Annotated in this window: 66 protein-coding genes (2 of these 66 running past the window's edge); 38 read left to right on the top strand and 28 right to left on the bottom strand. The window is 63.7% G+C overall.

Annotation, left to right across the window (positions count from 1 at the left end; translation table 11 throughout):
* A protein-coding gene (locus ACFQJC_RS15475; protein WP_390225041.1) for a DNA polymerase sliding clamp crosses the window boundary here: on the bottom strand, positions 1–676 show its 5' portion. 68 nt of this gene lie to the left of the window's left edge; 676 of the gene's 744 nt are visible here — the first part of the coding sequence; it begins with the start codon at positions 674–676; the stop codon falls past the left edge of the window.
* Between the two features lie 219 nt (positions 677–895).
* On the opposite strand from ACFQJC_RS15475, the gene ACFQJC_RS15470 reads away from it, so the two are divergent.
* Positions 896–1294 (top strand): ArsR/SmtB family transcription factor, encoded by a 399-nt coding sequence (locus tag ACFQJC_RS15470; RefSeq protein ID WP_390225039.1) that lies wholly within the window; start codon positions 896–898, stop codon positions 1292–1294.
* On the top strand, positions 1291–1716 hold the full coding sequence (locus tag ACFQJC_RS15465) for an arsenate-mycothiol transferase ArsC (RefSeq protein ID WP_390225037.1): 426 nt from the start codon (positions 1291–1293) through the stop codon (positions 1714–1716). Before ACFQJC_RS15470 ends, ACFQJC_RS15465 begins: the two co-directional genes overlap by 4 nt.
* A 28-nt stretch (positions 1717–1744) precedes the next feature.
* Here ACFQJC_RS15465 and ACFQJC_RS15460 read toward each other — a convergent pair whose 3' ends face one another.
* Positions 1745–2185, bottom strand: coding sequence for an ester cyclase (locus tag ACFQJC_RS15460; RefSeq protein WP_390225035.1), 441 nt, complete (start codon positions 2183–2185; stop codon positions 1745–1747).
* Positions 2186–2630: 445 nt separating this feature from the next.
* Between ACFQJC_RS15460 and ACFQJC_RS15455 the strand changes: the two genes are divergently transcribed.
* The 3 genes from ACFQJC_RS15455 (at position 2631) to ACFQJC_RS15445 (ending at position 4654) form a co-directional block, all read left to right on the top strand.
* Positions 2631–3134 (top strand): cupin domain-containing protein, encoded by a 504-nt coding sequence (locus ACFQJC_RS15455; protein WP_390225033.1) that lies wholly within the window; start codon positions 2631–2633, stop codon positions 3132–3134.
* A 191-nt stretch (positions 3135–3325) separates the two neighbouring features.
* The gene (locus ACFQJC_RS15450; RefSeq protein WP_390225031.1) at positions 3326–3550 is read left to right on the top strand and encodes a cupin domain-containing protein; all 225 of its coding nucleotides are present in this window, start codon (positions 3326–3328) and stop codon (positions 3548–3550) included.
* A 330-nt stretch (positions 3551–3880) separates the two neighbouring features.
* Complete coding sequence (locus ACFQJC_RS15445; RefSeq protein WP_390225029.1) at positions 3881–4654, top strand: 23S rRNA (uridine(2552)-2'-O)-methyltransferase; 774 nt, start codon at positions 3881–3883, stop codon at positions 4652–4654.
* Between the two features lie 108 nt (positions 4655–4762).
* On the opposite strand, the gene ACFQJC_RS15440 is transcribed toward ACFQJC_RS15445, so the two are convergent.
* The 4 genes from ACFQJC_RS15440 to tatC all read right to left on the bottom strand — a co-directional run bounded on the left by ACFQJC_RS15440 (position 4763) and on the right by tatC (position 8106).
* A complete protein-coding gene (locus ACFQJC_RS15440; protein ID WP_390225027.1) occupies positions 4763–4939 on the bottom strand; it encodes a hypothetical protein in 177 nt (58 codons plus the stop codon).
* A 50-nt stretch (positions 4940–4989) separates the two neighbouring features.
* Complete coding sequence (locus ACFQJC_RS15435) at positions 4990–5709, bottom strand: queuosine precursor transporter (RefSeq protein ID WP_390225025.1); 720 nt, start codon at positions 5707–5709, stop codon at positions 4990–4992.
* Positions 5702–5878 carry a ribbon-helix-helix domain-containing protein gene (locus ACFQJC_RS15430; protein ID WP_390225023.1) on the bottom strand — a complete coding sequence of 59 codons (177 nt, stop codon included), beginning with the start codon at positions 5876–5878 and terminating at the stop codon, positions 5702–5704. Before ACFQJC_RS15430 ends, ACFQJC_RS15435 begins: the two co-directional genes overlap by 8 nt.
* Before the next feature lie 80 nt (positions 5879–5958).
* Complete coding sequence (gene tatC / locus ACFQJC_RS15425; RefSeq protein ID WP_390225021.1) at positions 5959–8106, bottom strand: twin-arginine translocase subunit TatC; 2148 nt, start codon at positions 8104–8106, stop codon at positions 5959–5961.
* A gap of 131 nt (positions 8107–8237) precedes the next feature.
* On the opposite strand from tatC, the gene ACFQJC_RS15420 reads away from it, so the two are divergent.
* Complete coding sequence (locus ACFQJC_RS15420) at positions 8238–9629, top strand: twin-arginine translocase subunit TatC (RefSeq protein ID WP_390225019.1); 1392 nt, start codon at positions 8238–8240, stop codon at positions 9627–9629.
* A gap of 2 nt (positions 9630–9631) precedes the next feature.
* Here the strand turns inward: ACFQJC_RS15420 and ACFQJC_RS15415 are convergent, their stop codons facing one another.
* Both ACFQJC_RS15415 and ACFQJC_RS15410 read right to left on the bottom strand, forming a co-directional pair.
* A complete protein-coding gene (locus ACFQJC_RS15415; RefSeq protein WP_390225017.1) occupies positions 9632–10546 on the bottom strand; it encodes a carbohydrate ABC transporter permease in 915 nt (304 codons plus the stop codon).
* A gap of 75 nt (positions 10547–10621) precedes the next feature.
* Positions 10622–11095, bottom strand: a complete 474-nt coding sequence (locus tag ACFQJC_RS15410; protein WP_390225015.1) for an SRPBCC family protein — start codon at positions 11093–11095, stop codon at positions 10622–10624.
* A 72-nt stretch (positions 11096–11167) separates the two neighbouring features.
* Here ACFQJC_RS15410 and ACFQJC_RS15405 point away from each other — a divergent pair, with 72 nt between their 5' ends.
* Positions 11168–11806, top strand: a complete 639-nt coding sequence (locus tag ACFQJC_RS15405; RefSeq protein ID WP_390225013.1) for a histidine phosphatase family protein — start codon at positions 11168–11170, stop codon at positions 11804–11806.
* A 68-nt stretch (positions 11807–11874) separates the two neighbouring features.
* Positions 11875–12270 (top strand): hypothetical protein, encoded by a 396-nt coding sequence (locus tag ACFQJC_RS15400; RefSeq protein WP_390225012.1) that lies wholly within the window; start codon positions 11875–11877, stop codon positions 12268–12270.
* Between the two features lie 24 nt (positions 12271–12294).
* Here ACFQJC_RS15400 and larE read toward each other — a convergent pair whose 3' ends face one another.
* Positions 12295–13170, bottom strand: coding sequence for an ATP-dependent sacrificial sulfur transferase LarE (gene larE, locus ACFQJC_RS15395; protein ID WP_390225010.1), 876 nt, complete (start codon positions 13168–13170; stop codon positions 12295–12297).
* A 138-nt stretch (positions 13171–13308) separates the two neighbouring features.
* Here larE and ACFQJC_RS15390 point away from each other — a divergent pair, with 138 nt between their 5' ends.
* Positions 13309–15300: a MutS-related protein gene (locus ACFQJC_RS15390; protein WP_390225008.1), complete on the top strand. Its 1992-nt coding sequence runs from the start codon at positions 13309–13311 to the stop codon at positions 15298–15300.
* Between the two features lie 193 nt (positions 15301–15493).
* Positions 15494–15757, top strand: a complete 264-nt coding sequence (locus ACFQJC_RS15385; protein WP_390225006.1) for a hypothetical protein — start codon at positions 15494–15496, stop codon at positions 15755–15757.
* On the opposite strand, the gene ACFQJC_RS15380 is transcribed toward ACFQJC_RS15385, so the two are convergent.
* Positions 15758–16165, bottom strand: a complete 408-nt coding sequence (locus ACFQJC_RS15380; RefSeq protein ID WP_390225004.1) for a hypothetical protein — start codon at positions 16163–16165, stop codon at positions 15758–15760.
* A gap of 156 nt (positions 16166–16321) precedes the next feature.
* On the opposite strand from ACFQJC_RS15380, the gene ACFQJC_RS15375 reads away from it, so the two are divergent.
* Both ACFQJC_RS15375 and rpiA read left to right on the top strand, forming a co-directional pair.
* Positions 16322–17446, top strand: a complete 1125-nt coding sequence (locus ACFQJC_RS15375; RefSeq protein WP_390225002.1) for an ORC1-type DNA replication protein — start codon at positions 16322–16324, stop codon at positions 17444–17446.
* Positions 17447–17497: 51 nt separating this feature from the next.
* Positions 17498–18190 (top strand): ribose-5-phosphate isomerase RpiA, encoded by a 693-nt coding sequence (gene rpiA, locus ACFQJC_RS15370; protein WP_390225000.1) that lies wholly within the window; start codon positions 17498–17500, stop codon positions 18188–18190.
* A gap of 54 nt (positions 18191–18244) precedes the next feature.
* Here the strand turns inward: rpiA and ACFQJC_RS15365 are convergent, their stop codons facing one another.
* Entirely contained in the window at positions 18245–18412 is a 168-nt protein-coding gene (locus ACFQJC_RS15365) for a DUF1931 domain-containing protein (protein WP_390224998.1), read from the bottom strand.
* Positions 18413–18605: 193 nt separating this feature from the next.
* On the opposite strand from ACFQJC_RS15365, the gene larB reads away from it, so the two are divergent.
* From larB to ACFQJC_RS15350, 4 genes are all read left to right on the top strand, one after another.
* Positions 18606–19361, top strand: coding sequence for a nickel pincer cofactor biosynthesis protein LarB (gene larB, locus ACFQJC_RS15360; RefSeq protein WP_390224996.1), 756 nt, complete (start codon positions 18606–18608; stop codon positions 19359–19361).
* Positions 19362–19491: 130 nt separating this feature from the next.
* On the top strand, positions 19492–19641 hold the full coding sequence (locus tag ACFQJC_RS18280; RefSeq protein ID WP_416838353.1) for a DUF7563 family protein: 150 nt from the start codon (positions 19492–19494) through the stop codon (positions 19639–19641).
* A 94-nt stretch (positions 19642–19735) separates the two neighbouring features.
* Positions 19736–19975, top strand: a complete 240-nt coding sequence (locus tag ACFQJC_RS15355; RefSeq protein WP_390224994.1) for a GIY-YIG nuclease family protein — start codon at positions 19736–19738, stop codon at positions 19973–19975.
* A 35-nt stretch (positions 19976–20010) separates the two neighbouring features.
* Positions 20011–21384, top strand: coding sequence for a phosphoglucomutase/phosphomannomutase family protein (locus ACFQJC_RS15350; protein WP_390224992.1), 1374 nt, complete (start codon positions 20011–20013; stop codon positions 21382–21384).
* Positions 21385–21404: 20 nt separating this feature from the next.
* Here ACFQJC_RS15350 and ACFQJC_RS15345 read toward each other — a convergent pair whose 3' ends face one another.
* From ACFQJC_RS15345 to samp2, 3 genes are all read right to left on the bottom strand, one after another.
* Positions 21405–21773 (bottom strand): winged helix-turn-helix domain-containing protein, encoded by a 369-nt coding sequence (locus tag ACFQJC_RS15345; RefSeq protein ID WP_390224990.1) that lies wholly within the window; start codon positions 21771–21773, stop codon positions 21405–21407.
* A 109-nt stretch (positions 21774–21882) separates the two neighbouring features.
* The gene (locus ACFQJC_RS15340) at positions 21883–22284 is read right to left on the bottom strand and encodes a GNAT family N-acetyltransferase (RefSeq protein ID WP_390224988.1); all 402 of its coding nucleotides are present in this window, start codon (positions 22282–22284) and stop codon (positions 21883–21885) included.
* A 9-nt stretch (positions 22285–22293) separates the two neighbouring features.
* Positions 22294–22494: a ubiquitin-like small modifier protein SAMP2 gene (samp2, locus tag ACFQJC_RS15335; RefSeq protein ID WP_390224986.1), complete on the bottom strand. Its 201-nt coding sequence runs from the start codon at positions 22492–22494 to the stop codon at positions 22294–22296.
* Between the two features lie 159 nt (positions 22495–22653).
* On the opposite strand from samp2, the gene ACFQJC_RS15330 reads away from it, so the two are divergent.
* Both ACFQJC_RS15330 and ACFQJC_RS15325 read left to right on the top strand, forming a co-directional pair.
* Positions 22654–22947 (top strand): GYD domain-containing protein, encoded by a 294-nt coding sequence (locus tag ACFQJC_RS15330; protein WP_390224984.1) that lies wholly within the window; start codon positions 22654–22656, stop codon positions 22945–22947.
* A gap of 90 nt (positions 22948–23037) precedes the next feature.
* Positions 23038–24024: a replication factor C small subunit gene (locus tag ACFQJC_RS15325; RefSeq protein WP_390224982.1), complete on the top strand. Its 987-nt coding sequence runs from the start codon at positions 23038–23040 to the stop codon at positions 24022–24024.
* Here ACFQJC_RS15325 and ACFQJC_RS15320 read toward each other — a convergent pair.
* Positions 24021–26297, bottom strand: a complete 2277-nt coding sequence (locus ACFQJC_RS15320) for a sensor histidine kinase (RefSeq protein WP_390224980.1) — start codon at positions 26295–26297, stop codon at positions 24021–24023. The genes ACFQJC_RS15325 and ACFQJC_RS15320 overlap by 4 nt on opposite strands.
* A 126-nt stretch (positions 26298–26423) precedes the next feature.
* Positions 26424–26909: a TspO/MBR family protein gene (locus ACFQJC_RS15315; RefSeq protein WP_390224978.1), complete on the bottom strand. Its 486-nt coding sequence runs from the start codon at positions 26907–26909 to the stop codon at positions 26424–26426.
* Positions 26910–27032: 123 nt separating this feature from the next.
* Between ACFQJC_RS15315 and alaS the strand changes: the two genes are divergently transcribed.
* The 10 genes from alaS to ACFQJC_RS15265 all read left to right on the top strand — a co-directional run bounded on the left by alaS (position 27033) and on the right by ACFQJC_RS15265 (position 36488).
* On the top strand, positions 27033–29801 hold the full coding sequence (gene alaS, locus ACFQJC_RS15310; RefSeq protein ID WP_390224976.1) for an alanine--tRNA ligase: 2769 nt from the start codon (positions 27033–27035) through the stop codon (positions 29799–29801).
* A gap of 165 nt (positions 29802–29966) precedes the next feature.
* Entirely contained in the window at positions 29967–30590 is a 624-nt protein-coding gene (locus ACFQJC_RS15305) for a DUF7504 family protein (RefSeq protein WP_390224974.1), read from the top strand.
* 54 nt (positions 30591–30644) lie between these two features.
* Entirely contained in the window at positions 30645–31421 is a 777-nt protein-coding gene (locus tag ACFQJC_RS15300; protein ID WP_390224972.1) for an alpha/beta fold hydrolase, read from the top strand.
* Between the two features lie 74 nt (positions 31422–31495).
* The gene (locus ACFQJC_RS15295; protein ID WP_390224970.1) at positions 31496–32200 is read left to right on the top strand and encodes a type 1 glutamine amidotransferase; all 705 of its coding nucleotides are present in this window, start codon (positions 31496–31498) and stop codon (positions 32198–32200) included.
* An 81-nt stretch (positions 32201–32281) separates the two neighbouring features.
* Positions 32282–33445: an acyl-CoA dehydrogenase family protein gene (locus ACFQJC_RS15290; RefSeq protein ID WP_390224968.1), complete on the top strand. Its 1164-nt coding sequence runs from the start codon at positions 32282–32284 to the stop codon at positions 33443–33445.
* A 106-nt stretch (positions 33446–33551) separates the two neighbouring features.
* Entirely contained in the window at positions 33552–33842 is a 291-nt protein-coding gene (locus tag ACFQJC_RS15285; protein WP_390224966.1) for a DUF7853 family protein, read from the top strand.
* A 121-nt stretch (positions 33843–33963) separates the two neighbouring features.
* Positions 33964–34287, top strand: coding sequence for a 4Fe-4S dicluster domain-containing protein (locus tag ACFQJC_RS15280; RefSeq protein ID WP_390224964.1), 324 nt, complete (start codon positions 33964–33966; stop codon positions 34285–34287).
* 70 nt (positions 34288–34357) lie between these two features.
* Positions 34358–34729 carry a VOC family protein gene (locus ACFQJC_RS15275; protein ID WP_390224962.1) on the top strand — a complete coding sequence of 124 codons (372 nt, stop codon included), beginning with the start codon at positions 34358–34360 and terminating at the stop codon, positions 34727–34729.
* 64 nt (positions 34730–34793) lie between these two features.
* Positions 34794–35246: a ferritin-like domain-containing protein gene (locus ACFQJC_RS15270; protein ID WP_390224960.1), complete on the top strand. Its 453-nt coding sequence runs from the start codon at positions 34794–34796 to the stop codon at positions 35244–35246.
* Between the two features lie 174 nt (positions 35247–35420).
* On the top strand, positions 35421–36488 hold the full coding sequence (locus ACFQJC_RS15265) for a zinc-dependent alcohol dehydrogenase family protein (RefSeq protein WP_390224958.1): 1068 nt from the start codon (positions 35421–35423) through the stop codon (positions 36486–36488).
* A gap of 66 nt (positions 36489–36554) precedes the next feature.
* On the opposite strand, the gene ACFQJC_RS15260 is transcribed toward ACFQJC_RS15265, so the two are convergent.
* From ACFQJC_RS15260 to ACFQJC_RS15245, 4 genes are all read right to left on the bottom strand, one after another.
* Complete coding sequence (locus tag ACFQJC_RS15260) at positions 36555–38672, bottom strand: heterodisulfide reductase-related iron-sulfur binding cluster (RefSeq protein WP_390224956.1); 2118 nt, start codon at positions 38670–38672, stop codon at positions 36555–36557.
* 65 nt (positions 38673–38737) lie between these two features.
* Entirely contained in the window at positions 38738–39460 is a 723-nt protein-coding gene (locus ACFQJC_RS15255; protein WP_390224954.1) for an energy-coupling factor transporter transmembrane component T family protein, read from the bottom strand.
* Complete coding sequence (locus ACFQJC_RS15250; RefSeq protein ID WP_390224952.1) at positions 39454–40164, bottom strand: energy-coupling factor ABC transporter ATP-binding protein; 711 nt, start codon at positions 40162–40164, stop codon at positions 39454–39456. The genes ACFQJC_RS15255 and ACFQJC_RS15250 overlap by 7 nt, the downstream gene beginning before the upstream one ends.
* Positions 40165–40167: 3 nt before the next feature.
* Positions 40168–40746 (bottom strand): biotin transporter BioY, encoded by a 579-nt coding sequence (locus ACFQJC_RS15245; protein ID WP_390224950.1) that lies wholly within the window; start codon positions 40744–40746, stop codon positions 40168–40170.
* Between the two features lie 87 nt (positions 40747–40833).
* Between ACFQJC_RS15245 and ACFQJC_RS15240 the strand changes: the two genes are divergently transcribed.
* From ACFQJC_RS15240 to ACFQJC_RS15210, 7 genes are all read left to right on the top strand, one after another.
* Positions 40834–41439 carry a conditioned medium-induced protein 4 gene (locus ACFQJC_RS15240; RefSeq protein ID WP_390224948.1) on the top strand — a complete coding sequence of 202 codons (606 nt, stop codon included), beginning with the start codon at positions 40834–40836 and terminating at the stop codon, positions 41437–41439.
* Positions 41440–41549: 110 nt separating this feature from the next.
* A complete protein-coding gene (locus ACFQJC_RS15235) occupies positions 41550–43658 on the top strand; it encodes a minichromosome maintenance protein MCM (RefSeq protein ID WP_390224946.1) in 2109 nt (702 codons plus the stop codon).
* A complete protein-coding gene (locus tag ACFQJC_RS15230) occupies positions 43659–43964 on the top strand; it encodes a DUF7854 family protein (protein WP_390224943.1) in 306 nt (101 codons plus the stop codon). It begins immediately after the preceding gene.
* Positions 43965–44008: 44 nt separating this feature from the next.
* On the top strand, positions 44009–44347 hold the full coding sequence (locus tag ACFQJC_RS15225) for a DUF7855 family protein (RefSeq protein WP_390224941.1): 339 nt from the start codon (positions 44009–44011) through the stop codon (positions 44345–44347).
* Positions 44344–45204, top strand: a complete 861-nt coding sequence (locus ACFQJC_RS15220; RefSeq protein ID WP_390224939.1) for a DUF7856 family protein — start codon at positions 44344–44346, stop codon at positions 45202–45204. The genes ACFQJC_RS15225 and ACFQJC_RS15220 overlap by 4 nt, the downstream gene beginning before the upstream one ends.
* Positions 45205–45234: 30 nt before the next feature.
* Positions 45235–46080 (top strand): DUF7857 domain-containing protein, encoded by an 846-nt coding sequence (locus ACFQJC_RS15215; RefSeq protein ID WP_390224937.1) that lies wholly within the window; start codon positions 45235–45237, stop codon positions 46078–46080.
* Positions 46077–46739: a nucleotide-binding protein gene (locus ACFQJC_RS15210; RefSeq protein ID WP_390224935.1), complete on the top strand. Its 663-nt coding sequence runs from the start codon at positions 46077–46079 to the stop codon at positions 46737–46739. Before ACFQJC_RS15215 ends, ACFQJC_RS15210 begins: the two co-directional genes overlap by 4 nt.
* 75 nt (positions 46740–46814) lie before the next feature.
* On the opposite strand, the gene ACFQJC_RS15205 is transcribed toward ACFQJC_RS15210, so the two are convergent.
* The gene (locus tag ACFQJC_RS15205; protein WP_390224933.1) at positions 46815–47681 is read right to left on the bottom strand and encodes a transcription initiation factor IIB; all 867 of its coding nucleotides are present in this window, start codon (positions 47679–47681) and stop codon (positions 46815–46817) included.
* Between the two features lie 162 nt (positions 47682–47843).
* Here ACFQJC_RS15205 and ACFQJC_RS15200 point away from each other — a divergent pair, with 162 nt between their 5' ends.
* Complete coding sequence (locus ACFQJC_RS15200; protein WP_390224931.1) at positions 47844–48365, top strand: DUF7858 family protein; 522 nt, start codon at positions 47844–47846, stop codon at positions 48363–48365.
* Positions 48366–48407: 42 nt separating this feature from the next.
* On the opposite strand, the gene ACFQJC_RS15195 is transcribed toward ACFQJC_RS15200, so the two are convergent.
* Together ACFQJC_RS15195 and ACFQJC_RS15190 are read right to left on the bottom strand one after the other, a co-directional pair.
* On the bottom strand, positions 48408–49151 hold the full coding sequence (locus ACFQJC_RS15195) for an AAA family ATPase (RefSeq protein ID WP_390224929.1): 744 nt from the start codon (positions 49149–49151) through the stop codon (positions 48408–48410).
* A gap of 66 nt (positions 49152–49217) precedes the next feature.
* Positions 49218–49634 (bottom strand): HIT family protein, encoded by a 417-nt coding sequence (locus ACFQJC_RS15190; RefSeq protein ID WP_390224927.1) that lies wholly within the window; start codon positions 49632–49634, stop codon positions 49218–49220.
* 260 nt (positions 49635–49894) lie between these two features.
* On the opposite strand from ACFQJC_RS15190, the gene ACFQJC_RS15185 reads away from it, so the two are divergent.
* A complete protein-coding gene (locus ACFQJC_RS15185; RefSeq protein WP_390224925.1) occupies positions 49895–50188 on the top strand; it encodes a GYD domain-containing protein in 294 nt (97 codons plus the stop codon).
* 316 nt (positions 50189–50504) lie between these two features.
* Here the strand turns inward: ACFQJC_RS15185 and ACFQJC_RS15180 are convergent, their stop codons facing one another.
* The 5 genes from ACFQJC_RS15180 to ACFQJC_RS15160 all read right to left on the bottom strand — a co-directional run bounded on the left by ACFQJC_RS15180 (position 50505) and on the right by ACFQJC_RS15160 (position 53599).
* Entirely contained in the window at positions 50505–51128 is a 624-nt protein-coding gene (locus ACFQJC_RS15180) for a uracil-DNA glycosylase (protein ID WP_390224923.1), read from the bottom strand.
* A gap of 23 nt (positions 51129–51151) precedes the next feature.
* Entirely contained in the window at positions 51152–51385 is a 234-nt protein-coding gene (locus ACFQJC_RS15175; protein ID WP_390224921.1) for a DUF7860 family protein, read from the bottom strand.
* 53 nt (positions 51386–51438) lie between these two features.
* A complete protein-coding gene (locus ACFQJC_RS15170; RefSeq protein WP_390224919.1) occupies positions 51439–52290 on the bottom strand; it encodes a ribose-phosphate diphosphokinase in 852 nt (283 codons plus the stop codon).
* A gap of 93 nt (positions 52291–52383) precedes the next feature.
* Positions 52384–53202, bottom strand: coding sequence for an HVO_0234 family beta-propeller protein (locus ACFQJC_RS15165; protein ID WP_390224917.1), 819 nt, complete (start codon positions 53200–53202; stop codon positions 52384–52386).
* Positions 53203–53254: 52 nt separating this feature from the next.
* Entirely contained in the window at positions 53255–53599 is a 345-nt protein-coding gene (locus tag ACFQJC_RS15160; protein ID WP_390224915.1) for an SWIM zinc finger family protein, read from the bottom strand.
* Between the two features lie 123 nt (positions 53600–53722).
* Here ACFQJC_RS15160 and ACFQJC_RS15155 point away from each other — a divergent pair, with 123 nt between their 5' ends.
* Positions 53723–53939, top strand: the beginning of a protein-coding gene (locus ACFQJC_RS15155; protein WP_390224913.1) for a tRNA (guanine(26)-N(2))-dimethyltransferase. 920 nt of this gene lie beyond the right edge of the window; the window shows 217 of its 1137 coding nt (coding positions 1–217); its start codon is at positions 53723–53725; its stop codon lies beyond the right edge, outside the window.

Raw genomic sequence — 53939 nt, 5'->3', positions numbered from 1 at the left:
GAAGTTTGACCGGGAACTCCTCGCCGAGTTCGATGGTGACCTCGGCGTCGGATGGGATGGCCTTGTTCATGTCCTTCAGGTAGTCGAGCGAGAACAGCGAGTCTGCCGACCCTGCGTCGATGTTGATGAGGTCTGCCGGGGGCAGCGAGAGGTCAACGTCGTCGGTGTCGCCTTCTGCCTCGATGTGGAACGTCTCTTCTGCGGCATCGACGCGGAGGCGGATGTGGTCAGAGACCATGTCTGCGGCCTTGATACCGCGGTCGAGGTGGACGCCTTCGAGGATGATGTTCGCGGGCAGGTCGAGGTTCGGAATGTCGGGTTCCTGCCGGATGGAGTCGGGGTCGATGAGCGCGAGCGTGTAGGAGAGTCCCTCGATACGGATGTTGAGCTTTCGCGTCTCCTCGTCGAGTTCGAGGTTGATGAGGTCGCCTGCGCCAGCCATTCCGGCGACTTCTTCGAGACGAGAGAGGTTGACGCCGATGACGCCGCCGTCCGCCTCGTAGGATTCGAACGCTGCTGCATCGAGTTCGAGATCGACCATGCCGACGTTCGCGGGATCGACCGCACGGATGGCGAGTCCTTCCTCGTTGAGTCGAATCTTACACTCATCGACGAGCACGCTCACCGAATCGAGTGCGTCCCGAAGCGTCGCGGCACTCACGATGGCCTTGAACATATATGCCGTCGTACGATTGCGGTCTTAAAAATACTCCTGATTTGGTTGCAATAGGTTGTTCCCGCGCGCCCTCTCGCGTGCGCGGAGCGAAAACTGCCCCGCGGCCATGCGACCAGCACCGCCCCGCGACCATGTAACCAACCATCACCGTGACCATTCGGCCCCGCTCGCTCGCCGTCGCCGAAGGTTCTATATGAGCGATTGCTCAACTATCTCTCGATGGCAGACGCTTCGACGCGACTTCGCCGCCTCATCGAAGACGAGGTCGGTTCCTGTTGCAGTACCGACGTGGACGCTCGCCTCGACGAGTTGTCCGCCCTCGGCGACGAACTCCCGAGCGAGTACGACCGCGACCTCGCGGCGATGAAGGCACTCGGCAACGACACCCGATATCTGATTACGCGGCTCCTCGCTACGGCCGACGACGAACTGTGTGTGTGCGAAATCACGCCGCTGTTCGACGTGAGCGAGAGCGCGATTAGCCACGCGCTCTCGGACCTCACCGACGCCGGTCTCGTCTCGCGCCGCAAGGAGGGGACGTGGCGCTACTATCGGACGACACCGCTGGCCGACCGACTCGTGGGCGCGCTCGACGCCGAACGAGGTGGAGACGAGTGAGCGACGGGACGCGCGTCGCGTTCGTCTGCGTCCAGAACGCAGGCCGGAGTCAGATGGCGACGGCGTTCGCCCGACGGGAGCGCCAAGCGCGCGGCGTGGAAGACCGAATCAATATCGTCACCGGCGGCACCGACCCCGCCGACCACGTCCACGACGAGGTTGTCGAGGTGATGGCCGATGCGGGATTCGACCTCGCGGGCGAGACGCCGCGGGCAATCTCGGAAGACGAAATCATGGACGTGGACATCGTCATCACGATGGGCTGTTCGGCCGAGGGAATCTGTCCGATGACGTGGCGCGGCGACGCCCGCGACTGGGACCTCGACGACCCCGACGGGAAATCGCTCGAAGGGGTGCGCGAGATTCGAGACGATATCGAGCGGCGCGTGAGTGAACTGTTCGACGAACTCGAAACGGCCTGACTCACGGGAAAAACACTTTTTCGTGGGATTACTCCACGAACGGTTCGACGACGCCCAACTGTTGCATCATGCCGAGCGTATCCGTCACTTGCCAGCCTTCGACTATCTTGCCGTCCACGATGCGATTCATCTCGAGTGCGGTGACAGAGATGTCGTTGCCCGTCGGTTCGATTCCCATCAGCGACCCCTCGTGAGTGCCGGTTGCGGTCCACCGTGCCGCGACCCACTCCTCGGTCGCAATCAGGTCTTCGACTTCGATTTTGGCGTCGGGGAACGCCGCGTCGTAGGTCTCTAAGTACGCTCGCATCTCTTCCGGGCCGTACAGAGGTTCAGTGTTGGACGGGTCGTAGAAGCGACACTCGTCTGCGATGAACTCTCCGATTCGGTCGAAGTCCCGCTCGTTCCACACCTCCTCGATGAAGTCCCGATAGATTCGCTCGTTCTCTCTCACCGACCGCGTTGCTGCCATGGTTTCTCACCACCGTCCCCTACGACGGACGAGTGAATAAGGATAGTAGCGCCTCTTCGGGTATGTGTGCGACTGGAGTATATTCGTGTAGGATGACTCTCACAGCGCATCTCACTGTCCACCGCTCGGCCGTGGAACGGGTTCGCACGCACTGAACCAAGGCCGCCGGTTTACGGACTGATACGCTAGAACGCCCAACGATGGCGCGCAAGGACCACTACTACAACTATCCCTCTGGGTCTGTTGTGCCTACTAACTGAGCACCAACTGGAACGTCTGGCAAAGGAGTCTCAGCCGCTGGGAGGTTTCGTTATCCGTGCTGAATGGAGCGCTTATTCAGCGTGGCAAACTCCGTGAAATCCGCCCACTCTTCCGACCGTCGCGGCGACGTGATAGCCAATGTCTCTCTATCTATTTCTCGTCTCCCCACGTACTGGCGGCGACTATGTCAAGCAACACCGCAGCAGTTCCGACCCCAACCGTCACGACCGAAACCGACTGCCCCGCCCACTGGTTCGTCGGCACGCTCACTCGTGTCAAGGTCAGTGGTGACCAGACCGGCGGCGAGTACAGCATCGTTGACCACCTCGCGCCCAGCGGGTGGGAGTCTCCGTTCCACGTCCACCACGCGGAGGACGAACTGTTCCACATCGCCGAGGGCGAGATCGAGGTCTGCTACGGCACGGACGGCACCGGCCGTCTCCACGCCGGGCCGCAGGACACGGTGATGCTCCCACGAGACGTCCCCCACGGCTTCCGCGTCGTGAGCGACGAGCCCTGCCGGATGCTCGTCCACGTGACGCCCGCCGGCTTCGAGGAGTTCGTCGCAGCGGCTGGTCAGCCTGCCGAACGGCCGGTGATTCCCGAACCTGCCGAACCGGATGTCGAGGCGTTGACCGCGGTCGCCGAGGAGTACGATATCGAGATTCTCGGCCCGCTTCCCGAGTAAGCGGCTCCAATTTCGTAGGATGTTCTCGTTTGAATCCCGTGTCTCGGTCTTCTTCATAGCGTTCGACCCACCCAGCACACTTCAACTACTCTCCGATCACCCCGCGTGCATCAGATTCAGGGGCCGGTACACTATCGGGGGTGTCCATCACGTTCCTCGAACGTGGTCTACGAACAGGGGCGTACTCGATCATGGACGGCGTTCTCCCGCCGGGAGTAGACGATGGGCCCGCCCGTCTTCACCCACGCTCGGCGGTACGCGCGGAGGTGTTGGCGTGCCGGGCCGACGTGACGGCTCGGGGTGATTCCCACGTCCCGCTTCCCGGTGAATCACTGACTCTCGCGCTCGGAGAGGCCCACAGCATCCGAAACGGCGGCACCGACACGCTCGTCGTTCGGGCGCTCAGATGTTGGTAACCGTATTGGCGTCGCTTTCGACCCAGACGGGCCGCTTGCAGACCTCCTCGACACGGAGCGAGAGACGAATACCCGACAGATAGCACTGCGCGGACTCGATAATCCTGTAGACGACGTGTTCGTCGCGGCGGAGATGTGACCGACTAGTAGTAGAAGCGTTCTGCGTCGAACGAGCGCATTCGAGTACGTCGATGCGTCCTAATCTGACCCGCGTTCGTTCGCATCTCACATCCGATGTGCCTTTCCGGTTCGACCACGTCAAGCCGGTATGAACGCGAATTCGCCGGCTGTTCCCACGCGGAACATATCAGGCAATTTAGTGAGGTAAGCATGGCACGGAAAGACCACTACTACAACAAGGCCAAACAGCAGGGCTACCGCGCCCGGTCGGCCTTCAAACTGCAGCAACTCGACGAGGAAGTGGGACTCTTCGGTCCCGGAAACACCGTCGTGGACCTCGGTGCCGCCCCCGGCGGGTGGCTCCAGGTCGCCTCGGAGCGAGTCAAAGACAACGGCAAGGTCGTCGGCGTTGACCTCCAGCGCATCCGCAGTCTCGACAAGCACAACGTCGAGACCATCCGCGGCGACATGACCGAGGAAGAGACGAAAGCGAAACTCAAGGACATCATCGGCGAGCAAGGCGCTGACGCCGTGGTCTCGGACATGGCTCCGAACATGACCGGCGAGTACTCGCTCGACCACGCCCGCTCGATTTACCTCGCCCAGCAGGCGTTCGAAGTCGCACAGGAACTGCTCGCCACGGGTGGCGACTTCGCGGTCAAGGTGTTCGACGGCCGCGACCTCGCGGACTTCCGCGCCGAGATGGAAGGCAGTTTCCAGTACGTCCGGTCGATTCGCCCCGACGCCTCCCGCGACAGTTCGTCCGAGCAGTACCTCGTCGGCAAGCGCTATCTCACCGCGCCGGTCCGCTCCGGCGACGAACTCGAAGTCGAAATCATCGACGTGGGCAGCGAGGGCGACGGCATCGCCAAAGTCGAGGACTTCACCGTCTTCGTCTCGGGCACCGAAGCCGGCGAGACGGTTCGGGTCAAAATCACCGACGTGAAGCCGAAGTTCGCGTTCGCCGAGCGTCTCGACGAGTAGGCCCTCGGCTCCTTGTGCGCTATCTTGCGCGCGTCTCTGTTTTCTCTCCGCTGTTCGTCGTTTCTCTCCGCTCTTCGCGCCTCTCGTCCGCCGTCTCTCTGTTCGTCGTCACTCCAGAATCACGAGGTCGAGTCGGAGCCTCGTGGTGCAGCCTCGCCAGCCGCCTCGACACGTCCCCGTCGCAAGAATATCTCCGAACGACGTGTACGTCCCACAGGTCGGACAGCGGACACCCATCTCCATCCCGTCGAGTTCTGTGAGTCGGACGCGGCGCTCGTCGGCCATACATCGTGTGGTATGCTACCAAAAGAGATAAGGCGTGCGTCGAAACGGAGTCAGTCCGCGACCCACCCGTCGGTCGAATCGGTCGCCTCGTCGCCGAACAGGCCGACGACGGCGTAGACGAACGGCGTATCGACGAGTGCGATGAGCAGTTTCAGGAGGTACTGGCCGACGATGAGCGAGACGAGCACGCTGCCCGGAAGCGCAGAACCGATACCGAGGACGGTCGGTGCGACGTAGAACGCCACGCCGACGAAGATGACCGTGTCGATGGCCTGGCTGGTCGCCGTCGAGACGATGTTGCGAAGCCAGAGGAACGCGCCGTCAGTCATCTCGCGGATGCCGTGGAAGACGATGACGTCCCAGTTCTGGCTCACGAGATACGCGAGGAGGCTCCCGGCGACGATGTTCGTTCCCGAGGCGAGTACGCTCTCGAACTGCGCTGCGAACTCGGCGTCGGCGGCGGGCGCGGCAATCGTCGTCCAGACGAGTCCGAGGAGCACGAAGTTCATCGCAAAGCCGACGTTGACCATGATTTGGGCCGACCGGCGGCCGTACAACTCGGAGTAGCAATCGGAGGCGAAGAAGGTGAGCGCGTACGCCAGTGCGGCACCCGGCATGATGATGGCGGCACCGACTAACGGCAGTTCGCCAATCGCCGACGGCAAGGGAATCGCCAAGAGCTTCGAGGCGGTCAACTGCGCCGTGGTCAGCGCCGTGATGAAGAGTCCAACCAGGACGATTTGCCCGGTTCCTGCGCGAGTCTCACTCATTGTTCTCGAGGCGGTTGTGGCGTTCGTCGATCTGGTCGAGGATGTCGAGCGTCTTGCGGACCGATGCACGGACCGCGTCGCTTCGGTTGACGAACTTCCTGTCGTCGCCGACGTGCTCGTCCAGGTCGGCGAGTAATTCGTCGGGAATCTCGACGCTTATTTTGGCCATATCACGCGATTCTCACGATAATACTTACGCCTTTTCAAGGTCTCAGACGCTACAATATAGCGTTTTGACAGGAAACGCCGTTACTCTGCTGCCCCTCGCGCCGGAGCAAGGTTCCGGCGACCACCGAGTGTTACGACGAAGAGGATGCCGAGACCAGCGCCGTAGGCGGCCATGAGCGGAATCGTCACCATGAACATCGTCGTGATGCTCGCGGGAGTGAAGATGGCCGAGAGGGCGAGGATGAGCACGGTGACCTCTCGCCAGCGGTTCCGCATCATATCGTAGGTGATGCCCGCGCTGTTGAGTAGGACCATCAACACCGGCACGTCGGCGAGCAGGCCGATACCCGCCGTCGTGAAGAAGATGAGCCAGAAGAAGTTGGTGATGCGGTAGGCGATAATCATCTCCGCGGCGATGGCGTCCTCGACGAGGAACGTGATGACGCCGGGGGCGACGTAGTTGTAGCCGAGGGCGAACCCACCGAGCAATCCGGCGGTGAGCGCGCCGGTCCAGAGGAACACGGTCCGGCGGCGCTGGCGGACGATGCTCCGGTCGCGGAGCGCGGGCCACGCGAAGTACGCGACGAGCGGCAACGTCGCCAACGCGGCGATAATCGTCGAGAACTTCACCTCGAAGATGAGCGCCTCCATCGGGTGGAGGGCGACGACGTTCAGCACTTCTTCGGGGCGGATGACCGCGGGAAGGCTTCCGAGGAAGTCCTCGTACACGTCTCGAATCCCGCCGATGTAGAGCCACGTGAACGTCCCGCCGAGGACGAGCATGAACCACCCGACCACCCAGAACGCCCGCGAGGTAACCGATTCGACGATGAACGCGATGTCGGTGTAGTAGCCGCCGATGTCGTCCTCGTCGGTCTCGCCGTCGGTCAACTCGGAGAAGAACGCCCCGCCCGCGCGAGTCGTCCGCTCTTCGAGTTCGCCGGGTTGGTCTTCTGCCTCCGCTTCTCTGTCGGCCTCGGCTTCGTCGAACCGGTCGAGGATGGCCTGCGCTTTGTCGTTGTCGCCGTCGTCTATCGCCATCGAGGCGAGCGCCATCGCACGGTCTTCGTCAACTTCTGCGAACGCCTCGGGCGGGGCCGCCCGGATGCCGTCCGCGTCGAGCGACCCGAGGTCGAGTTTCGTCGGGTCGCCGACGCCGACTTGCGTCCGCTCCAAGCGCTCGATGTCGCGGTAGATGAAGTACCCCAGACCGAGGACGCCCCCAGCGAGGACGCCTGCGAGAGCGAAGAGGACGACCGAGAGCTGCGAGGTGGGTTCGAGAAGGAGGTAGTCGCTCCCGACGTAGTCGAGACCGGCGTTCGCCAGCGCGACACCGCCGTATTCGTAGAAGGTGTAGACGAGGAGTCCGCCGACGACGCCGACGCCCGCGATGAGGTTCCAGTGGTACTTCGCGGTGGCCGGGATGTCCATCTTCTCGCTCCCGCGTTTGGCCGTGACGACGACTTTGGCCAGATACAGGCTAAATCCGTAGAGCGTCAGGACGGGCACCGCCCACATGATTTGCGTGAAGGGGTCCGGCGGTGTGAACAGCGCCCCGAAGGCGAAGATACCGACCGCGGCGTGCCGCCACTTGTCGCGGAAGAGTTCGTAGGGGACGATTTCGGCGTACGAGAGTCCGGTCATCGCCAGCGGGAGTTGGGAAGCGAGACCGAACGAGAGGGTCAACAGGAAGATGAACTGCGCCCACTTGACGATAGAGTACGTCGGCGTGAACCCGGCCGAAAGCGCGTTCTGGGCGAGGAACGCGAACGTGAACGGGAAGAAGACGAAGTAGCCGTAGGCGACGCCGAGTACGAACAGCACCACCACGCCAATGAGGATGAGAACGAGCTTCCAGAGCGCGACGGGTGACCGCGGCCACGCGCCGCGGGCTTTCAGCGCGTCACGGGCGTAGTAGATGAACGGCGGCAGGGCCATGAGGATGCCGACGACCATCCCGATTTTCGCCTGCAAGAGGATGACGTCGAACGGCGTCTGGGCGATAATTTCGACGTTGCTCCCGACCGAGGCGTTCATCTGCGCGTAGGTGATGCCTTTGAAGAAGTCCCAGACGTAGAGGCGAAGCGCGTAGAACGACCCGAGGAAGCCGATGAGGAAGACGATAAAGACCTTCTGGAGGTCTTTTTGCGCCGCTCTGAGCATCGCTCCGGCGGTCTCTCGGCCGGCCGAGAGTGCCGCTTGGGTGTCGTCATCGAGGGCGCTAGACATACGCGGTGAAAGCAGTCTCGCCGTTATCAATCTTTTTCACCGCGACGGCAGTGTCACGCCGCGTCGTCTCTCGATGAGTGACGGCGCCATCCGAAAAGACCTATAACTCGCCGGTTGCCTACATCACCTGAATGGCGGAGGACGACCGAGACGAAGACCCCTCTGCAGACGAACGTGAGCCGTCAGTCTCGTCGGCTGAGCGCTCCCCACCCACCCACGACGAGGACGGCGGTGGTGACGACGGCACCCTCGAATACGAGGCCGACGACGACGAGGCTGCTGACGTTGACGCTGCGCCGGACGACAGCGATAGCGACGGCTCCGACGATTCGACGACGGAACCGGTCTACGGCCGGGTCACCCCACCCGAAGAATCGACGGTGGACGCCGACGAGGCTGCCGACGCAGATTCGACTGCCGAAGCGGACGCCGGCGACGACGCGACGGCTGACGAGGAATCGATGGCCGACGAGGAATCGATGGCCGACGACGAATCCATGGACGACGACGCGGCCGGCATCACCGACCAGAGTCTCGTCGAAACCGACGAGGACGGGAACCTCGTGAAAAGAGACGACGACGCGGACGACGAGGGAAGCCACGCCGAGGAGACCGGTACGGACGATGAGGAAGGGGGCTCGGACGAAGCAGGCGCGTCCTTGACCAAGCGCCAACCGGAACTGGATGCCGACCCCAGCGACGCCTACACCGACGACTTCGGCGACGACCTCGACGACGGCTTGGTCGGCGGCGCTCCCGAGAGCGACCAAGAGATGCCGCTCACCGCACACATCGAAGAGATGGTTCGGCGGGTCGCGGTCGTCCTCGGTGTCGCGGGGTTCGTCACGCTCCTGTTGTTCCCCGGTGCCGACATCGTCAACGCCCTACTCGGGTTGAATCTCACGAGTGCGACCGACGTCATCAACTTCCTGTGGAACACCCACATCCCCGGCGCTGACACCATCGCCTCGCGTCGGCCGCGCCTGTACGGTCCGCTCGAACTCATCATCACGAAGCTGAAAGTCGCCGGTCTCGCGGGAACGGTCATCGGTCTCCCGGTGTTCGTCTACGAGACGTATCTGTTCATGCGGCCGGGTCTCTACGAACGCGAGCGCAAGTACTACCTCGCGGCCGTGCCGACGAGTCTCATCCTCGCGCTGGTCGGCGTGCTCTTTGCCCACCTCATCGTCCTCCCCGCGATTTTCGCGTACTTCACGTCCTACACCGAGGGGACGGCGGTCATCGCGTTCGGTCTCAAAGAGACGTTCAACCTCATCCTCATCCTGATGGGCTATCTGGCAATCGTGTTCCAGATTCCGCTGTTCGTGCAGTTGGCCATCATGATGAACCTGGTCACGCGGACGTGGCTCGAAGACCGTCGCCTGCTGTTCTGGGGTGCGTTCCTCGGCATCGCGTTCCTCGTCAGCCCCGACCCGACCGGGATGGCTCCCATCCTCATCGCCATCACGATGATCGTGCTGTTCGAGGGGACGCTCGCTATCTTGCGGTGGACGGGTAACTGACCTCAATCGAGACGCGTCGAGACGCCCGCCTCGGCGGTTTCTACCAGTTTGTCGTTAGCGAGGAGCAACACCACGACGATCGGGAGCAACCCGAGCACCGACCCGGCAGCGCCGAGCACGGCGCGCGAGAGTCGGAGTTCGTACAGTGACCAGATGATGGGTGCCCAACTCTCCGGCGCACCGTCGGTCATCAAGAAGGAGTAGAAGAACTCGTTGTACACCTGGATGAACGTAAAGACGCCCGCCGTTGCGATGCCGGGCTTCGAGAGGGGCATAATGACCTTCGTGAGCGCCTCCACTCGCGTCGCGCCCTCGATTCGGGCGGCGTCTTCCAGCGTGTCCGGAATCTGCCGGAAGAACGTCGTGAGGATGAAGATGGCCAGCGGCATCGTCAGCGCGCTCAACGGGAGACCCACCGAGAGTGGCGTGTTGTAGACGTTCGGACTCGACACGGTGACCGACCCGACTGACAACGTGAGGTTTCCGGTCAGGAGTTCGTACACGGGGACGAAGAACGCCACCGGCGGCACGTACGCGATACCGAGCGTGAGGAGCAAGAGAAGCCGCCGCCCCGGAAACTCCAGTCGGCCGAAGACGTAGCCCGCGAGGCTCCCGACCGCGACGACGAAGACCGTCGTGCCCGCGGCGATGACGAGTCCGTTGAACAGGTATCGGAGAAGGTCGGTCCCGAACAGGACGAAGAGATAGTTGTTCAGCGACACCGTGTTGGGGAAGACGCCGAGCTGGGCGAGCGCCGAGTCGGGCGTCAGCGAGAGGACGACCAACCAGTAGAGTGGGAACAAGAACACGAGACAGACGAATCCCACGAGCGGGTAGAACAGCAGTCGGTAGGTCAGCGTGGGATATCGAATCGCGTTCTGCACGCCGGTGGCGAACAGGTTGTCTTCACTCGCCATCGGTCACTCCTGTGCGGCTCGGATTCGGACGCATTCGAAGAAATGGTCAACAGACGCGCACTTAATCGCACGGGATTAGCCGGTCGCTTTCTCCCCTGTTGTTTCGTCCACGGCGGCCGATTCGACGCGGGCTTTCAGCGCCTCGTTCATCTCGACGAATCCCGCTCGGGTTTGGTCGCCGACAACGCGCAGGAGGAGTCCGGCGAGGAACCCAGTGAATCGCTCGGCGTGGACGAATCGGGTTCGCTCGCCGCCGTCGAGCGGTTCGAGGTGGAATCGGTGCTCGCCGTCGAAGATGCCGGGGGTGAACAGGTGGCCAAGCCAGCGTAGTTCGCGGTTGGTCTCACAGCCGACCACGTCGGGCGTAAACGTCGATTCGCGGCCACCGGGTGGGCGGAGGTGGACCGTCAACGTCGCGCCCTCGTTCGGCCGGCCGGCGATGCGCATGAACGGATTCCAGTCGGGGTAGTGGTCGAAGTCGGTGAGGACCGCCCACACGTCGGTCGGCGGGGCGTCGATGTCGATGTTGGTCGAGAGTTCGTGAGCCATGCACATCCTTCGTCGTCTGACAGCGTGAATCACGCGCAAAGGTTGATAACCAGTGAGATAAGAGACGGACCTATGGCAACCCTCCTGCTCGCCCGACACGGCGAGACGACGTGGAATCGTGCCGGGCGAGTGCAAGGATGGGCGCCCACCTCGCTGACCGACCGCGGTCAGTCACAGGTCGAGGCGCTCGCGGCGCACGTCGCGTCGAACTACGACATCGACCGGCTCATCGCCTCGGACATCGAGCGCGCCCAAGAGACGGCCCGCCCACTCGCAAGCGAACTCGATATCGAACCCGCGTTCGACCCGTCGTGGCGCGAACGCGACTTCGGGTCGCTGCAAGGACTGTTGTCCGACGAACTCTTTACGACCTATCCGCAGTACGCACTCTCGCAGGTCGGTGCGCCCGCCGCCCGCGAACGGCCGCCGAGCGGCGAGAGCATCGTCGAGACCCAACGCCGCGTCCTCACCGCACTCGAGGGGCTGTCTTCGTCGCTCGAAGCCGACGAGACGGCAGTCGTCGTCACCCACAGCGGGCCGATTCGGCTCATTCTCGGCGAAGTTCACGGACTCGACATTCAAACGTCGATGCTCGACCTCTCGGTCGAAAACGCGAGTCTGTTCGAACTGAGCATCGAACTCGACGAAGAGACCGAAACCGCCGACTATCACGTGATTGCCGAGAACGAGACGCGCCACCTCCCCGAGTAGCCGACCCTTTTGCGACGGGCGTGACGCTGCCAAGTGACTATTAGTGTCTGCGATTTGAATACTGCGTGATGTCTGGACAGTGGACCCGTCGGTCGTTTCTCGTCGCCGCCGGCGCACTCGGTCTCGCGGCCAGCGCTGGCTGTCTCGACGGCGTCGGTTCGGCCCGCGGGGTGACCGATATCGTCTTTCACAACGAGACGCCGACGGCGCAAACGGTCGCACTCTCGGTCACCCACCGCCGCGACGACTCGACCGTCGTCGAGACCACTATCGAGTTACCGGCGCACTCCCAGCACACCGTCAACAACGAAGTCGTGATGAAGAGCGACTACGACGTTCGCGTCTCTGCGACTGCCGAATCCGACGACGAACCGTACACCGAGACGTACACGTGGAAGGATGCGAACCAACCGCTCCACGTCATCGTCAACGACCAACTCGTCTTCGCGGTCCAAGTCGGCTGAAAAAGAGGTAGACGGAAGAAGCGATTACTTGAGCGGGTAGTCCTGTGCGAACACGTCTTCGACCAAGAGGTCTTCGTCTGCCTCGTCGGCGGCGGGGCTGACGCTCCCCGTCCGGTAGCCGTGGAGGTCCAGCGTGACGTGGTCGAAGCCGACGCCCTTCAGGTGGTCACGTGCCTCTCGAACGAAATCGGGGTCGAGCGCGCGTTCGAGTTCCTCGGGTGCGACTTCGATGCGGGCGAGACCGTCGTGGTCGCGGACGCGAAACTGCTCGAAGCCCCACGTTCGCAGGATGTTCTCGGCCTGTTCGACGCGCGAGAGGCGCTCTTCGGTGACTTCGAGACCGGTCGGGATGCGCGACGAGAGGCAGGCCATCGAGGGTTTGTCGGCGACCGAGAGGCCGTAGTCGTCGGCGATTGCTCTGACCTCGTCTTTCGAAATGTCGTGGCTCAACAGCGGCGAGACGATTTCGAGTTCTTCGACCGCGCGCAGGCCGGGTCGGTGACCCTCGCCGGGGTCCGAGGCGTTCGTCCCGTCGCAGACCGTCTCGATACCGCGCTCGCGGGCGGCCTCGTACATTCGGCCGAGACGCATCGTCCGGCAGTGGTAACATCGGTCGCCGTCGTTGACGACGAAGTCCGGATTGTCGAGTTCGGAGAACTCCACGGTGATGTGGGGAATGCCGATTTCCTCTGCGACGCGCTTCGCGTCGTCCAGTTCGGCCTCGGGAAGGGTCTCGCTCTTGGCCGTGCAGGCGACCGCATCGTCGCCGAGGGCGTCGTAGGCGAGTGCGGCAACCACGCTTGAGTCTACGCCGCCGGAGAAGGCGATGAGGACGCTGTCGCGCTTGGCGAGTGCCTCACGCGCTCTGTCGGCCTTCGCCGAGACGGTTCGCTCGCTCATAGCACCTCCTTCCCAGTCGATGGTCAAAAGCCCCTCGTCACCGGCGCGGACGGCCGGAACACTGGTTTGGGTGTCGAATTCCGAGTCCGAAGCTCGCACCCGCTATTTTTTGGTCGCTGCCGCGATAGGTCCGGGCGAATGGAGTTCGAGACCATCCCCGGCGTGGGCGAAAAGACGGCAGCGGCGCTCTCGGAACTCGATAACGCCGAAGAAGCCCTCAGAGACGGCGACGTGGCGGCACTCTCGAACGCACCGGGAATCACCGTCGGCCGAGCGGCGGCTATCGCGCGCGGTGCGATTCGACGCGAACACGACGACCCCGGCGGCTTTCTCGCCACCGACCGCGCCACCGAACTCTACCGCGACGCGCTCGAACTCGTCCAGTCGCGGACGGTGACGAACTACGCGAACCGACGCCTCGAAACGCTGTTTCCGACCGGCTCTGCGTCCCGAATCGAAGAAGTCCGGGCGTTCGCCCGCGACGCGCTCGAACACGAACCTGACCCCGAAGTCCTCGATGCGCTCTCGGGTGTCGAACCGCTCTCGGAGCCACCCACAGTCCGCGTGCGCGAGCGCTGTATCGCCACGGCGGACGCCGAGCGTTACGCCGACGCCAAATCGACGTTCCCCGAACTCTCCATCGAAGTCGTCGAAGACGCCCGCGGCATCGCCGAACTCGCCCGCTCGTACTCGACTGTCGTCGTCCTCGACGAGACGTTCGCCGGCATCGACGTCGCGGGCGACGTGCGCGTACTCCCCGACGCCGCCGACCGAATCGACGAACTCGTTCCCGAGCGCCTCCTCAACTTCTTCGCCGAGAACCGCGAGACGCTTCAGGCCGCCGCCGCGGTTCACGACGCGGCGAATCTCGACCCCGCCTGCGATACCGACGCGCTCGAAGACGCTCTCTCCCGGCTCTCGGACGACGGCACTATCGTCGGCGACGACGAGTTGACGCGACTCACCAACGCCGTCTCGGACCTCGACGCCGCCGTCTCCACCGCCGAATCTGTCGCTAACGACCGCCTGCGCGACGTCATCCGCGAACGCGACGTGACCATCGAAGGCACGGACTTCCTCTCGCTGGTCGAACAGGGCGCGCGGGTCGATTCCCTCCTCGGCCGGGAACTCGAAGACGAGTTCGACGGTGCGCTCGCCGCCGCCCGCGAGCACTTCGTCGAATCGCTGGGCTTGGTCGGCAGCGAGGCCGCCTTCGCCGAGCAAATCTTCCCCGAGAACCCGTCGTTCCCGCTCGAACACGACGAGGCCGCCGTCGGACGCCTCCGAACCGAACTCAAGGCCGGACGGGACCGACGCGCCGCGAAGTTGAAAGCCGAACTCGCGTCGGACTTACAGACGCTCCGCGACCCGGTCGAGACGCTCGTCGGCGACGCGCTCGAACTCGACGTGAAACTCGCCGTCTCGCGGTTCGCCCGCGACTTCGACTGCGTCTTCCCCGAGTTCACCGGTGCCGCCGGCGAGGGCGAACCGGGGTCGTTCGCTATCGAGGGCGGCCGCTCGCCACTGCTCGACGTGCCCTTCGAGGACGTTGACCCCGTGGACTACGACGTTGCGGGCGTGACGCTCCTCTCGGGTGTCAACAGCGGTGGGAAGACTTCGACGCTGGACCTCGTGGGTCTCATCGTCGTCCTCGCCCACATGGGCTTGCCCGTCCCCGCCGACTCTGTCACACTCAGTCGCTTCTCCGAACTCCACTACTACGCCAAATCGCAGGGGACCCTCGACGCTGGCGCGTTCGAGAGCACCCTTCGGGACTTCGCCAACCTCACCGACGGCGCGGCCGATAGGCTGGTTCTCGTAGACGAACTGGAGAGCATCACCGAACCCGGTGCCTCGGCGAAAATCATCGCCGGCATCCTCGAAGAACTCGCCGAACAGGGCGCGGCTGCCGTCTTCGTCTCACACCTCGCGGGCGGGATTCGGGAGGCGTCGGACGTGTCTGTCGCCGTGGACGGCATCGAAGCCGTGGGGCTGGAAAACGGCGAGTTGGTCGTGAACCGCTCGCCCGTGAAGGACCACCTCGCGCGTTCGACGCCGGAGTTAATCGTCGAGAAGTTGGCGGGCGAGAACGACACGACGTTCTATTCGAGACTCCTCGAAAAGTTCTAACCCACTTTTTACTCCTCGGAGTCGCTTTCAGCGACCCCCCCTCGGAGCAAAACCTGTCTTCGTGAGCGCCAGCGAGCGAAGGCTCGTGAGGCGCGAAGCGTCTCACGGTGGAGGAAAAAAGCCGCGAAACTCGGCCTTCGGCCTCGTTCGCGGTGCAGTTTATTTTATCACAGCACCCCGACAACTCCATCCAATGCCCTCCAACGAACTCTCCCCCGAAGAGCAGTACGAACTCACCTATCGGGCGACGAAGAACGCCCTGTGGGACGTGCTCGGGACCGCCGTCTATCTCGCGTTTCTCATCGTCGCGGCGAGTATCGGGCTGTTCACGCTCTTTTTCCCGGCGGTGTTGAACCTCTCGCAGAATCCGAATCGCCCCGTCTTACTCGGTGCCGCCGCAGTCGGGGTGCTGATTTTCGGCGTTGCAGGCTACCGAATCTACCAGCTCACGCGCTAGTCAGTAGGTGACGTAGCGACTCGTGACTTCCCAGCGAATCGTCGCAACCAGCCCAATCAGCCCGGCGAGCGACATCGAAAGCGGGAGGAGCGTCGTCGGGTCGGTGTAGTCACGATTCTCCTCGAAGTCGAAGTGGTAGTACACCTCGTCGCGTTCGACGATCCGTGGGAGTCGTTCGGGGTCCTCCTCGAAGCGAAGCGTCTCGCCGTCCAGTGCGCGGTCAACGTACTCCCGTTGGGTCGCCGAGAGCGAGTCGTACGACGGTTGGACTCTCTCGGGAGCCTCCGTCGTCTCGTGGTCGAACTGGTAGGTGTAATCGGTGTCGCCGAAGAATCCGTAGCCGAGAATGCCGAATCCGAGGAGGGCGAGCGAAATCACGAGCGCGACGACTTGGAGACGACTGGTCATATCGCCCCAACTCGTGACACTAAATTAACTATTTCTGTGGGCCTGCTCGATTGGCTGAACTGCCCGTAGCAACTCGCTAGAAGCCCCTCGCTGTCTGACTCTCGTCGGACACCACCCGGTAAACGATTAAGTCCCCCGCGCGTTGTATTCTAGTCGATGAGGGAGGACCCCGAGGAGGGGATGCTGTCGTGGGACGAGACGGTGTTCCGCGACGAACACGTCTTCGAGATAGACTTCGTCCCGGAGACGTTCAACCACCGCGAGACACAGCTTCAAAGCCTGAAGTACGCGCTCAGGCCCGCCGTTCGCGGTTCGCGTCCCCTGAATACGATGGTTCGTGGCCCGCCAGGGACGGGTAAAACCACGGCCGTACAGAAGCTCTTCGGCGAGTTGGGCGTCCAGTCGGGCGTTCGAACCGTTCGCGTGAACTGCCAGGTCGATTCGACGCGTTATGCCGTGTTCTCGCGCGTCTTCGAACACATCTTCGAGTACGAACCCCCTTCTTCTGGGATTTCGTTCAAGAAGCTGTTCGGGCAGATTACCGACCGACTCGTCGAAGACGACGAGGTGCTCGTCGTCGCACTGGACGACGTGAACTACCTCTTCTACGAGAACGAGGCCTCCGATACGCTCTACTCGCTTCTCCGGGCCCACGAGGCCCACAGCGGCGCGCGCATCGGCGTCATCATCATCTCCTCGGACCTCTCGCTCGACGTTATCGACGAACTCGACGGGCGCGTCCAGAGCGTCTTCCGCCCCGAAGAGGTGTTCTTCCCGCGGTACGACGTGGACGAGATTTTCGACATCCTCCGCGGACGCGCCAGACGCGGCTTCCACGACGACGTGGTCGGCGACCCCGAAATCGACCGTATCGCCGAACTGACCGCCGATAGCGGCGACCTTCGGGTCGGCATCGACTTGCTCCGCCGTGCCGGTCTCCACGCCGAGATGCGCGCCTCCCGAACCGTCGATTTGGAGGACGTCGAGGCGGCCTACGACAAGTCGAAGTACGTCCACCTCTCGCGGGTGCTCCGCGGGCTTTCGGACCCGGAGCGCGAACTCGTCCGCGTCGTCGCCGAGTGCAACGGCGAGCGCGCCGGCGAGGTGTTCGAGGTGTTCCACGAAGAGACCGGACTGGGCTACACGCGCTACTCCGAACTCGTGAACAAACTCGACCAACTCGGTATCATCGAGGCCCGCTACACCGAAATCGAGGGTCGCGGGCGAACCCGGTCTATCTCGCTGACCTACGACGCCGACGCGGTGTTAGACCGCCTCTGAGCGGGCGAAGAGTCGGGTCCCTTTTTACTCGTCGCCGCAGTCGATTCGCGCATGAAGACCACTGGTGGAACCGACGAACAGAAGCGTCGAGCGGCGCTCGCTGCCGTCGAATCGGTCGAAGATGGGATGGTCGTGGGTCTCGGAACCGGCAGTACGACCGCTTTCGCAATCCGCAAACTCGGTGACCTCGTCGGGTCAGGACTGGATATCCGCGGCGTTCCCACCTCCTTTGCCGCCCGCGAACTCGCCCGCGAAGCGGGAATCCCGCTCGCCTCGCTCGACGAGATTTCGGCTATCGACCTCGCTATCGACGGGGCAGATCAAGTTGCGACGAGCGACGGCGCGCTCGTGAAAGGCGGCGGCGCGGCCCACGCCCGGGAGAAAATCGTCGATGCGTTCGCCGACGAGTTCCACGTCGTCGCCGACCCGTCGAAACTGGCCGAGACGCTCTCGCACTCGATTCCGGTCGAAGTCCTGCCGACGGCCAGAACGACGGTTTCGGCGGCGGTTTCGGACCTCGGTGGCGACCCGGTGCTCCGTCGTGCAGAGCGAAAAGACGGACCAGTCGTCACCGATAACGGAAATCTGGTCCTCGACTGTGACTTCGGCGAGATTTCGGACTCGGAGTCGCTGGCGACCGCACTGTCGGCGATTCCGGGCGTGGTCGAACACGGCATCTTCGTCGGTCTCGCAGACGTGGTCTACGTCGGCACCGCTGACGGCGTCGATGTCGTCGAGTTCTAGTCGGTCGCTATCGCTCTGCAGTCTGCGATAAATAGGAGTAGTTTTTAAACCGGTTTACAGGTCGCGGGGCTGGACCGTCTTCCGGTCGTTCTCTTCTGCACGTCGTGCAGCGTCGTCGAGAAGTTCCTTCACTTCCTCGTCGAGTGCGTCGTAGAAGTCCGAGGCCACGTTTTTGTCCTGAAGCGCTTCCTTGACGGCTGCCTTGACAATGAGGTCTGCCATACATGATTCCTTTCCGAAGGACCTTTAATAAACGTTTCTATATTTTTGCTGCCTAGTGCCGTATTCGCCGGTTATGGCGCTTATCTAACGACGAAATTCCTGAGAGAATACTCCCTTATATATCTATCTGGTCCACAACGCGATATCGACACGAGAACGACGGGTATGAGTACGCTCGGGTCAACAGACGGCCATGCGCGACATTCTCGACGCCGTAGCGTCTGGGGAGCTTTCGCCTGCCGAAGCAGAAGCCAAACTCGCAGGGTACACGACGACGGGTGCCGGTCGGTTCGACGCCGCCCGTGAGACGCGTCGTGGCGTCCCGGAAGCGATTCTCGCAGAGGGAAAGACGCCAGACGAGACGGCGACACTCGCGGCGGCCGCAGTCGAAACCAGTGGTCGGGCACTCATCACTCGTGCCTCTCACGCCCACGTGGACGCCGTGAAAGCGATGCTCTCCGACGCCGACATCGACAGCGACCCCCGAGCGCGAACCATCGTCGCCACCGAACCGGGATTCGAGCGCCCGACCATCGACGCGTCTGTCGGTATCGTCACGGGTGGCACTTCCGACGCCGAGGCGGCCGGCGAGGCCGCTGCCGTACTCCGCGAGATGGGTGCCTCGACCGAACGAATCGAAGACGTCGGCGTCGCCCACCTCGGACGCGTCCTCGACCACCTCGAAACGCTCCGCGAGATGGACGTGCTCATCGTCGCCGCGGGGCGCGAAGGCGCACTTCCGACCGTCGTCGCAGGACTGGTCAACACGCCCGTTATCGGTCTCCCCGTCTCGACTGGCTACGGCCACGGTGGTGACGGCGAGGCCGCCATGCTGGGGATGATTCAGTCCTGTACCGTCCTCTCGGTGGTGAACGTCGATGCGGGCTACATCGCCGGTGCACAAGCCGGACTCATCGCTCGCGCCGTCGCCGACGCCCGCGACGACTGATTTCTAGCATTCGTCCACTTTCAGGTCAGAAAATCGACCGGTTCTCGTGCGCACGCACACGCGCGAAGCTTCTATATGCGTAGGCGTCTCTAGAACAAATTACCGGCTTGGTGGCTGCCGGATACCAACAATGCCAGTATGTGACCACTGCGGGTCACACGTCTCCGAGCGCTTCGCACGCGTGTTCGCCGACAAGCACGGGCAAGTCCTTGCCTGTCCAAACTGTTCGGCGAACGCGGGTATCGCGGAAGTCGCGCGGCAACGTGCCCGCACTGCATGACCACTGAAGCGGCAAAAGACCACCACGCGAAGCCAACACCGAATGCACGAGTTCGAGCGGAGGATTCATCTCCTCGGACTTGAACCACTTTCTCGTGCATTTCGTCTACATGGTCGAGTGTAGCGACGGCTCGCTCTATACAGGATACACCACGGACGTCGAGCGACGCGTCTCCGAGCACAACGACGGGTCGGGCGCGAAGTACACACGCGGCCGAACGCCCGTCGAACTCGTCCACGTCGAGACCTTCGAGTCGAAGTCGGCGGCGATGTCCAGAGAGTACGAAATCAAGCAGCTCTCGACGCGGAAGAAACGACGGCTCGCAGAGTCGTAACGTAGTTTTTTGACGTGCGCCGGTGAGGTTCGAGTATGGACCAGATTGCTTTCGGGACCGATGGGTGGCGCGCGACCTTAGACACGTTCACCGACGACCGCGTCCGCATCGTCGGACAGGCCGTCTCGACGTACCTCGCCGACGAGGGTTACACCGACCCCGTGCTCGTCGGCTACGACGCACGCGAAACCTCGCCCGGGTTCGCCGAATCGCTGGCGGAAGTCATCGCAGGCAACGGGTTCGACGTCTTGCTCCCCGAGCGCGACTGCCCGACGCCGCTCGTCGCCTACAACATCGTCGAGCGCGGCCTGTCGGGGGCGCTCATGGTGACGGCTTCCCACAACCCGCCGGAGTACAACGGCGTGAAGTTCATCCCGTCTGACGGTGCCCCTGCGCTCCCCGAAGTCACGGACGCCGTCGCCGACCGCCTCGCCGAACCCGACTTGCTCCCCGAGTCCGAGCGCGGAACTATCGAGCGCGTGGACCTCGTCTCGCCCCACGCCGACCACGCGATGGACCTCGTCGGGAGCGACCTCTCGGACCTCACCGTCGTCTACGACGCCATGCACGGCAGCGGCCGCGGCGTCACCGACGCACTCCTCGAAGCCGCGGGTGCAGAGGTCGTTCGCCTCCACTGCGAGCGCGACCCGACCTTCGGCGGGAAGTCACCCGAACCGTCGGCCGAGAACCTCGAAGCCCTCGCCGACGCCATCGAGGAACACGACGCGGATCTCGGTGTCGCCAACGACGGCGACGCCGACCGCCTCGCTATCGCAACGCCCGACCGGGGCGTCCTCGACGAGAACCTCTTTTTCGCCGCCGTCTACGACTACCTCCTCGAATCCGACTCCGGCCCGGCGATTCGGACGGTCTCGACCACGTTCCTCATCGACCGCATCGCCGAAGCTCACGGTGAGGAAGTCTTCGAGACGGCTGTCGGCTTCAAGTGGGTCGCCGACGGGATGCGCGAGCACGAGGCGCTCATGGGCGGCGAAGAGTCGGGCGGCTTCTCCATCCGCGGGCACGTCCGCGAGAAAGACGGCGTGCTCATGGGCCTGCTCGCGGCCTCCGTCGCCGCCGAAGAGCCGTTCGACGCCCGACTCGACCGAATCGCCGACGAACACGGCGAAATCGTCGCCGACAAGATAAGCATCGACTGCCCCGACTCCGAGAAAGCGCGCGTCCTCTCGGACCTGGAGGGCGAACTCCCCGAGACGGTCGCCGGCCGCGAAATCGCCAAGGTCGTCACCATCGACGGGTTCAAACTCCTCCTCGAAGACGGGTCGTGGCTCCTCGTCCGCCCCTCGGGGACGGAGCCGAAGCTTCGCGTCTACGCCGAAGGAAGCAGTGAAGAAGGCGTCGCGGAACTCCTCGAAGCGGGCGCTGTGCTCGTCGAACCGCTCGTCTGACCGCCGCGACGACTCGTTGGCTACCCCTCGTTCTCCTCGCGCGGCCTGACGACGCCGCGATACGTCGAGGTGAACAGCGGCAACTGTTCGGCGTGCTCGGTGAGCGTGACCGTCTCCCGCGAGACAGACACCAAGTTCGCCGCTTCGAGTTTCGGTAAGTGTTCTTCGACGACGCCGACCGCCGTTCGTTCTTTGGTTCGTGTATCGACTTGATTCGGTGGAATGTCCAGCACACGCCCCGCGAGCGCGGCCGTGAGTTCGGTCAGCGAGACCGGTGTCTCACGGGCGTGGAGATACTGGATAAGGTATCGCCGCGCCGGGTCCGCGAGCGCATCGAAGACGCGGTCCCAATCGCCGAGGATGTGTGGATGTTCGTCTCGCTCTCCCATTGGTTCGACCAGTCGGTACTTGTTTGGGAGTGATTATCTCTGTGTCGGTTGTTAACACTATCCATGAGAGTTCTTCGTGTCGTCACGTCCTCGTGAGACCGACGGTCCGTCACCGAGACTCGTCACGGACGCCACGAAATCGCTCGAATCCGCTCTCGTCTTCGCTCTCGCCGGCGCGCTCGACAGTGAACCCGAGCGCCTCGTAGAACGGTCGTACGCCGGCGTCGAACTCGGCGACGAGTCGGTCTCGTCGCTCGGCCGCCGCCTCGACCAACACCGACCCGACTCCGCGTCCGCGACGACTCGGCGAGACGGCCACCGCGTCGATTTCGTCGCCGTCGAGGACGAGCGCGCCGACGACGCGGCCCGAATCGTCGCCGACGAGACAGTCGCCCGCATCGAGTTTCGCCCGAACCTCGGCCGCCTCGGCTTCGAGCAATCCGGCGTCGAGGATGCGCATCACGTCGAGAAAGTCGTCGGAGTCGCCGACTCGGACGGTCGGTCTGTCCATCGAAACGAGCTATCCCCCTTTGATGAGTCGCAGCACTTTGACGTAGTCCACTTCGATGGGTTGGTCTTCGGGGACGGGGCGGCCGTCTACGAGCACGGACACCTCGTGGGGACTCAAATCGACGGCCTTCACGAGGTCGGCGTAGGTGCCGTCGTCGTCCACGGTGAGTTCGTGGGTCTCCTCGCCGACGACTTCGACGGTGACGTTCATGGTCTGGCGTGGGACGGGCGGAGATTTCAGTCCGTCGCCTCGTGACTCTCTCGCCGCCGAAACCGTCTCGAAACGCGGGTGATGTGAGCCTTTATTCTGACAGCTGAACAACAATTATGAGCGTCAGTAGACGGCTACGGGCGCAGGAGAGTCACGACAATGCCGACGTACGTCACCCTCTGGAACTACACACAGGACGGAATGGCCAAGATAGACGAGAGTCCGGACCGACTCGATTCTGCCATCGACCTCATGGAGTCGCTCGGTGGCGAACTACACGAGTTCTACCTCACGATGGGACAGTACGACCTCGTGACGGTGGCCGAGTTCCCGGACGACGACGCCGCGGCGAAGGCGATTCTCAGAATCGGTCAGACCGGTGCCGTCGCGGGCGAGACGCTGAAGGCGTGGCCCGAAGACGACTACCGCGACCTCATCGCAAACCTGCCCTGAGGTCGTCGTATCGGCGTCGCACCTCGTGATTTTTCGCCGGTTCGGAGTCGTCTCGGACGGTTTATGTGCCGGGCGCACTCTTCGTGTGCTATGAGCGAGGCCGCGGAGTCGGGCGACGCCCCGACGGGTCGTGAAATCTGGATCGAGAAGTACCGACCGCAGACGCTGGACGACGTGTACGGGCAAGAGGCGATCGTCGAACGTCTCCGGAGCTACATCGAGCGCGACGAACTCCCTCACCTGCTCTTCGCAGGCCCGGCGGGCGTCGGCAAGACCACCTCTGCAACCGCGATTGCCCGCGCCCTCTACGGCGACAACTGGCGCGGTAACTTCCTCGAACTCAACGCCTCCGACGAGCGCGGTATCGACGTGGTGCGCGACCGAATCAAGAACTTCGCGCGCTCGTCGTTCAACCCCGAACGCGGCTACACCATCATCTTCCTCGACGAGGCCGACTCGCTGACGAACGACGCCCAGTCGGCGCTGCGCCGCACGATGGAGGAGTTCTCCGACAAGACGCGATTCATCCTCTCGTGCAACTACTCCTCGAAGATTATCGACCCCATCCAGTCGCGGTGTGCGGTGTTCCGCTTCTCGCCGCTCGGCGACGAAGCAATCGCCAATCAGACCCGCGATATCGCCGAAGCGGAGGGTATCGAACTCACCGACGACGGACTCGACGCGCTCGTCTACGCCGCCAGCGGCGACATGCGACGGGCCATCAACTCCCTGCAAGCGGCCGCGACGACGGGCGAAGTCGTGGACGAGGAAGCCGTCTACATGATCACCGCGACCGCTCGCCCGGAGGACATCGAGGAGATGGTGCAGGCGGCTATCGACGGCGAGTTCACGACCGCACGCAAGAAACTGGAGACGCTCATCGTCGATACAGGGATGGCCGGCGGCGACATCATCGACCAACTCCACCGCGCCGTCTGGGACTTCGACCTCGACGAGCGAACCGCCGTGCAACTGATGGAGCGCATCGGCGAAGCCGACTACCGAATCTCCGAGGGCGCGAACGAACAGGTGCAACTCGAAGCACTGCTCGCCTCACTCGCTCTCTCGGAGAACTAACGTCCCGTCTCGAACTCGAACCGCGCACCACCCGTTTTGCCGTCGGTCACGATACACGTCCAGCCGTGGGCGTCGGCAATCGACTGGACGATTGCGAGTCCGTAGCCGATGCCGTCGTTGCCGGAGGTCTCTCCGGGTTGGAACACGTCGCGTCGGCGGTCGGGTTCGATTCCCGGGCCGTCGTCTTCGACGTAGAACCCCGCGCAATCGTCGCGTTTGCCGACCGTGACCTGAACGTCGTCGCCGGCGTGTTTGACCGCGTTTCGGAACAGGTTCGCAAGGAGTTCGGCCAACCGGTCCGGGTCGGCGTCGATAGTCACGCTGTCGGCGACTTCGAGCGTCGCATCGGAGGTTTCGGTGGTCATCCACGCGCGCTTGGCGATGCGTTCGAGCGACACGCTCGCCGTGTCACCGACGAGTTGCCCGCGTCGAGCGAGCGAGAGTAAGTCGTCGATGAGCACCTCCATTCGGTCGAGCGCGTTCGCTGCGGTGTCGAAGCGGTCGTCGTCGCCCGTCTCGCGGGCGAGTTCGAGGTTGCCGCGAGCCACGCCGAGGGGGTTTCGCAGGTCGTGGCTGACGATGTTGGCGAACTCTTCGAGCCGTTCGTTCTGGCGCTCTAGTTCGAGTTCGCGTGCCTTTCGGTGGGTGATATCGGTGTAGATGGCGTAGCCTGCCCCGCGTTCTTCGCCCGGCGAGAGCGGCACGACGTTCAGGATGAAATCTCGGAAGCCGTTCTTCGTCTGGCGTCGAACCTCGCCCTGATAGCTCTCGCCGCGTCCGACGAGGAGTTCGGGCGGTGTCGCCGGTTCCTCGTTAGGTTGGTCGCTCGTCGGCCCGACCGGGCAGATTCGACTGAGGAGGTTCGTGTCGGCGATGTCGTCGGCGCGGTACCCGAACATCTCTTCGAACACCTGATTCGTCTCCGTGACCTCCACGCTGTCGTCGCACACTGTGTAGGCCACCGCGGCATCCGAGATGTGCTCGAACAGCGCGCCGAGTCGGTCGCGCTCGTCTCGGAGGTTTCGCTCGGCGCGAATTCGCTCTGCGGTCACCGAGACGTGGTCCATGAGCAACTCGGTCAACTCGGCGTCGCGCTGGCTGAACGCGTTCGGCACGTACGACGTGGCCTGAAACACCGCGATATCGCCGATTGGAACGCTCAGCCCGGACCGATACATCTGCTTGACGGGCTTTGCGTCACTGTCGGTGGCCATGTCCGAGACGAGTTTCGTCTCCCCCGTCAGATGTGTCTTCGCTGCGACCCCGCCGTCGTCGAGCGAGATGCGTTTGGCACCGTCTTCGGGGGCGTCCGAAGAGATTGCCATCGGGACGATGTGGTCGTCTTCGACGACGCCGATGTAACTCAGGTTGAAATCGAGAATGTCGTCGGTGACGTGGACGGTTCGCTCGAACAGTTCTTCGAGCGTCGTCGCGGCCGCGAGTCTCGCCGCTCCGTGGTGGAGGCGTTCGATTTGCTCGCGGCCCTGCCGAACTTGTTTTTCCGTCTCGATTCGCGTGTGCGTTCCGGCGATGTACGACGCGAGCAACTCGGCGAGACGGAGGTCGGTCTCGTCGTACGCGTCAGTCTGATTCGAAATCGCCTGAAAGACCCCTATGTCGCCGATTGGGACGCTGACGGCCGACCGAAACGACGGGTCTCTCGGTTCGGCAATCGGATGGCTGTGAACGTCGCCGACGAGGTACGACCGCGCGTTCTGATACGTCGAGCCGAGGACACCCTTGTCCGGCGGTATCGGCCCTTCGATTTCGTTGCGGCAGTTGCTCGCTCGGATGTAGAGTCCGTCCGAGTTGGCGACGATAATCGACGTGTTGTCGAACTCCAAAATCCGGTCTGCGAGGTCGAGACCACGTTCGAAGAGTTCCTCGACCGTCTGGGCCATGACGAGGCTCGTCGTCCCTTCGTACAGTTGTTTGAGTCGCGTGTTTTCGGCCACTCGCTCGGTCTCTTCGCTCGTCTGCTGTTCGTGTCGTGCGAGCGTCCAGCGAACCTGCGTTTCGAGGGCCTCTCGGTCCCCGGCAGGCACGTAGGCGTCGAACCGATTCGGGTTCGAAACCTCGCTCGGGTCGGCGTCGGTGTACAACACAACCGGAACGTCGGACGGCACGCTCGCGCCCGGGTCGCTCACGACCACACACCCCGGCATCGAGGTGGTCTCGCGGTCGTCTTCGCGTATCACGCGGACGCCTGCTCCGAAGTCGAACTCGTCGGCAAGCGCGTCGTCTACGAAAACAATATTCTCGGTTGTTTGCACGTCTGTCTCACTAACCCACGGTTACGCTAAGCATAACCGTTGCGGCATGCACACGACTCCGCTCAACGGCCGCAACCTGGCCACCGTCGCCTTTTCACAACATTCTCTCTTCGAAATTTTACGCGGTTAATTCAGCGTCCAAAAGCCGTAGTTGAGGACGGTTGCGAACGCCACCCACGCGAGGTAGGGAACGAGCAGGAGCGCCGCCCGGCGGTCCACCTGTGCGAACTCCCACATCGTCAGGCAAATCGCACCGAGCAGGACGACGATGACGACCAATCCCAGCGCCGGCGACTGTAGGCCGAAGAACGCCGCCGACCACGCGACGTTGACGACGAGTTGCGCCCCGAAGACGGTGAGCGCCCGCCGAGTGCGTGGGCTGTTCGACTGCGAGACGAGAAACGCCGCCACTCCCATCAGTGCGAACAGCGTCGTCCACACCGGTCCGAACACCCAGTTCGGCGGGGCGAACTCGGGGCGAACGAGCGTGTCGTACCACGACCCGATGGAGGTGACGGTGAAGACGCTTCCGACGAGACCGGCCAGTTGTGCGAGGACGACCCACCCGACGAGTTCGGCCACGTCTCGCCGACGAATAGCGGACAGTTCCATACCGCAGTAATCGGTCGGAACGAAGATGAGCGCCACGGTTGTGTCGGTGAAAAACCGCAAAAACCGGGCGTCTGCGGCCATTTCCCGGAACTGTTTTACCTCACGGTAGACCAGAGTTGGGCAATGAGCGAACTCGAAGAGGAGTACCGCCTCGAGTATTTCGAGGAGGAAGGCTTCTACCGGAAGCAGTGCCCCGTGACGGGCGCGTACTTCTGGACACGAGACGAAGACCGTGAGACCTGTGGCGAACCGCCGGCCGACGACTACACGTTCATCGACAACCCCGGATTCGACGAGGAGTACACGCTCGAAGAGATGCGCGAGAAGTTCCTCTCGTTCTTCGAGGACCACGACCACGAGCGCATCGACCCCTACCCGGTCGCCGCGAACCGCTGGCGCGACGACGTGCTCTTGACGCAGGCGTCTATCTACGATTTCCAGCCGCTCGTCACGTCCGGCGAGACGCCACCGCCGGCCAACCCGCTCACCATCTCCCAACCCTGTATCCGCATGCAGGACATCGACAACGTGGGCAAGACCGGCCGTCACACGATGGCCTTCGAGATGATGGCCCACCACGCCTTCAACGCCCGTGAGGAAGCGGGCGACCAATACGCCTACGAGGGCGAAGTCTACTGGAAAGACGAGACGGTCCGCCTCTGCGACGAGTTCTTCGAGTCGATGGGTGCCGACATCTCCGAGATCACTTACATCGAGGACCCGTGGGTCGGCGGCGGCAACGCCGGACCTGCGTTCGAAGTTCTCTACCGAGGCGCGGAACTCGCCACCCTCGTCTTCATGTCGATGACGCAGGACCCCGACGGCGAGTACGAACTCAAAGACGGCAACACCTACACGCCGATGGACACGTACATCGTGGACACCGGCTACGGACTCGAACGCTGGACGTGGGTCTCGCAGGGCACCCCGACGGTGTACGAGGCCGTCTACCCCGACATGATTGCGTTCCTCAAGGAGAACGCGGGCATCGAGCACACCGACGAGGAAGAACGACTCATCCACCGCGCGGCGACGATGTCGGGCAACCTCGATATCGACGAAATCGACGACCTCTCGACGGCGCGCGCCGAAATCGCCGACGAACTCGGCGTCGATTCGGAGGAACTCACCTCGCTGCTTCGCCCGCTCGAAGACATCTACGCCATCGCCGACCACTGCCGCACCCTCGCCTACATGTTCGGCGACGGCATCGTCCCCTCGAACGTCGGCACGGGCTACCTCGCCCGGATGGTGCTTCGACGCACGAAGCGCCTCGTGGACAACGTCGGCATCGACGCGCCCCTCGACGAACTCGTGGACATGCAGGCCGAGCGTCTGGACTACCAGAACCGCGATACCATCCGCGACATCGTCCGCAGCGAGGAGCGCAAGTACCGTGAGACGCTCAAACGCGGCTCTCGCCGGGTTCGCCAGCTCGCCGACGACTACGCCGAGAGCGAGGAGTCCATCCCCGTGGACGAACTCATCGAACTGTACGACTCGCACGGCATCCAACCCGACATGGTACAGGAAATCGCCGAGGAGCGCGGCGCGACCGTCGATATTCCGGACGACTTCTACTCGCTGGTCGCCGACCGCCACGAACAGGTCAAAGCCGGCGAGGAGACGACCGAGCGCGACGAGCGTCTGGCCGACCTCCCGGAGACGGACAAACTCTACTACGACGACCAGGACCGAACGGAGTTCGAGGCCGTCGTCCTCGACGTGTTCGAGCGCGAGGAGGGCTACGACGTGGTCCTCGACCAGACGATGTTCTACCCCGAGGGCGGTGGCCAACCCGCCGACCACGGGACGATTTCGACCGACGACGTGACCGTGGAGGTCACCGACGTCCAAATCGAGGGCGACGTGATTCTCCACCACACCGACGAGGACCCCGGCAAGGGCGAGTTCGTCCGCGGCCAACTCGACGTGGAGCGCCGCCGTCGCCTCATGCGACACCACACGGCGACCCACGTCATCGGCCACGCCATCCGGAAGGTCCTCGGCGACCACATCCGGCAGGCCGGTGCCTCGAAGGGGACCGACCGCTCGCGTCTCGACGTGACCCACTACGAGCGCATCACCCGCGAGGAGGTCAAGCGAATCGAACTCGTCGCCAACGACATCGTGATGCAGAACATCCCGGTCAAACAGGAGTGGCCCGACCGCCACGACGCCGAGAAGAAACACGGCTTCGACCTCTATCAGGGTGGCATCCCGCCGGGAGAGCAGATTCGCCTCATCCACGTCGGCAGCGACGTGCAGGCCTGCGGTGGCACCCACGTCAAGCGAACCGGCGACATCGGCTCCATCAAAGTCCTGACCACCGAACCCGTCCAAGACGGCGTCGAGCGCGTCGTCTTCGCGGCCGGTGACGCCGCCATCGAAGCCACCCAGCGCACCGAAGACGCCCTGTACGACGCCTCCGACATCCTCGACGTGAACTGGGAAGACGTGCCGGCGACGGCCGAGCGCTTCTTCACCGAGTGGAAGGCCCGCGGCAAGACCATCGACCGCCTCAAGACCGAACTCGCCGAGGTTCGCGCGACGGCGGGTGCCGACGAAATCGATATCGAAGGCGCGTCTGCGGTCGTCCAGCGCCTCGACGGTGACGCGGACGAACTCCGCGCGACTGCGAACGCGCTCGTGGAAGACGGAACGGTCGCCGTCCTCGGGTCTGCGGCGGGCGGCAGCGCCCAGTTCGTCGTCGGCGTCCCCGACGGGGTCGGCATCAACGCCGGCGAAGTCGTCGGCCAACTCGCCCGCAAAGTCGGCGGCGGCGGCGGCGGTCCTGCTGACTTCGCACAGGGTGGCGGACCCGACGTGGACGCCCTCGACGACGCGCTCGAAGCGGCACCCGACATCCTCCGGACCGTCCTGAACGCCTGACGCCTTCGGACCGCTGACCCGCACCCCGGACTCGAACCGCCGACTCGAACTTTCGATTCTCCACTTTTGACAGCTCGACTATAGTATTAGTGTGGAATTCTAGTGGTATGCTCTACGTAATTACATCAGATAGACATAAGTGGCGACACGTGTTGGTTGGTGACAATGATTCAGGGCGAACTGCTCGATGAGCGTACTTCTTGCCAGTCTCTCTTGGTTCTCGGCAGTGGCCGTTCGGCCGACGTTTCGCAACTCGTCGAGGTTGACTCGCCGTCGCAGACGCCGTTATTGGCGATTTCGTTCTCGCCGCAAGCGTCACCCCGTCCCGACTACTGGGAACAACACATCGGGTTTCGGCCGGCTGACGTCGTGCTCATCACCACCGAGTCCGGTGCCGACCAATCCGCCGACGATGGTTCCGTCTCGTACGTCACCGCACCCTCTGCGTTGACCGGTATCGGGATGCAGGCGACAGAGCAACTGGCGTCGTGGGACGACGAATCGGACCTTCGACCCCTCGTCGTGGTCGATTCGCTCACGATTCTCCTCCAGTACGTCTCGGTCAAGTCGCTGTATCGATTCTTGCACGCGCTCACGGTTCGCTTGGACGCCTCGAACGCCCGCGGCGTGTTCTACCTCGACCCGATGACACAGGATGACCAGACGGTCTACACGTTCGCGTCGCTGTTCGACGCGATTGCGGAACCCGACGACTCCGACGACTCTGACGACTCCGACGAGCGCACGAACGGCCACGCATCGTCCGCGTGGTCGGTTCGAACCCGGTAGCAGGCCACGGCGGAGACGGGCACGCCTAAGTCGGTCGCTCGCCGAGTCGGCGACATGCCTACGGCAACCAACGGTGGCGTCAGTCTCTATTACGACGCCGACGGGGAGGGTGAGACGGTCGTGTTCGTCGGCGACGCGGGCTACGGCGCGTGGCAGTGGGGATGGCAACACGCCGCGCTCGCTGGCCCGTTCGAGAGTCTCGTAATGGACGTGCGCGGGTCGGGTCGCTCCGATAGTCCAGACGGCCCGTATCGAATCGGCACCATGGCCGACGACCTGAACGCCGTGCTCGCAGACGCCGGCGTCAGAAAGGCACACGTCGTCGGTCTCGGTCTGGGCGGCATGGTCGGCCTACAGGCCGCACGAACCACTTCACGAGTGAAATCGCTCGCCGTCGTCGGCACCGCCGCGTCCGGGGCAGACCTCGACGTGGAACCGCTCTACGGCAACCCCGCCGACGAGAGCGAGGTCCGCGAGTCGCTCGCGCCCGCGCTCTCCGACGACTTCCGCGAGGAGTTCCCGGACGTGTGCGACCAAATCGTCGAATGGCGCACGAGTGAGGACGCGTCGTTGCGGTCGTGGGCCGCACAGGCCGCCGCCATCGAAGCGTTCGACGCCGGCCCGCTGTACGAGATTACGACGCCGACGCTCGTGCTTCACGGAGAGGACGACCCCGTGTGGCCCGCCGAAGGCGGCCACGAACTCGCAGACGGACTGCCGAGAGGCGAGTTCCAGTCGTTCGAGGGCGCGCGCCACCTCGTCACCGTCGAACGGTCGCGCCTCGTCAACGACGCGCTCGTGGGCTTTCTCGAAGACCAGACCGAGGACTGAACGCGCGTCTGCAACAGCGGCTAATTCCGTCTCGGGCGCAACTCCTTTGGCACCGAACGGTCTGTATTGTTTCAATGACCAGACCACGGTTTGCCTTCTTGGATGCCTCTCACTCCGACGCGAACACCCCTCGGAACTTCCGCCGCGAACTCGATGCCGACCTCTCGGAGTTCGACGTGACCGAGGGGAACCTCCCGGCGCACTTCGACTACGACGGTGTCGTCGTCACCGGGTCCTCGTCGTCGGTCTACTGGGACGACGAGTGGATTCAGGACCTCGTCTCGTGGGTCGCCGACGCCGACGAGCGGGGCCTGCCGATTCTCGGCGTCTGTTTCGGCCACCAGGTCGTCGCCGAAGCCCTCGGCGGAACGGTCGCAGACATGGGCGACTTCGAACTCGGCTACAGCCACATCTCGCGGACCGACGACGACGAACTCCTCTCGGGCATCTCCGAGGACTTCCTCGTCTTCACCTCCCACGGTGACGTGGTCACGGACCTCCCGCCGGGTGCGACCCTCCTGGCCGAGAACGAGTACGGCGTCCACGCCTTCCGCCGAAACCACGCCTTCGGCGTGCAGTTCCACCCCGAGTACGACATGCAGACGGCCGAGAAGATTGCACGTTCGAAAGACTTCCTCCCGGACGAGCAGATTCAGTCGGTTTTGGATGGCATCACCGCCGAGAACTTCGATGCGGCCTGTGAGGCGAAGCGTCTGTTCGACAACTTCGTCGCGTACGTAGAGAGCGTCCGCGCCGAAGCCGTCGAATCTGCGGCCTGAGCCTCCCTCTTTCTGGTCTCCGGCGCGGCCGTGGCGCGGGTGAGCGAATCGCTTTTCACGTCACCAACCGGACGGTCTATCATGCTCGATTATCTAGGTCTCGAATCGGACCTCACGGGCGAAGAGAAGATGGTCCGCGACGAGGCCCGCCGATTCGTCGAGGAGCAGGTCAAACCCGACATTGGCGAGCACTTCGAGAACGGGACGTTCCCGACCGAACTCATCCCCGAGATGGGCGAACTCGGGTTCTACGCGCCGAATCTCGACGGTTACGGGCTTCCCGGACTCGGCCAGCGCGCCTACGGTCTCCTGATGCAGGAACTCGAAGCGGGCGATTCCGGCCTGCGCTCGATGGCCAGCGTGCAGGGGTCGCTCGTCATCTATCCGATTCACGCCTACGGCTCCGAGGAACAGAAAGAAAAGTGGCTCCCGGCACTCGGAAGCGGCGAGAAAGTCGGCTGTTTCGGCCTGACGGAACCCGAACACGGTTCGGACCCCGCGAGCATGCAGACTCGCGCCGAGCGCGACGACGGCGGCTACGTCCTCAACGGGTCGAAGACGTGGATTACGAACTCCCCAATCGCCGACGTTGCGGTCGTCTGGGGCCGCGACACCTCCGCGGAGGACTCGCCGGTTCGCGGCTTCCTCGTCGAGACCGACCGCGACGGCGTGACGACGAACGAGATAGACGACAAACTCTCGATGCGCGCGTCGGTGACGGGCGAAATCGGTCTCAACGACGTGTGGATTCCGGAGGAGAACGTCCTCCCCGGTGTCGAAGGCATGAAAGGCCCGCTGTCGTGTCTCACGCAAGCCCGCTACGGCATCTCGTGGGGCGTCGTCGGTGCCGCCCGTGACGCCTTCGAGACGGCGCTCGAATATTCGAAGAACCGCGACCAGTTCGGCGGCCCAATCGCGCGTTTCCAACTCCAGCAGGGCAAGATTGCGGAGATGGCCACCCAAATCACGAACGCCCAGTTGCAGGCCTACCGCCTCGCCGACCTGAAAGAGCGCGGTGACCTCCGCCACCAGCACGTCTCGATGGCCAAGCGACACAACGTTCGCGTCGCCCGCGACGTGACGCGCACCGCCCGTGAGATGCTCGGCGGCAACGGCATCACGACGGACTACTCGCCGATGCGCCACCTCGCCAACATCGAAACCGTCTACACCTACGAAGGAACCGACGACATCCACACGCTCGTCCTCGGTGCCGATTTGACGGGAATTCCGGCCTTCGAGTAGTCGCAGAAGCGACTCACCGGGGCGCTTTGGGCATTGTGTGTGATGCGTGCCAACAATACACATAGCTATATACCCTGGGGGCCGTATCGTCTCACGGAACCACACAATGACTACTTCGGCACAAGACCGTCCAGCCCCCCTCGACCTCTCACTCGAAGAGTCGTGGGTTGTCCACACCGCACTGCTCGACGCCCTCGAGCGAGCGTATACCGAGGACGAAGAGCCGACGCCGGCGACCGACCTGCTCGTGCGGGTCGAAGCCGGCGACGAAGATTTCACCCGCGCAGAACTCGACTACATCGTAGAGACACTCTGCGACTATCGTGACGAAGCGCCCGACCGCGACGTGCAGTACGTCGCGCGAGCGCTCGCCCATATCGAGGCTGCAAAAGCCTGAGTACCGCCTTCAAACCGCCCTCCGTTTCCTTTCATTCGGTCTCGTCGCCCCCTCGCCGTCTTCGAGTTTAACCGCTCGTCATGAAGACGCTTTAGTACCCTCCGCGGAGAGTGTTCTCCAAATGGCTATCGACCCGAACTTCGACCAGAACCGCGAGCAAGCGGGCGAAGAAAACGGAGTCGCCGTCTGGGGACCCGTCGAACCCCCGGAGAAACTCGGCATCCACGGCACGCACGTCGCCGTCGATTACGACATCTGTCACGCCGACGGCGCGTGTCTCGAAAACTGTCCCGTTGACGTGTTCACGTGGGTCGATACGCCGGGCCACCCGGTGAGCGAGACGAAGGTCGAACCGACCAACGAAGACCAGTGTATCGACTGCATGCTCTGTGTCGATATCTGCCCCGTCGATGCCATCGACGTGGACGCCTCGCGGCAGGCCTGAGTCTCCCCGCCCGTTCCGTAAAACTGCCCGGAGGACGCCGTTTATTGTCCTCGCTCGCGTTGCTCGTGCTATGGGACTTATTCACACTGCGCTCGTCGTCTCGGACCTCGAATCGACGCTCGACTTCTATCGCGTCCTCGGACTCGAACGAACCCACGACTTCGAACTCGACGGGGTACAGAACGTCTATCTCGGCAGCGACGACACCGACATGGAACTCCAACTGAAGTACGACCCCACTTCGACCGACGCAGTCGAACCGGCGGGTATCGACCACGTCGCAATTTCGGTCGAGAGCGCCGACCAAGCCTTCGAAGAGATTCTGGAGGCCGAGAACCCCGACGTCGTGATGTCGCCGACGGACATCGACCCCGCGGACGCCCGCGCCGCGTTCGTGAAAGACCCCGACGGCTACGTGGTCGAACTGGTCGAATACATCTAACAAGCGGTCGTTCCTGCCGGGGGCGAACAGGTATTTGTGGTCAGAGACACAACAACAGAGTGCCATGTCTGAGGACGTAACTGCGCTGTTGAAGCGCGCGTATCATGACGAACTGGAAACGGTGATGAACTACATGACGAACTCCATCGTCCTCGACGGAGTCCGGGCCGAGGAGATCAAGGAGTCGCTCAAGGCGGACATTCAAGAGGAGCTGGGCCACGCCGAACAGCTCGGGAACCGTCTCAAACAACTCGACGAGAAGCCCCCGGGGTCGGGGACGTTCGAAGCCCGCCAGCACAACCTCCAACCGCCGGAAGACAGCACGAACGTCATCTCGGTCATCAACGGCGTCCTCGAAGCCGAAGAAGACGCAATCGAGACCTACCGCTCGCTCATCGAGGCGGCCGAGGAGGCCAACGACCCCGTCACCGAGGACCTCGCGGTGACCATCCTCGCCGACGAAGAAGCCCACCGGACTGAGTTCCGCGGCTTCAAGAAAGAGTACGACCGCGAATAACGCGCCCGTTCGGTCCGACTCCTATTTTCACTCGACGTGCAGTACGGAGAGGTGAGCGTACTGTTACACGGAAGTTCAGACAATTATTCGTCACGAACATCGGTTAATCCGAATCGTTCGTTCGTGTCAATTGATATTCAATTATTTTTCAGTATAGACCGATTATCCGGTGCGATGCAAGCAGTCGTACTGGAGCAGTTCCAAGAACCGCTGGAAGTACAGGACGTAGAGAGACCGACAGTCGAACCGCACGGCGTCGTCGCCAAGGTCGAGGGATGTGGCGTCTGCCGGAGCGACTGGCACTGTTGGCAAGGAGACTGGGACTGGTTCGGCTACCGTCCCGACCCGCCGCACATCCTCGGCCACGAACCGTGCGGAACGGTCGTCGAAGTCGGCGACGACGTGGAGAACGTGAGCGAGGGCGACAGTATCGCCATCCCGTTCAACTTCGCGTGCGGGACGTGCTCGCTCTGTCGGAACGGCCGCGAGAACATCTGTGAGAACCACGTGGGTCTCGGCTTCATGAACGAGGCACCCGGCGCGTTCGCCGAGGAGGTACACATCCCCAACGCGGACATCAACGCCGTTCCGCTCCCGGACGACATCTCCGCGGACACCGCCGCTGGTATCGGTTGTCGCTTTATGACCTCCTACCACGGGATGGCCCACCGCGGCGACGTTGGAAACGGCGAAGACGTCGTCGTCCACGGGTGTGGCGGCATCGGTCTCTCGGCGGTCCACATCGCCGACGCACTCGGCGCGAACGTCATCGCCGTGGACCTGATGGACGACAAACTCGACAAGGCAAGCGACCTCGGTGCCGTCGAGACGGTGAACGCCCGCGACGTCGCCGACCCGGCGAAGGAAGTACGAGACATCACCGACGGCGGCGCGGACGTTTCGGTGGACGCCCTCGGTATCCAGACCACCTGTCAGAACGCGGTGAACAGCCTCCGCAAGGGTGGTCGCCACGTCCAAATCGGCCTCACCACGGCAGAAGAACGGGGGATGGTCCCGCTTCCGACCGACGTGTTCGTCGCCAAGGAGATAGACTTCTACGGCTCGCTCGGGTTACAGCCCTCGCGGTATCCCGAGATGCTCAACATGATTCGGACGGGGAAGATAGACCCGACGGCGCTCGTCGAGAAGACCATCGACATCCACCAGGTACCCGACGAGTTGGCCGCGATGAGCGACTACGACACGCTCGGTATCCCGGTCTGTAACGAGTTCTCCAACTGAACGAATAGCGAAAAATACGCGTGCACAACACCCCGAAACGTTGGGGTGTCGTGTCTCGTCCTCGATTCAGTCCGCCGAGGCGGGCGTCGTCCCCGCGCCGGCCGCACCGGCCTTCGCGTCGAGCGCTTCGACGATAAGCTCTGAGATGTCGATAATCTCGATGTCCTCCTCGTAGTTGCCGGTCTTGCGGCCGTCTTCGTACATCGTCGCGCACATCGGACAGGCGACGACGAACCGTTCGACCGTGTTCCCGGCTTCGGTGTCTTCGAGCGCCTCCCGGAGACGTTCTTCCGAGGGCTTCGACTCTTCTTCGTGGTCTATCCAGAGACCGCCGCCGCCGCCGCCGCAACAGAACGAGTCGCCGCGGTTGCGGGGCATCTCGGCTAGCGCCACGCCCGTCGAACGGATGACCTCGCGGGGTGCCTCGTACTCGCCGTTGTAGCGGCCGAGGTGGCACGGGTCGTGGTAGGTGACCGTCTGGTCCGAGAGTTCGCTGCCCGAGAGACCGAGGCGGCCGTCCTCGACGAGCGATTCGACCAGTTGCGTGTAGTGGAAGACGGGGTAGTCGAACGAGTCGTCCATCTCCGGATACTCGTTCATGAACGTGTTGTACGAGTGCGGGTCCGTACAGACGATTTTCTCGAAGTCGCAGTCGGCCATCGCGGCGACGTTGTCCTCGACCAGCATCTCGTACAGCCCTTCTTCGCCGACGCGGCGCACGTCGTTGCCGTCGTGCTGTTCGTCCTCGTAGAGGATGCCGTAGGAGACACCCGACTCCTCGAAGATTCGGGCGAGCGACCGGGCGACGGCGCGATTGCGCTCGTCGTACGACGGGTAGTCGCCGACGTACCAGAGGAACTCCACAGATTCGTCGCGGGCGTCAGGCACCTCGAAATCGAGGTCCTTCGTCCAGTCCGGGCGCTTGCGTTGCGGGTCGCCGAAGGCGTTCCCGTTCGAGAAGATGTTCATCATCGCCTCTTGGACCGATTCCTGTTGCTGGCCCGTCTCGGTCAGGCGGCGGTTCATCTCGGTGAAGTGCGTGAGGTGCTCGATATCGACCGGGCAGGCGTCCATACAGGCCATACAGGCCATACAGGATTCCATCGACTCGCTGTCGATGACGGAGGTGCCGCCGTCGGCGACGATGTCGATGGAGTCGCCGCCCGCGTCGAGCGAGTCGCGGTAGGTCTTCAGGTCGAGAATCACGTCACGCGGGTCGAGGTTGCGGCCGGAGGCCTTCGCCGGGCAGGCGTCGGAACAGCGCCCACACTTCGTACAGGCGTCGAAGTCGAGCAACGCCTTCCACGAGAAGTCGTCTTCGGAGACGTAGCCAATCTCGTCCGGCGGGGTGTCGGCCGGAACTTTGGGGAGGCGGAGGCCCGCTTTCTCGTCGGCGGTGACGAGGTTCGCGTAGGACGTGAGCATGTGGAGCGGTTTGGCGTACGGAATCGCGGCGACGAACGCGAGTGCGAGAATCGCGTGCGACCACCAGCCGAGGCGGTAGAGCGTCTCTGCGAGTCCCGGTCCCATCCCGGCGGCGTCGAATCCGAGCGCGATGAACCACCCGACGAAACTCACCGTCTCGAAGGGCGGGAAGTCGGTGCCGACGATGCGCAGGGCTTCGATGACGTAGCCACCGACGCCGAGCAAGAAGAGCGCCCAGATGAACGCCGCGTCTTCGAAGCCGGTGTGCTTGCCCCACAGACGCGGGTGCCGGACGCCGTAACGTCGCCACAGGGCCATCCCGACGCCGACGACGAACGCGAGACCCATGAAGTCCATCACGAGCGAGTACGAGAGGTAGAACTGCCCGACGAAAAAGGACTCCTGACCGAGTAGCTTCGTCCAGATGTCCATGTCGATAGCGAGGATGGTCGTCCCGATGAGCAGCGTCAGAAAGCCCCAGAGGATGAGCGTGTGCATCACGCCCGCGTAGGTGTCTCTGTCGAACTGCTTTCGATTCGAGAAGACGAGTTTCGTCGCGCGAATCGTTCGTCCCGGCAAGTCTGAGAGGCGGTCAAACGGGTCCTCGCCACCACGTGCGTACCTCGAAATCCGGTCGTAGACTCCGTAGAGGAACACGAGGATGGCGATACCGGCGAGGCCGTAAAAGAGCGCCTCACCGGTCGGACTAATCGTCCAGAAGGTCTCCCGAGTGACCTCCGCCTGGGCCACAAATACCATAATCAATCACCGGGGAACGAGATGTTAAATCTTGTTAACGGAATTGGCCGCGGTCCACCGAAATCTCAGCCAAAACCGAGGAGGGGAAGTATTGCGGCTATCCAAAGCCCGGCGGCGAGCACGAGCGCCGGCACGTCTCGCCGGCCGAATCGAAGTTCCGGAAGCGTCGGGTTCCACGCGAAACAGCGTGCCCGGAGGGCGAGCGAGAGCGCGTCCGCCCGCGCGAACGACCGACGAAGCCCGCCCGCCGCGACGAGCGAGAGTCGTTCGTCCAGTCGGCGCTCGGTCCCCAACCGGGCGGCCTGTGCCTCACGAACCCGCAACAGGTCACGGCGCACGAGGGGGAGAAACCGAAAGACGAGCGAGACGCCCACGCCGAGCAGGGTTCCGATTCGGCCGGGGACGAGTCGCTGGACGGCCGCCCGCGACTCCCGAATCGGCGTCGTTCGGACGTACGCGGCCGCGACGAAGAAGACGAGCACGACGCGAACGCTCGCCAGCGCCGGGCCGACCGCGTCGCTCGGGACGACCCACGGCGACCCGAAGGTGAACGCCTCCACGACGGGCGCGAGCAACAGGAACGGAACCGCAAACTTGAGCGCCGAGAGCGACGCTCGAACCGAGGTGTTCGCGGCGCGGAGACAGCCGAGTGCGAGGAGTCCGAGAACGACCAATCCGGCGGGTGTCGTGTACGCGAACGCCGCCGCCGCGAACGCGACCTGCACTCCCAGTTTCGCCCGCGGGTCGAGTCGGTGGGCGAACGAGTCGCCCGGTTCGTAGGTCAGCACGGGTTCTCGGGCACGCGAACGTCGAAGTCCGTGAGTTCAGATGCAACTTCTTCGGGCGCGCCATCGAGGACGACCCGGCCGTTCGAGAGCGCGACCACGCGGTCGGCGAGCGAGAGCACGTCTCGAAGGTCGTGGGTGACGACGACGAGGCTGGTTCCCCCCGTACGAAGTGCTCGTAGGCGGGCTAAGACGGACTGCCTGGCCGGTTCGTCGAGTCCGGTAAAGGGTTCGTCGAGGACGAGGTGGTCGGGCTCCATCGCCAGCGCGCCCGCGATTGCGAGGCGTTCGACCTCGCCGCCGGAGAGGGTCTCGACGCGGTCGGATTCGCGGCCAGAGAGGTTGACGGCTTCGAGCGCTTTGGAGACGCGGCGGTCGATTTCGTCGCGGTCGAGTCCCAGGTTTTCGGGTCCGAATGCCACGTCCGCGCCGACGGTAGCCGCGACGAGTTGGTCTTCGGGGTGTTGGAACACTATCGAGACGGCGGTTCGCGCGGCGACGAGGTTCTCGGACACGTCGCGGCCGTTGACCGAGACGCTCCCCTCGTGGGGTTCGACGAGACCGTTGAAGTGGCGGACGAGCGTGGTCTTGCCCGACCCGTTCGCGCCCGCGAGGACGACGCACTCGCCGTCGTCGATGGCGAGGTCCACGCCGTCGAGCGCGACGGTCTCGCCGTAGCGGTGGACGATTCCTTCGGCCTGAATCATCGCTCAGTTCGCCGCGATTGCGTCCGAGCGGACGATACCGACGGCGGCGGCGATTTTGAACGCTTCGGCGGGGATGAAGGCGGCGGAGGCCACCCAGAAGGCCGCGCCGAGGCCGATTCCCTGTACGAGCGCGAAGCCAATCGTCCCGAGTGCGTAGATGACGGCGGTTCCGGCGACCATCGCGCCGACGAGTCGAACCGTGCTCACGCGGTAGTCACCGAGCGTGACACCGTTGTGGACGACTGCGCCCGTGACGACGGCGGCGACCGGGTAGGCGAGGAGGTACCCACCGGTCGGGCCGACGAGCGCGCCGAAGCCTGCGGAACCACCGGCGAAGACCGGCGCGCCGAGGCTCCCGGCGACGAGGTAGAGCACCATCGACGCGCCGCCCCAGACCGGTCCGAGGAAGATACCGGCGAGGAAGACGACGAGCACCTGCATCGTCACCGGAATCGGCGAGAGTGGATTCGGGAACGACACGTACGCGCTCGCACCCATGAGCGCCGCGAAGAGCGCCGCGCGAGCGACGTTGCCGACGAGTTCGTCGCCGACGAGTTCGACAGAGTCGTGTTCGGTTGCCATAGTTTCGCTGTCTCGTAAACCAAGTTTAACGTGCCGGTTTACGAGAGTCGGAGACATTCAAGACGTTCGGCGTTTTATCTACCCACAATGGACGAGAAAACCGCCGAACTCCGTGATATCTTCATCGAGACGACCGGGTCGGACACCGTCACCGAACGGCAGTCCGACAGACGCGGTTCGCTCGCCGACGTCGAGGACCCGGAAGCAGTCCGCGCACGCGTCGCCGAACTCGTCGGCCAGATGCGCGAGCGCTTCGAATTCAGAACCGACCTCGCTGACGACCAGCTCGTGAGTCTCGTCGTCGGCTACTACCACGGTGACTCGGACGAGGAGCTGGCGACCGACCTCGATATCGGACCTGACGAAATTCGAAGCGCGCGCTTCGACTTGCACCTCGTCCGCGACGCCGACCGAGACACGCCGTTCGACTACGACCGACTGGAGAAACTCGTCGCCAACGACCGCTCCGACGAGGAAATCGCCGACGAACTCGACACCGAGGTCGATGTCGTCCGGTTGTTCCGCCCCGTCGCGGCCGCCGACCTCCGCTCGACGCGCGTGAATCACCGCTTCCGCGACGACTTCTCGGACCTCTTGACGGACGAGGCGCTCTCGGAGAATCTGACCGAAGAGACCCGAAAGACGGGACTTCGGGAGGCGACAGAAGACATCGAGACGGACGTGTCGTTCTGAGCGTCTGTTCGAACCCTCGGGGCACATCGCGGGCGTGACGCCCCGCCACGTTCACTTTCACTCCGCCCACGACGAAGGTTCTTAACCGGTCGGGAACAAAGGATTGCTCGATGTCGCAGGCCCCGCAGAATCGAGAGTTGACAGAGCGGTTTATCCAGTTTTACCGCAACTACTATCGAGAGCAGATTGGACAACTGGCACAGCAGTATCCGAAGGAAAAGCGGTCGTTGTACATCGATTACAACGACCTGTACACGTTCGATACCGAACTCGCCGAGGACTACCTGACGAAACCCGGACAGTTCCAGGAGTACGCCGAGGAGGCGCTTCGCCTGTTCGACCTGCCCGCGGACGTGAAACTGGGTCAGGCACACGTCCGGATGCACAACCTCCCGGACAACATCGACATCCGGAACATTCGGGTCAACGACAACCACATCGGCAAACTCATCTCCGTCCAGGGAATCGTCCGCAAAGCGACGGACGTGCGACCCAAGATTACGGAGGCCGCATTCGAGTGCCAGCGCTGTGGGACGATGAGTTACATCCCACAGGGCGACGGTGGCTTCCAAGAGCCGCACGAGTGCCAGGGCTGTGAGCGACAGGGTCCGTTCAGAATCGACTTCGACCAGTCGAACTTCGTCGATTCACAGAAACTGCGGATTCAAGAGTCCCCCGAAGGCCTGCGCGGGGGCGAGACGCCGCAGAGTATCGACCTGAACCTCGAAGACGACGTGACCGGCAAGGTCACCGCCGGCGACCACGTCACCGCCGTCGGCATCCTCCACATCGAACAGGTGAGTTCGGGCAACGAGAAGACCTCCGTCTTCGACTACTACATGGAGGGAATCGCCCTCTCCATCGAGGACGAGGAGTTCGAAGACATGGAGATTACCGACGAGGACATCGCCGAGGTCATCGAACTCTCCAACAACCCCGATATCTACGAGAAGATGGTCGCCTCCGTCGCGCCCGCCATCTACGGCTACGACCAGGAGAAACTCGCCATGATTCTCCAACTCTTCTCGGGCGTGACGAAACACCTCCCCGATGGCTCTCGGATTCGCGGCGACCTGCACATGCTGCTGATAGGGGACCCTGGTACCGGAAAATCCCAGATGTTGTCATATATCAGACATATTGCACCGCGCTCGGTCTACACGTCCGGTAAGGGTTCCTCGTCTGCCGGTCTCACGGCCGCCGCCGTCCGCGACGACTTCGGCGACGGCCAGCAGTGGACGCTCGAAGCGGGTGCGCTCGTCCTCGCCGACAAGGGAATCGCGGCGGTGGACGAGTTGGACAAGATGCGCCCCGAAGACCGCTCTGCGATGCACGAAGGACTGGAGCAGCAGCAGATTTCGGTCTCCAAGGCGGGTATCAACGCGACGCTCAAATCTCGCTGTTCGCTCCTCGGCGCGGCGAACCCGAAGTACGGCCGGTTCGACCAGTACGAACCCATCGGCGAGCAAATCGACCTCGAACCCGCGCTCATCTCGCGGTTCGACCTCATCTTCACGGTCACGGACAACCCGGACCCCGAATCCGACTCCGCGCTCGCCGACCACATCCTCAAGACCAACTACGCGGGCGAGTTGAACACCCAGCGGACCAACGTACCGAGTTCGGAGTTCACGGAAGACGAAGTCAACGCCGTCACCGAGGAGGTTGCCCCCGACATCGACGCCGAACTCCTGCGCAAGTACATCGCCTACGCGAAGCGCACCTGCTATCCGACGATGACCGACGAGGCGAAACAGGTCATCCGCGACTTCTACGTGGACTTCCGCGCCCGCGGTGCCGACGACGACGCGCCCGTCCCCGTGACGGCGCGTAAACTCGAAGCACTCGTGCGCCTCTCAGAAGCCTCCGCTCGCGTCCGCCTCTCGGACAAAGTCACCCGGGAAGACGCCGTTCGCGTGACCGACATCGTCGAATCTTGTCTGCGCGATATCGGGATGGACCCCGAGACCGGCGAGTTCGACGCCGACATCGTCGAGACCGGCCGCTCGAAGACCCAGCGCGACCGCATCAAGAACCTGCTCGAACTCATCCGCACGATGCAAGAAGAGTTCGAGGAGGGTGCGCCGCACGACGACGTGCTCGAACGTGCGCACAGCGAGTTGAACATGGACGAGAGCACGGTCAACGACCAACTGGAGAAACTCAAGATGAAAGGCGACATCTACGAACCGCGCGCCAGCGTGTACCGGGCCACGTAGATGGACCGAATCTCCGCCATCCGGAACATCGAAGACGCCATCCGCGACTTCGAGTCGGGCGATGCCGACCTCGCAAACACCGAACGGCGCGTCGTCACCGTCCTCCGGACGTTTGCGACCGAGTTCGAGACCGACACCGGCGAGGAGTCACTCGACGCGTGGAAGGCCGTCGGCGACGAACGCGCCGAGGGTCTCGTCGTCCTCGCATCGGGCGAAGCAGACGCGAGAGCCCGCGTGGAAGGCCTGCTCGCCGACGCGACCGACGCCGACCCGGCGACCATCGACTTCTCGGTCGAGCAGGTCTGACCGCTGTCGAACGATTTTTCTTCCCACTTGGTGACCGGCCCTGTGTGCTCCTGGTCGTGACGTACTCGAAGGCCGCCCGGACGACGCTTCGAAACATCGCTCGAACCCACGACGAGACCGTCGTCCGGCGATTCGGGCGGGCGGCGCTGTTCGATGCGACCGAACTCGGCGCGTTTCTCGCCCTCCGCCTGCAGGAGAAACACGACCACGACGTCCAGATTTTGGAGACCGAACTGTTCAACGAGTTCGAGTCGGTCCCCGAGCCGGTCCGCACCGCGGCGGCCGAATACGAATCTCGGGAGACTGCTTCGACACCGTACTCGAAGTTCGCCGTCGGGACCGACCATCCCTCTGTCGCCGAGATGCGAACCCGGGAACTATGAGGATTCGTCTCCCGGACGGAACCGTTCGAACTGGCCACGCCATCGACCTCTCGGCGTTCGAATTCGACCCGGAACTCGTCGTCGAGGCGGTTCGCGCCGACGCTGACGCTGACGCCGTGAGCGACGGCGACACGTCCGACCTCTCTATCGACTGTCCGGCACCCGGCCCGGGCCACGAAACACTCGGGGTTGTCCCCGGTTCGTCTCGCTCGGACGGTCACTTGCTCGAAGCGGTCGGCCGTAGTCGTGGCGTCACGACGCCATTCGATTCCGACCTCACCCGCCTCGATGACCGACTTCTCGAACTGTCAGAATCGGTAAACGTTGCGCCTCCCGACCTCGATGCCGCCCGCCAGCGAGTCGCCGAAACTGGCGACGACGTGGCCCGCTTGCGAGAGGAGACGGCGGCCCTCCGCGGACGACTCGCCGCGCATCGAGAGGCCGAAGCGACGGACGCCATCGAAGCCACGCGGACGAAGTTGCGCGAGACGACGACGAAACTCTCGGAAGTCGAAACCGAGCGTATCGCGGCCGAACAGCGACTGTCGGCGCTCGAACGTGAGGCTCGGAACGTCCGGGACCGGCGCGAACGACGCCTCAAACTCGAAGACGCACTCGACAATCGTCGCCGCGAGGTTCGGGCGTACTTTCGAGACCGATACGCCGCGGAACTGGAACGGGCCGTCGAAGCGCTCTCGCAGTTCGACACCGCGACGACTGCCGACGAGTCGCTCGTGAAAACGCTCGCCTGCGTTCGCCTCGCCCACCTCGACGCGCCGGTGGTGCTCGCTTGCGACGTCTTCGACGACGCCGAAACGGCGGCGGACACACTCGACACGCCGGTCGTCCGGCTTTGATTTAAATACGAAGAGGCGGCCACCCCCGCTATGGACTACACGCTCGACGTTTCGACGACCGATGGCGTGACGCTCGTCTCCGTCGTCCTCGAAAACACGGCACCAATCGACCGACGGGTGCGTGTCGAACACCGCCTCGACGGTCCCGTCTTCCCGCCGCGACACCACGGGGTCCCCGAATCTGGCTGGGACGAAGACGGCTTCGAAGGAGTCGTCCCCGCCGAATCGACGCGCTCGCTCGGCTATTCGTGCCCTGTCGCGCCGGACGCGGCCGACGCGGATGCCGACATCGTCGCGGTCGAAGTTCTCGGCCGCGCCGGCGATGATAGCGAGATGACGCCGGACGACGTGGTCCGCGAACTCGGGCCGTCTCGGCCCCCTGCGGACGTGGTCTCGGCGTCCCCCGCGGTCGAATCGTCTCCTGACTCGGCTGATAGCGAAGAACCGACTGCGGAGTCTACCTCTCTCTCCGAGCGCGAACGGACCGTCGTCTCCGATTCCGATTCTGAAGCCTATTCCGAGACCGACGAACCGACCGCGACGGACCGCGATGTGGCAGACGCGGTTGCGAAGAGCGATTGCCCGAAAGTGACCGAATCAGCCGACTCGACGCACACCAATGCCGACCTTCCCGACGACCTCGACGCCTACTTCGACGCGCTCGAACGACGGCTCGAACTCGCCGAACGGTTGGAGGGCGTCGGCGTCGGCGACGCGGCGACGGTGCTCTCGGAACCTGCGGCCGACCCATCGTCGCTTTCGCACCTCGATGCCGACCGGGAGACGTTGCGCCAGATTGCCACGCGGGCGACGCAGTTGGCGGACCGTGCGGCCACGGTGTCTTCGACTACCGACGCCCTCCGGAGGGTCGCATGATTCTCGCGGTCGTCTCCGGTAAGGGCGGCGTCGGCAAGTCAACGCTCTCGTTCGAACTCGGGAGCGCGCTCGACGCCGTCGTCGTAGACGCGGACCTCGGAATGGCGAATCTCCCCTACGCACCGGGTCCGGACCTCCACGACGTGCTCGCCGGGCACGCCGACCCCATCGAAGCGGTTCGTGAAGGTGGGCCGGTGACGCTCCTTCCGTGCGGCCGGAGCCTCGTCGGCGCACGCGCCGCGGACGTGCGAAACCTCGCGGAGGCGCTTCGGTCGGTCGAAGCGGCCTACGGCGACGTTGTCGTCGATTGCCCGGCGGGGATGCGCGCCGATGCGGGCGTCCCGCTCGCCGTCGCGGACGCGTGTCTTAACGTCGCCTCACCGAAGGGGTACGCGCTCGCCGACGCCGTTCGGACGCGCGAACTCGCCCGCGAGTTGGACTGCGGACTCGTCGGCGTCGCGGTCAACCGCGTCATCGACGACGCGCCGTTGGAGGCCTTCGCCGACGTACTCGGTGCTCCGGCGACGGCGATTCCGGCGGACCCGAAACTCGGGAACGCAATCGAACGGGTCAGTCCGGTCGTCGCACACGCTCCGCGCAGTCTCGCCAGTACGCGAATTCGAGAACTCGCCTCGGCAGTCAGCGCGTGCCGGGTGTGAGAAGAGCGTCTATTTTCAGCGTCTGAATCGTCGGTCTGTCGTCGCCGTTCGAATTATCGTCGCTCGGAGGCTGGCTCAGTCACGGAGCGCGACGTAGGTCTTCCGGAGGGTCACGGGCGTCACGTCCGCAACGTCGGCCGCCGCGGACTGCGTGCAGTCGGCACCGAGGTCGCGGGCGGCGGTGTACAGGCAGGCCGCGGCGACGCCGCAGGGGTTCTTTCCGCCGACGACGCCGTCTTCCTGCGCCTCGGTCGCGTACTCGCGGGCGAGTCGTTCCACGTCGCAGTCGAGGTCGAGTTTCGTCGCAAAGCGCGGGATGTACTCGGTCGGGGGCGTCGGCGCGACGGGGAGTCCGAGGTCACGGTTGAGCGCGCGGTAGGCGGCCTGTTGCTCGGCTTCGGTCGCCTTTGCGACCTCGCAGACCTCTTCGACGCTTCGGGCGACGCCCATCACGCGGCAGGCGGCGTAGATGCAGGCGGCGGCGAAGCCCTCCAGCGAGCGCCCGCGGATGAGGTCTTCGTTCTGTGCCGATTTGAACAGCGTGCAGGCCTGGTCGCGGATGTTGTCGGGCAGCGACAGCGCGCTCGTCACGCGGCGAATCTCGGTGAACGCGTAGACCTGGTTGCGCTCGCGCTTGCTCGAAATCCGCGCTCTATTGTGCTGGCGGCGGAGGCGAGCGAACTTGCGGCGCTTGCGACCTTTGATACGCGTCGAGCGGCCGATTTTGGTCGAGAGACCGCGGTCGTGGCGCGAGTGGGTCAGCGGTGCGCCCGTCCGTGCGGGGTTGCGGTCGTCGTCGGCGAACGAGCGCCACTCGGGACCGTGGTCGATGCGGTACTCGGAGACGACGAGTCCGCAGTCGGAACAGACCGTCTCGCCGGCGTCGAGACCGAGGTGTCCGTCGCATTCTGGGCAACCGTTGGGGGAGCGTGCTTCACTCATCACAATTGAAAATCGGTGCCGATAGGGTATTTAAACACGGGAGAAAACGGGGGTCCGACCCCGATTTCGGCCGGTCGAACGTATCGGTTACCGGTAGGTTATGTTTTCAAATCTGATATCGATTGGTAACCTTTTTGTCCCAATCTGGTAGACACTCCCACGATGGGGCTCTCGGATATCGCCGCTGAATTAGAGCCGGTGACGACGACGCAGCGACGGCGCAACGTCCCGACGATAGACGACACGGGTGTCTCACTCCGCACGCGTTTCGAGGCGCACGCAGACGTGCTTCCCTGCACGCCTGCGGCCGCGGAGCAGGTTGTCGAGGCACACGAGTCGGGCACGGCGCTCGGAGACAGCGCACGCGCTGCCGGCGTCGCCCCGGTGACGGCGGCGAAAGTACTCCACTGTTGTGGCGTGACCGGTGTGAACCCCCTCGCTCCGGAAGCACGCCGTATCGTACGCGATTGGATCGATGGCCGTCTCTCGCGGGCGGATGCGCTCGCACTCACTCGCGCGGACCCGACCGAGTTCGCGCTTGCGACGTACATCGAGACACACGACCCCATCGTCCCCCTCGCCGAAGCTGTCGAGGGCGCGCTGACGAATCACGGCGATGCCGCCGTGGCGAAGCGCGACTCCCTGGCCGAAACGATGAGTTCGGTCACGGACCTGCAGTTTTAACGAGGCCTCTCTCCCACCCGATTTTTGAAAAATGCGTTCGACTCAGCGACGAACGTAGTCGCTCACCGACGAGAGAACGCCGCCCGATTCCGTTATCGCCGAGCATTCGGTCTCGAACAGCACCGACGCCGCGGCGGCGACGCCAGCGGCGAGTTGGTCGTCTTCGCCCGTCGCCGGGGCGTCCGTGACTTCTCCGTACTCGCTCTCGGGAATCACCACGTCGGCGTCGTCGAGCGCGCCGAACGTCGAGACGACGGCATCGACTTCCGCGCCGACGTCCGCGACGCGAGCACGGACACGACTCACCGCATCAGCGCCGCGGACGCTGTCGGGTGCGACCAGCGCGACCCGCTCGCAGGCCGTCACGGCGGCAACCGCGGGATTCGACGCGATGGGCGGCGTGTCCACGATAACGTGGTCGAATCGGCTCGCGGCATCTGAGATTCGTCCTTCGAAGGCCTGGGCCGCGTCGGGCGTCATCGCCCGCGCGAGGCGCTCGAACGGCGCGGCCGCCGCGCAGACGGCGACTCGACCGGCGGCGTCGATATCGAGGTTCACGAGTCCCGACGACAGCGGTTCGTCCACCTCGTCGGTGACGAGGTGGGTCATATCGGCGTCGAGCGCCCCCGAGACGTAATCGGAGAGACCCTGCGTCGAGAACGAAGCGTCGAGAATCGCAACGTCGCGGCCGTCTTCGGCCAACGCCGAGGCGAGTTCGACGGCGAGGCGGGTCGTCCCCGCGCCTCCCGTCGTGCCAACCAGTGCGAGCGTCGTCGGAACTGACATACGACGACTGGTTTTGTTTTCAGATTAATACCTTCGGTCCAAAAATCACCGTCGAAAATAGCGCGGCTACTCGGAAATCGCCGCTTCGATGTCGTCCATCTCGTCGTCCGAGAGGTCGGGACGTTCGCCCGCGACGGCGTGGATGGGTGCGCCGCCGTCGCCCTCGAACCGCGGGACGATGTGGACGTGGACGTGGTCTACTTCCTGTCCGGCGGCGGGACCGTTGTTGATGCCGACGTTCGTCGCATCGGCGTCCACGGCGTCTTCGACTCGGGGGACGAGGTCCGAGACTGCGCCGAACAGTTCTTCCGAGAGGTCGGCGGGAACCTCGTCGAGACGGGCGTAGTGGTCCTTTGGAATCACCAGCGTGTGCCCCGGCGCGAGAGGATTCACGTCGAGAAACGCCAGCGTGTGCTCGGTCTCGTGGACGATGCGGCCGGGGATGTCGCCGGATGCGATTGCGCAGAAGATGCAGTCGGACATGTGTTGGAAGTCGTGTGGTGGCAAAAAGAAAGTTTGGAGCGATTCGAGCGTGGCGAACCGTGTGGCGTCGGTGTCGAAGCAAGACGCCCAGTGCTTTGGAACCGCGAGTCGTGTATTCGTGTGACAATCGATGCCCAAAATGTCTCCTAAATTGGTCATTTGAGCAATAGTTAATGCAGTCGTTCACCTCTCTTCCGGTAGCGTCCTCCTCACAATGCAAACGCAACCCGAGGAGCGTCGCCGCAACGTAGGGAGAAAACATGCCGACGTACATTACGCTGTACAACTACACGCAGGAAGGAATCGAACATATCGACGAGAGTCCCGACCGCCTCGATGGATTCATCGACCTCGTCGAGTCGATGGGTGGCGAACTAATCGAGTACTATCTGACGATGGGTGAGTACGATGTCATCACTATCACCGAATTTCCGGACGACGACGCCGCCGCGAAAGCGCTCCTTCGGAACGCACAGGCCGGAGCAGGAACCGCACAGACGCTGAAGGCGTGGCCCGAGGCTGACTACCGAGAACTCATCGCAAATCTTCCGTGAGTCATCTCGGTTAGCCCTCTTTTCTCGATTCCGTCTCACATTCAGCCATTCGTATGTCGGCAGAAGCCCTCCTCTCAGCGCGAGTTGCTACCTTGCAGTCGTCACTCGGGGTCTAGTTCGGTCGCGTCCGAACGCAGTCCCGACTGAACCCGTTGCAAGAACCGCGATAGCCGACGCTTGAACCCGCCGTAGGCGAACTCAAGAACTCGAACTATCGGGTGTAGTACAACCTCGATAATCACGTCCGCAATCAACTCACCGAGCATCGGGGTGTCAATTTTATTAACACGAGTGGCTGATAAACTCCCCTGACTGCTCAGGGCAACAGCCCTTCCAACGCCTCGAAATACTCGTCCAACTCGTATCCGAGTCGAGAGAGCCACACGTCCCGATACGCGGGATGGAGCAAGGGAACGACCGTATAGCCGAACCGCTCGCTCTCGACCGGCTCAAGAACCGTCTCCAGAAAGCCACCTAACGACTCTCCATCGAGCGAAAACACGCTCTCCGTCGCGTGTCGCCCAGTCGGAATCACGACATTCGGCTCAATCGCTTCCAACTCGGCGACGAGGTGGTCCAGACAGTTCGCTTTCTCCTCGGCACTCGGTGCCCGGTTCGACCCCTCGCCGTCCGAAGGAAAACACTTCACGGCGTTCGTGTAGAACACGCCGTCTTCGTAGCCCACGGCGGCCATCGTCTCGCGGATTCGTCGTCCGGAGTGCTGGGCCGTATACGACATGCCCGTCCAGTTGCCGCCCTGCCAGCGGTCGGCGTCGGGGTTGCCCGCGCCGGGTGCCTCGCCAACGACGGCGATGGTCGCGTCCCGGGGGCCGACACCCCACGAGATGCGGTTTCGGCACTCGACGAGTGCGGGACAGCGCGCGCAGTCTGCATCGAGGACGAGTGCGTCTGCCGGGTCCGGAAACTCGGGGTCGGTCATTGTCTCGGAGAACTCCCCTCGAACTACTCCGTCAGCGGCATCACGATGCCGAAGATAATCGGGGAGAACAGCAGCAGGAGGACGCCGATGACTTCGGCGTCGAAAAAGAGCGTGCGCTCCCATCCGGGGAGTTGCCCGCCGCTACTTACTGCCAGTGCCACCTTCGCGCCGACCGCGCCGAAGAGGAACAACGCGAGACCGAGGCCGACGCCGGTCTTCGTCAGACGTGGATAGTCGAGTTTTCCGTACCGTCCCATACAGTGTGAGACACGTAATCCACTAAAACCGTTGCGAGAGGGTGTGTGACCTGCTAGCGCTTCAACACCGGTGCGAGTGCCGGTGCGGCAGACACCGCGCTCACGTCGCGTTCGAGCGTGTCGGTCCCGATGACGCGCTCGATTCCCGCGCGGGCGAGTTTGGTTCGCGCGTTACGGGCGAGCAGCGGGTGGACGGTGGCACAGAAGACGCGCTTCGCACCGCCCTCGGCGAGGACACCCACAGCCTCGCTCATCGTCGAACCCGTGGCGATGATGTCGTCGGTAATCACCACGTCGCGGCCTTCGAAGTCGGCGTTGCTCGGCGTGATTTCGACTTCGGTCCCGCTGAGGCGCACCTTCTCGAAGTAGTCGGTCTCGCCCTCGCCGTAGGCGTCGCGGACGGTCTGGGCGATGTCGATTGCGCCCGAGTCGGGCGACAAGAAGAGCGGGTCGTGCAGGTCGGAGAGGGGGTCGGCGAGTCGTCCGGCGGCATCGACGATATCGACGGGCACCTCGAAGAAGTCGGCAATCGCGTCTTCGTGGGGGTTGACGAGGACGACGCGGTCGGTGGTCGTACTCACCGCGCGGGCGACGGCGCGGGCCGAGACGGGTTGGCCCACGTCGAACGCCTTGTCCTGACGGGCGTAGCCCATGTAGGGAATGACCGTCGTCACGTCCTCGGCACCGGCCTCGCGGACGGCGTCTTGGAGTTGGAGCAGTTCGATGTAGTCGTCGTTGCTGGCGGTGCTGGCGACTATCGTCGCGTGGTCAGCGTCGAAACCGGGGACGGCGGCGAGCGTCTCGCCGTCCGGGAACCGGTCGTACTCGACGGCCGAGAGCGACTCGCCGAGTTCGGAAGCGAGCGCGGCCGCGAGCGCCTGGGAAGATGCGCCGGGTACGAGCATACCTCTCCGTCTCTCGTCGGTGGTAAAACCGCTTTTCGTTGGCGTCTCCGGCGACGTGTGTCAGCGTATCGCGGCGTCAGCCACCGTCGCGCCTCATCTGACCGCGATACCCGTCGCGTCGAGACCGAGCACCTGCGTCCGCCACTCGCTGCCGGTCGTCTGCAAACAGAGCGTTCCAACGTCGGTCACCGCGTACGTCGTCCGCGCGTCGTGTGCGAGTCCGACGACCGACTCTTCGACCGGAGTCCGATTCGACAGCCACGTCTCGCCGTCGAGCGTCACGATGCCGCCGGGCGTGACCGCGTCGGCGCGGCCGTCCGGCATCGACTCGACCACGCTCGTCTCGGAGTCGAGCGTCTCCATCCAGCCGTTTCCGAGCGCGTAGAGCGCGCTGCCGGTCGCCGCGAGCGGCGTCCCCTCGTCGCTCCCGAGTCGCCCCGCCGGGTCCGACACGTCGCGCACGTCGTCCAATCCGACCGCTGAGAGTTCGTCGCCGACGATTCGATACACGCCGTCGGCGGCCGCGACGAGCGACCCGTCGAGCGCGCGAACGTCCTCGACCGCTCCGATGTCGGTCCACCCGTCTTCGGCGAAGCGTGCGATGCGACCCGACTCGTCGGCGGCGACGACGCGATTTCGGTGGAAGCCGACGGCGACGGCGGGACCGAAGTCGAGTTCGTGGTAGTCGTCGCGGACGAGCAGCACGTCCTCGTCGGTCGCAACCGCGATTTCCCCGGGCGAGCCAGCGATATCCCGCGGGTCGCACCGATGGTCGATGCGGAATCCACCCACCAGGTCGTCGGAGACATCGACGGTCACCACACCCATGTTCGCAGCGACGTACACCGTTGTCTTCCCGGACTTCTCGGCGTAGACGCGCTTTTCGTCGATAGAAAGGTCGAAGTCTGCCATCCGTTACTCCGGTTTCGTCGCGCGATTCGGAAAGCGTTGTGGTCGAATCAATTCACAAAAACTCGCGGACGTCCGAATACCACATGTCGTGGTAATCGACTTCGCCGAGGGCGTCGGCGATGTCCACCGCGAGCACGTGCCAACAGCGCTCGCCCTCGTCGGGGTCGAGGTTGTAGTGCGAGTCCTTGCACGTACACCCGCGGTCTTCGACCACGTACTCGTCGTCGTAGCCGACGACGACGTCGAAGTCGCGGTAGCGCTTGACTCGCTTCTCGGAGACGGCCTCGATGGCCTGAATGCCTCTCTTCCCGTGGGCATCCACGATTTGTTGGACGATATCCGGCGCTAATTTTCCCGCCTCGGCAAGCGCCGCTCGCCACTCTTCGGCCGTGTCCACACGCTCGCTTCGAGAGTCGCGGTCAAAACCCATTCGGTGGCGTAGTTCGCCCACTGGCGGTGGGCGCATCGAGCGGCGCGATGCATCGCAACCGGTTTCCGCCCGCGCGGGCGAACTCGGGGTATGTTCGTGAGCGAGGGAGGCGTCGAAATCGAGGTTCCGAGCGCCCGTGACGGGGCGTCAGAGGGAACTGGCGACGGTGTCTTCTACAACCCCACACAGGAGTTGAACCGCGACGTGACGGTGGCCGTCCTCCGGGCCTACGCGGAGCGAGAACCCCGCGCCGAGACGTACCTCGACGCGATGGCGGCCTCTGGCATCCGCGGCGTTCGCGCCGCTA

The organism is Haloferax namakaokahaiae (genome assembly GCF_042663225.1).
Taxonomy (GTDB): Archaea; Halobacteriota; Halobacteria; order Halobacteriales; family Haloferacaceae; genus Haloferax; species Haloferax namakaokahaiae.
The sequence above is the reverse complement of the archived record's forward strand: the minus strand, read 5'-3'. Positions and strand labels throughout refer to the sequence as shown.

Coding starts and splice junctions, on each gene's coding strand:
- ACFQJC_RS15470 (WP_390225039.1), top strand. CDS start 896: ATGGCAGACGCTTCGACGCGACTTCGCCGCCTCATCGAAGACGAGGTC.
- ACFQJC_RS15460 (WP_390225035.1), bottom strand. CDS start 2,185: ATGGCAGCAACGCGGTCGGTGAGAGAGAACGAGCGAATCTATCGGGAC.
- ACFQJC_RS15455 (WP_390225033.1), top strand. CDS start 2,631: ATGTCAAGCAACACCGCAGCAGTTCCGACCCCAACCGTCACGACCGAA.
- ACFQJC_RS15450 (WP_390225031.1), top strand. CDS start 3,326: ATGGACGGCGTTCTCCCGCCGGGAGTAGACGATGGGCCCGCCCGTCTT.
- ACFQJC_RS15445 (WP_390225029.1), top strand. CDS start 3,881: ATGGCACGGAAAGACCACTACTACAACAAGGCCAAACAGCAGGGCTAC.
- ACFQJC_RS15440 (WP_390225027.1), bottom strand. CDS start 4,939: ATGGCCGACGAGCGCCGCGTCCGACTCACAGAACTCGACGGGATGGAG.
- ACFQJC_RS15435 (WP_390225025.1), bottom strand. CDS start 5,709: ATGAGTGAGACTCGCGCAGGAACCGGGCAAATCGTCCTGGTTGGACTC.
- ACFQJC_RS15430 (WP_390225023.1), bottom strand. CDS start 5,878: ATGGCCAAAATAAGCGTCGAGATTCCCGACGAATTACTCGCCGACCTG.
- tatC (WP_390225021.1), bottom strand. CDS start 8,106: ATGTCTAGCGCCCTCGATGACGACACCCAAGCGGCACTCTCGGCCGGC.
- ACFQJC_RS15420 (WP_390225019.1), top strand. CDS start 8,238: ATGGCGGAGGACGACCGAGACGAAGACCCCTCTGCAGACGAACGTGAG.
- ACFQJC_RS15415 (WP_390225017.1), bottom strand. CDS start 10,546: ATGGCGAGTGAAGACAACCTGTTCGCCACCGGCGTGCAGAACGCGATT.
- ACFQJC_RS15410 (WP_390225015.1), bottom strand. CDS start 11,095: ATGGCTCACGAACTCTCGACCAACATCGACATCGACGCCCCGCCGACC.
- ACFQJC_RS15405 (WP_390225013.1), top strand. CDS start 11,168: ATGGCAACCCTCCTGCTCGCCCGACACGGCGAGACGACGTGGAATCGT.
- ACFQJC_RS15400 (WP_390225012.1), top strand. CDS start 11,875: ATGTCTGGACAGTGGACCCGTCGGTCGTTTCTCGTCGCCGCCGGCGCA.
- larE (WP_390225010.1), bottom strand. CDS start 13,170: ATGAGCGAGCGAACCGTCTCGGCGAAGGCCGACAGAGCGCGTGAGGCA.
- ACFQJC_RS15390 (WP_390225008.1), top strand. CDS start 13,309: ATGGAGTTCGAGACCATCCCCGGCGTGGGCGAAAAGACGGCAGCGGCG.
- ACFQJC_RS15385 (WP_390225006.1), top strand. CDS start 15,494: ATGCCCTCCAACGAACTCTCCCCCGAAGAGCAGTACGAACTCACCTAT.
- ACFQJC_RS15380 (WP_390225004.1), bottom strand. CDS start 16,165: ATGACCAGTCGTCTCCAAGTCGTCGCGCTCGTGATTTCGCTCGCCCTC.
- ACFQJC_RS15375 (WP_390225002.1), top strand. CDS start 16,322: ATGAGGGAGGACCCCGAGGAGGGGATGCTGTCGTGGGACGAGACGGTG.
- rpiA (WP_390225000.1), top strand. CDS start 17,498: ATGAAGACCACTGGTGGAACCGACGAACAGAAGCGTCGAGCGGCGCTC.
- ACFQJC_RS15365 (WP_390224998.1), bottom strand. CDS start 18,412: ATGGCAGACCTCATTGTCAAGGCAGCCGTCAAGGAAGCGCTTCAGGAC.
- larB (WP_390224996.1), top strand. CDS start 18,606: ATGCGCGACATTCTCGACGCCGTAGCGTCTGGGGAGCTTTCGCCTGCC.
- ACFQJC_RS18280 (WP_416838353.1), top strand. CDS start 19,492: ATGCCAGTATGTGACCACTGCGGGTCACACGTCTCCGAGCGCTTCGCA.
- ACFQJC_RS15350 (WP_390224992.1), top strand. CDS start 20,011: ATGGACCAGATTGCTTTCGGGACCGATGGGTGGCGCGCGACCTTAGAC.
- ACFQJC_RS15345 (WP_390224990.1), bottom strand. CDS start 21,773: ATGGGAGAGCGAGACGAACATCCACACATCCTCGGCGATTGGGACCGC.
- ACFQJC_RS15340 (WP_390224988.1), bottom strand. CDS start 22,284: ATGGACAGACCGACCGTCCGAGTCGGCGACTCCGACGACTTTCTCGAC.
- samp2 (WP_390224986.1), bottom strand. CDS start 22,494: ATGAACGTCACCGTCGAAGTCGTCGGCGAGGAGACCCACGAACTCACC.
- ACFQJC_RS15330 (WP_390224984.1), top strand. CDS start 22,654: ATGCCGACGTACGTCACCCTCTGGAACTACACACAGGACGGAATGGCC.
- ACFQJC_RS15325 (WP_390224982.1), top strand. CDS start 23,038: ATGAGCGAGGCCGCGGAGTCGGGCGACGCCCCGACGGGTCGTGAAATC.
- ACFQJC_RS15315 (WP_390224978.1), bottom strand. CDS start 26,909: ATGGAACTGTCCGCTATTCGTCGGCGAGACGTGGCCGAACTCGTCGGG.
- alaS (WP_390224976.1), top strand. CDS start 27,033: ATGAGCGAACTCGAAGAGGAGTACCGCCTCGAGTATTTCGAGGAGGAA.
- ACFQJC_RS15305 (WP_390224974.1), top strand. CDS start 29,967: ATGATTCAGGGCGAACTGCTCGATGAGCGTACTTCTTGCCAGTCTCTC.
- ACFQJC_RS15300 (WP_390224972.1), top strand. CDS start 30,645: ATGCCTACGGCAACCAACGGTGGCGTCAGTCTCTATTACGACGCCGAC.
- ACFQJC_RS15295 (WP_390224970.1), top strand. CDS start 31,496: ATGACCAGACCACGGTTTGCCTTCTTGGATGCCTCTCACTCCGACGCG.
- ACFQJC_RS15290 (WP_390224968.1), top strand. CDS start 32,282: ATGCTCGATTATCTAGGTCTCGAATCGGACCTCACGGGCGAAGAGAAG.
- ACFQJC_RS15285 (WP_390224966.1), top strand. CDS start 33,552: ATGACTACTTCGGCACAAGACCGTCCAGCCCCCCTCGACCTCTCACTC.
- ACFQJC_RS15280 (WP_390224964.1), top strand. CDS start 33,964: ATGGCTATCGACCCGAACTTCGACCAGAACCGCGAGCAAGCGGGCGAA.
- ACFQJC_RS15275 (WP_390224962.1), top strand. CDS start 34,358: ATGGGACTTATTCACACTGCGCTCGTCGTCTCGGACCTCGAATCGACG.
- ACFQJC_RS15270 (WP_390224960.1), top strand. CDS start 34,794: ATGTCTGAGGACGTAACTGCGCTGTTGAAGCGCGCGTATCATGACGAA.
- ACFQJC_RS15265 (WP_390224958.1), top strand. CDS start 35,421: ATGCAAGCAGTCGTACTGGAGCAGTTCCAAGAACCGCTGGAAGTACAG.
- ACFQJC_RS15260 (WP_390224956.1), bottom strand. CDS start 38,672: ATGGTATTTGTGGCCCAGGCGGAGGTCACTCGGGAGACCTTCTGGACG.
- ACFQJC_RS15250 (WP_390224952.1), bottom strand. CDS start 40,164: ATGATTCAGGCCGAAGGAATCGTCCACCGCTACGGCGAGACCGTCGCG.
- ACFQJC_RS15245 (WP_390224950.1), bottom strand. CDS start 40,746: ATGGCAACCGAACACGACTCTGTCGAACTCGTCGGCGACGAACTCGTC.
- ACFQJC_RS15240 (WP_390224948.1), top strand. CDS start 40,834: ATGGACGAGAAAACCGCCGAACTCCGTGATATCTTCATCGAGACGACC.
- ACFQJC_RS15235 (WP_390224946.1), top strand. CDS start 41,550: ATGTCGCAGGCCCCGCAGAATCGAGAGTTGACAGAGCGGTTTATCCAG.
- ACFQJC_RS15230 (WP_390224943.1), top strand. CDS start 43,659: ATGGACCGAATCTCCGCCATCCGGAACATCGAAGACGCCATCCGCGAC.
- ACFQJC_RS15220 (WP_390224939.1), top strand. CDS start 44,344: ATGAGGATTCGTCTCCCGGACGGAACCGTTCGAACTGGCCACGCCATC.
- ACFQJC_RS15215 (WP_390224937.1), top strand. CDS start 45,235: ATGGACTACACGCTCGACGTTTCGACGACCGATGGCGTGACGCTCGTC.
- ACFQJC_RS15210 (WP_390224935.1), top strand. CDS start 46,077: ATGATTCTCGCGGTCGTCTCCGGTAAGGGCGGCGTCGGCAAGTCAACG.
- ACFQJC_RS15205 (WP_390224933.1), bottom strand. CDS start 47,681: ATGAGTGAAGCACGCTCCCCCAACGGTTGCCCAGAATGCGACGGACAC.
- ACFQJC_RS15200 (WP_390224931.1), top strand. CDS start 47,844: ATGGGGCTCTCGGATATCGCCGCTGAATTAGAGCCGGTGACGACGACG.
- ACFQJC_RS15195 (WP_390224929.1), bottom strand. CDS start 49,151: ATGTCAGTTCCGACGACGCTCGCACTGGTTGGCACGACGGGAGGCGCG.
- ACFQJC_RS15190 (WP_390224927.1), bottom strand. CDS start 49,634: ATGTCCGACTGCATCTTCTGCGCAATCGCATCCGGCGACATCCCCGGC.
- ACFQJC_RS15185 (WP_390224925.1), top strand. CDS start 49,895: ATGCCGACGTACATTACGCTGTACAACTACACGCAGGAAGGAATCGAA.
- ACFQJC_RS15180 (WP_390224923.1), bottom strand. CDS start 51,128: ATGACCGACCCCGAGTTTCCGGACCCGGCAGACGCACTCGTCCTCGAT.
- ACFQJC_RS15175 (WP_390224921.1), bottom strand. CDS start 51,385: ATGGGACGGTACGGAAAACTCGACTATCCACGTCTGACGAAGACCGGC.
- ACFQJC_RS15170 (WP_390224919.1), bottom strand. CDS start 52,290: ATGCTCGTACCCGGCGCATCTTCCCAGGCGCTCGCGGCCGCGCTCGCT.
- ACFQJC_RS15165 (WP_390224917.1), bottom strand. CDS start 53,202: ATGGCAGACTTCGACCTTTCTATCGACGAAAAGCGCGTCTACGCCGAG.